Source organism: Streptomyces sp. NPDC001914, assembly GCF_042891215.1.
Classification (GTDB): Bacteria; Actinomycetota; Actinomycetes; order Streptomycetales; family Streptomycetaceae; genus Streptomyces.
Window position 1 is genome coordinate 1 of sequence record NZ_JBIASW010000027.1, and the last position, 57150, is coordinate 57150.

52 protein-coding genes and 1 pseudogene (1 of these 53 only partly in view) are annotated in these 57150 nt (G+C 71.2%); 33 read left to right on the forward strand and 20 right to left on the reverse strand.

Annotated features, from left to right (window positions below; all coding sequences use genetic code 11):
• From ACFYYF_RS39360 to ACFYYF_RS39375, 4 genes are all read left to right on the forward strand, one after another.
• On the forward strand, positions 1-774 hold a 774-nt coding region (locus tag ACFYYF_RS39360; protein WP_388783764.1), incomplete at its 5' end, for a S1 RNA-binding domain-containing protein.
• A gap of 318 nt (positions 775-1092) precedes the next feature.
• Positions 1093-2031: a PAC2 family protein gene (locus tag ACFYYF_RS39365; protein WP_361693400.1), complete on the forward strand. Its 939-nt coding sequence runs from the start codon at positions 1093-1095 to the stop codon at positions 2029-2031.
• A 205-nt stretch (positions 2032-2236) separates the two neighbouring features.
• The gene (gene coaE, locus ACFYYF_RS39370; RefSeq protein ID WP_388783767.1) at positions 2237-2845 is read left to right on the forward strand and encodes a dephospho-CoA kinase; all 609 of its coding nucleotides are present in this window, start codon (positions 2237-2239) and stop codon (positions 2843-2845) included.
• Positions 2846-2895: 50 nt separating this feature from the next.
• Positions 2896-3276: a tetratricopeptide repeat protein gene (locus ACFYYF_RS39375; RefSeq protein ID WP_361693404.1), complete on the forward strand. Its 381-nt coding sequence runs from the start codon at positions 2896-2898 to the stop codon at positions 3274-3276.
• A gap of 60 nt (positions 3277-3336) precedes the next feature.
• Here the strand turns inward: ACFYYF_RS39375 and ACFYYF_RS39380 are convergent, their stop codons facing one another.
• Positions 3337-3648, reverse strand: a complete 312-nt coding sequence (locus ACFYYF_RS39380; protein WP_365494859.1) for a DUF6343 family protein — start codon at positions 3646-3648, stop codon at positions 3337-3339.
• A gap of 92 nt (positions 3649-3740) precedes the next feature.
• Here ACFYYF_RS39380 and ACFYYF_RS39385 point away from each other — a divergent pair, with 92 nt between their 5' ends.
• From ACFYYF_RS39385 to ACFYYF_RS39395, 3 genes are all read left to right on the forward strand, one after another.
• Positions 3741-4727 carry an acyltransferase domain-containing protein gene (locus ACFYYF_RS39385; RefSeq protein ID WP_388783771.1) on the forward strand — a complete coding sequence of 329 codons (987 nt, stop codon included), beginning with the start codon at positions 3741-3743 and terminating at the stop codon, positions 4725-4727.
• A gap of 118 nt (positions 4728-4845) precedes the next feature.
• On the forward strand, positions 4846-5523 hold the full coding sequence (locus ACFYYF_RS39390; RefSeq protein ID WP_388783774.1) for a class I SAM-dependent methyltransferase: 678 nt from the start codon (positions 4846-4848) through the stop codon (positions 5521-5523).
• 135 nt (positions 5524-5658) lie between these two features.
• The gene (locus ACFYYF_RS39395; protein ID WP_388783777.1) at positions 5659-6108 is read left to right on the forward strand and encodes a DoxX family protein; all 450 of its coding nucleotides are present in this window, start codon (positions 5659-5661) and stop codon (positions 6106-6108) included.
• 67 nt (positions 6109-6175) lie between these two features.
• Here ACFYYF_RS39395 and ACFYYF_RS39400 read toward each other — a convergent pair.
• A pseudogene (locus ACFYYF_RS39400) lies at positions 6176-6688 on the reverse strand (RNA-binding S4 domain-containing protein); the annotation flags it as partial.
• A 374-nt stretch (positions 6689-7062) separates the two neighbouring features.
• On the opposite strand from ACFYYF_RS39400, the gene ACFYYF_RS39405 reads away from it, so the two are divergent.
• The 3 genes from ACFYYF_RS39405 to ACFYYF_RS39415 are packed head-to-tail and all read left to right on the forward strand — an operon-like array spanning position 7063 to position 10876.
• On the forward strand, positions 7063-8421 hold the full coding sequence (locus ACFYYF_RS39405; protein ID WP_388783780.1) for a M20/M25/M40 family metallo-hydrolase: 1359 nt from the start codon (positions 7063-7065) through the stop codon (positions 8419-8421).
• 19 nt (positions 8422-8440) lie between these two features.
• Positions 8441-9973: a YfcC family protein gene (locus ACFYYF_RS39410; protein WP_388783782.1), complete on the forward strand. Its 1533-nt coding sequence runs from the start codon at positions 8441-8443 to the stop codon at positions 9971-9973.
• A 33-nt stretch (positions 9974-10006) separates the two neighbouring features.
• The gene (locus ACFYYF_RS39415; RefSeq protein WP_388783785.1) at positions 10007-10876 is read left to right on the forward strand and encodes a uracil-DNA glycosylase; all 870 of its coding nucleotides are present in this window, start codon (positions 10007-10009) and stop codon (positions 10874-10876) included.
• Between the two features lie 39 nt (positions 10877-10915).
• On the opposite strand, the gene ACFYYF_RS39420 is transcribed toward ACFYYF_RS39415, so the two are convergent.
• Entirely contained in the window at positions 10916-11353 is a 438-nt protein-coding gene (locus ACFYYF_RS39420) for a RidA family protein (protein WP_388783787.1), read from the reverse strand.
• A 156-nt stretch (positions 11354-11509) separates the two neighbouring features.
• Here ACFYYF_RS39420 and ACFYYF_RS39425 point away from each other — a divergent pair, with 156 nt between their 5' ends.
• The 3 genes from ACFYYF_RS39425 to ACFYYF_RS39435 all read left to right on the forward strand — a co-directional run bounded on the left by ACFYYF_RS39425 (position 11510) and on the right by ACFYYF_RS39435 (position 15173).
• Positions 11510-12247, forward strand: a complete 738-nt coding sequence (locus ACFYYF_RS39425) for a hypothetical protein (RefSeq protein ID WP_361693424.1) — start codon at positions 11510-11512, stop codon at positions 12245-12247.
• A gap of 567 nt (positions 12248-12814) precedes the next feature.
• Positions 12815-14701, forward strand: coding sequence for an FUSC family protein (locus ACFYYF_RS39430; protein ID WP_388783790.1), 1887 nt, complete (start codon positions 12815-12817; stop codon positions 14699-14701).
• A 298-nt stretch (positions 14702-14999) separates the two neighbouring features.
• On the forward strand, positions 15000-15173 hold the full coding sequence (locus tag ACFYYF_RS39435; RefSeq protein ID WP_361693426.1) for a hypothetical protein: 174 nt from the start codon (positions 15000-15002) through the stop codon (positions 15171-15173).
• Between the two features lie 141 nt (positions 15174-15314).
• Here the strand turns inward: ACFYYF_RS39435 and ACFYYF_RS39440 are convergent, their stop codons facing one another.
• Together ACFYYF_RS39440 and ACFYYF_RS39445 are read right to left on the reverse strand one after the other, a co-directional pair.
• On the reverse strand, positions 15315-15761 hold the full coding sequence (locus ACFYYF_RS39440; protein ID WP_388783793.1) for a hypothetical protein: 447 nt from the start codon (positions 15759-15761) through the stop codon (positions 15315-15317).
• Positions 15758-16423, reverse strand: a complete 666-nt coding sequence (locus ACFYYF_RS39445) for an ATP-binding protein (protein ID WP_388783796.1) — start codon at positions 16421-16423, stop codon at positions 15758-15760. The genes ACFYYF_RS39440 and ACFYYF_RS39445 overlap by 4 nt, the downstream gene beginning before the upstream one ends.
• A 260-nt stretch (positions 16424-16683) precedes the next feature.
• Here ACFYYF_RS39445 and ACFYYF_RS39450 point away from each other — a divergent pair, with 260 nt between their 5' ends.
• Together ACFYYF_RS39450 and ACFYYF_RS39455 are read left to right on the forward strand one after the other, a co-directional pair.
• Positions 16684-17544, forward strand: coding sequence for a helix-turn-helix transcriptional regulator (locus ACFYYF_RS39450; RefSeq protein WP_388783799.1), 861 nt, complete (start codon positions 16684-16686; stop codon positions 17542-17544).
• Complete coding sequence (locus tag ACFYYF_RS39455; RefSeq protein ID WP_355765303.1) at positions 17545-17823, forward strand: DUF397 domain-containing protein; 279 nt, start codon at positions 17545-17547, stop codon at positions 17821-17823.
• Between the two features lie 107 nt (positions 17824-17930).
• Here the strand turns inward: ACFYYF_RS39455 and ACFYYF_RS39460 are convergent, their stop codons facing one another.
• The 3 genes from ACFYYF_RS39460 to ACFYYF_RS39470 form a co-directional block, all read right to left on the reverse strand.
• Entirely contained in the window at positions 17931-19424 is a 1494-nt protein-coding gene (locus tag ACFYYF_RS39460; RefSeq protein WP_388783802.1) for a glutamate synthase subunit beta, read from the reverse strand.
• A 202-nt stretch (positions 19425-19626) separates the two neighbouring features.
• Positions 19627-20106, reverse strand: a complete 480-nt coding sequence (locus ACFYYF_RS39465) for an anthrone oxygenase family protein (RefSeq protein WP_361693436.1) — start codon at positions 20104-20106, stop codon at positions 19627-19629.
• Between the two features lie 219 nt (positions 20107-20325).
• Positions 20326-21021, reverse strand: coding sequence for a DUF2293 domain-containing protein (locus tag ACFYYF_RS39470; protein ID WP_388783805.1), 696 nt, complete (start codon positions 21019-21021; stop codon positions 20326-20328).
• A gap of 139 nt (positions 21022-21160) precedes the next feature.
• Between ACFYYF_RS39470 and ACFYYF_RS39475 the strand changes: the two genes are divergently transcribed.
• Together ACFYYF_RS39475 and ACFYYF_RS39480 are read left to right on the forward strand one after the other, a co-directional pair.
• A complete protein-coding gene (locus ACFYYF_RS39475) occupies positions 21161-21802 on the forward strand; it encodes a uridine kinase (protein WP_388783808.1) in 642 nt (213 codons plus the stop codon).
• Between the two features lie 123 nt (positions 21803-21925).
• A complete protein-coding gene (locus ACFYYF_RS39480; protein ID WP_365494814.1) occupies positions 21926-22366 on the forward strand; it encodes a CBS domain-containing protein in 441 nt (146 codons plus the stop codon).
• Between the two features lie 18 nt (positions 22367-22384).
• On the opposite strand, the gene ACFYYF_RS39485 is transcribed toward ACFYYF_RS39480, so the two are convergent.
• Positions 22385-23512, reverse strand: a complete 1128-nt coding sequence (locus ACFYYF_RS39485; RefSeq protein ID WP_361693444.1) for a magnesium and cobalt transport protein CorA — start codon at positions 23510-23512, stop codon at positions 22385-22387.
• Positions 23513-23735: 223 nt separating this feature from the next.
• Between ACFYYF_RS39485 and ACFYYF_RS39490 the strand changes: the two genes are divergently transcribed.
• Positions 23736-24530, forward strand: a complete 795-nt coding sequence (locus tag ACFYYF_RS39490; protein ID WP_388783811.1) for a methyltransferase domain-containing protein — start codon at positions 23736-23738, stop codon at positions 24528-24530.
• A gap of 85 nt (positions 24531-24615) precedes the next feature.
• Here the strand turns inward: ACFYYF_RS39490 and ACFYYF_RS39495 are convergent, their stop codons facing one another.
• Both ACFYYF_RS39495 and ACFYYF_RS39500 read right to left on the reverse strand, forming a co-directional pair.
• On the reverse strand, positions 24616-25626 hold the full coding sequence (locus tag ACFYYF_RS39495) for a carbohydrate kinase family protein (RefSeq protein ID WP_388783814.1): 1011 nt from the start codon (positions 25624-25626) through the stop codon (positions 24616-24618).
• A complete protein-coding gene (locus ACFYYF_RS39500) occupies positions 25623-26528 on the reverse strand; it encodes a pseudouridine-5'-phosphate glycosidase (protein WP_388783816.1) in 906 nt (301 codons plus the stop codon). The genes ACFYYF_RS39495 and ACFYYF_RS39500 overlap by 4 nt, the downstream gene beginning before the upstream one ends.
• A gap of 242 nt (positions 26529-26770) precedes the next feature.
• On the opposite strand from ACFYYF_RS39500, the gene ACFYYF_RS39505 reads away from it, so the two are divergent.
• On the forward strand, positions 26771-27133 hold the full coding sequence (locus ACFYYF_RS39505; RefSeq protein ID WP_388783819.1) for a cupin domain-containing protein: 363 nt from the start codon (positions 26771-26773) through the stop codon (positions 27131-27133).
• Between the two features lie 69 nt (positions 27134-27202).
• Here the strand turns inward: ACFYYF_RS39505 and ACFYYF_RS39510 are convergent, their stop codons facing one another.
• Both ACFYYF_RS39510 and ACFYYF_RS39515 read right to left on the reverse strand, forming a co-directional pair.
• Positions 27203-27757, reverse strand: a complete 555-nt coding sequence (locus ACFYYF_RS39510) for a methylated-DNA--[protein]-cysteine S-methyltransferase (protein WP_361693452.1) — start codon at positions 27755-27757, stop codon at positions 27203-27205.
• A 77-nt stretch (positions 27758-27834) separates the two neighbouring features.
• Complete coding sequence (locus ACFYYF_RS39515) at positions 27835-28701, reverse strand: glycerophosphodiester phosphodiesterase (RefSeq protein WP_388783821.1); 867 nt, start codon at positions 28699-28701, stop codon at positions 27835-27837.
• Between the two features lie 278 nt (positions 28702-28979).
• Here ACFYYF_RS39515 and ACFYYF_RS39520 point away from each other — a divergent pair, with 278 nt between their 5' ends.
• From ACFYYF_RS39520 to ACFYYF_RS39545, 6 genes are all read left to right on the forward strand, one after another.
• A complete protein-coding gene (locus ACFYYF_RS39520; protein ID WP_388783823.1) occupies positions 28980-29852 on the forward strand; it encodes an MHYT domain-containing protein in 873 nt (290 codons plus the stop codon).
• Between the two features lie 39 nt (positions 29853-29891).
• Complete coding sequence (gene uvrB / locus ACFYYF_RS39525; protein ID WP_361693458.1) at positions 29892-32024, forward strand: excinuclease ABC subunit UvrB; 2133 nt, start codon at positions 29892-29894, stop codon at positions 32022-32024.
• Positions 32025-32185: 161 nt separating this feature from the next.
• Positions 32186-32764, forward strand: a complete 579-nt coding sequence (locus ACFYYF_RS39530) for a TerD family protein (RefSeq protein WP_361693460.1) — start codon at positions 32186-32188, stop codon at positions 32762-32764.
• A gap of 44 nt (positions 32765-32808) precedes the next feature.
• Entirely contained in the window at positions 32809-34836 is a 2028-nt protein-coding gene (locus tag ACFYYF_RS39535; RefSeq protein ID WP_388783828.1) for a TerD family protein, read from the forward strand.
• 327 nt (positions 34837-35163) lie between these two features.
• Complete coding sequence (locus ACFYYF_RS39540) at positions 35164-36153, forward strand: TerC/Alx family metal homeostasis membrane protein (protein WP_361693464.1); 990 nt, start codon at positions 35164-35166, stop codon at positions 36151-36153.
• Between the two features lie 174 nt (positions 36154-36327).
• On the forward strand, positions 36328-37428 hold the full coding sequence (locus tag ACFYYF_RS39545; protein ID WP_361693466.1) for an ionic transporter y4hA: 1101 nt from the start codon (positions 36328-36330) through the stop codon (positions 37426-37428).
• On the opposite strand, the gene ACFYYF_RS39550 is transcribed toward ACFYYF_RS39545, so the two are convergent.
• Together ACFYYF_RS39550 and ACFYYF_RS39555 are read right to left on the reverse strand one after the other, a co-directional pair.
• Positions 37418-38737, reverse strand: a complete 1320-nt coding sequence (locus ACFYYF_RS39550; RefSeq protein WP_388783832.1) for an MFS transporter — start codon at positions 38735-38737, stop codon at positions 37418-37420. The genes ACFYYF_RS39545 and ACFYYF_RS39550 overlap by 11 nt on opposite strands.
• Positions 38738-38797: 60 nt before the next feature.
• Positions 38798-39844: a S66 peptidase family protein gene (locus ACFYYF_RS39555; RefSeq protein ID WP_388783835.1), complete on the reverse strand. Its 1047-nt coding sequence runs from the start codon at positions 39842-39844 to the stop codon at positions 38798-38800.
• A gap of 101 nt (positions 39845-39945) precedes the next feature.
• Between ACFYYF_RS39555 and aroQ the strand changes: the two genes are divergently transcribed.
• Complete coding sequence (aroQ, locus tag ACFYYF_RS39560) at positions 39946-40419, forward strand: type II 3-dehydroquinate dehydratase (RefSeq protein WP_361693472.1); 474 nt, start codon at positions 39946-39948, stop codon at positions 40417-40419.
• A 203-nt stretch (positions 40420-40622) separates the two neighbouring features.
• On the opposite strand, the gene ACFYYF_RS39565 is transcribed toward aroQ, so the two are convergent.
• Positions 40623-41279, reverse strand: a complete 657-nt coding sequence (locus tag ACFYYF_RS39565) for an MBL fold metallo-hydrolase (protein WP_388783837.1) — start codon at positions 41277-41279, stop codon at positions 40623-40625.
• A 9-nt stretch (positions 41280-41288) separates the two neighbouring features.
• A complete protein-coding gene (locus ACFYYF_RS39570; RefSeq protein ID WP_388783840.1) occupies positions 41289-41978 on the reverse strand; it encodes a maleylpyruvate isomerase family mycothiol-dependent enzyme in 690 nt (229 codons plus the stop codon).
• A gap of 223 nt (positions 41979-42201) precedes the next feature.
• Between ACFYYF_RS39570 and uvrA the strand changes: the two genes are divergently transcribed.
• Positions 42202-45249, forward strand: coding sequence for an excinuclease ABC subunit UvrA (gene uvrA, locus ACFYYF_RS39575; protein ID WP_388783843.1), 3048 nt, complete (start codon positions 42202-42204; stop codon positions 45247-45249).
• A gap of 147 nt (positions 45250-45396) precedes the next feature.
• Here uvrA and ACFYYF_RS39580 read toward each other — a convergent pair whose 3' ends face one another.
• Together ACFYYF_RS39580 and ACFYYF_RS39585 are read right to left on the reverse strand one after the other, a co-directional pair.
• Positions 45397-46308 (reverse strand): carbohydrate kinase, encoded by a 912-nt coding sequence (locus ACFYYF_RS39580; RefSeq protein WP_388783846.1) that lies wholly within the window; start codon positions 46306-46308, stop codon positions 45397-45399.
• Positions 46305-47378 carry a LacI family DNA-binding transcriptional regulator gene (locus ACFYYF_RS39585; protein ID WP_388783849.1) on the reverse strand — a complete coding sequence of 358 codons (1074 nt, stop codon included), beginning with the start codon at positions 47376-47378 and terminating at the stop codon, positions 46305-46307. The genes ACFYYF_RS39580 and ACFYYF_RS39585 overlap by 4 nt, the downstream gene beginning before the upstream one ends.
• Before the next feature lie 251 nt (positions 47379-47629).
• Between ACFYYF_RS39585 and ACFYYF_RS39590 the strand changes: the two genes are divergently transcribed.
• Positions 47630-48055 carry a Rieske (2Fe-2S) protein gene (locus ACFYYF_RS39590; protein ID WP_388783852.1) on the forward strand — a complete coding sequence of 142 codons (426 nt, stop codon included), beginning with the start codon at positions 47630-47632 and terminating at the stop codon, positions 48053-48055.
• Between the two features lie 166 nt (positions 48056-48221).
• Here the strand turns inward: ACFYYF_RS39590 and ACFYYF_RS39595 are convergent, their stop codons facing one another.
• Positions 48222-49169: a hypothetical protein gene (locus tag ACFYYF_RS39595; protein WP_365495535.1), complete on the reverse strand. Its 948-nt coding sequence runs from the start codon at positions 49167-49169 to the stop codon at positions 48222-48224.
• 338 nt (positions 49170-49507) lie between these two features.
• On the opposite strand from ACFYYF_RS39595, the gene uvrC reads away from it, so the two are divergent.
• From uvrC to ACFYYF_RS39620, 5 genes are all read left to right on the forward strand, one after another.
• Complete coding sequence (gene uvrC, locus ACFYYF_RS39600) at positions 49508-51607, forward strand: excinuclease ABC subunit UvrC (protein ID WP_361691142.1); 2100 nt, start codon at positions 49508-49510, stop codon at positions 51605-51607.
• Positions 51604-52623 (forward strand): RNase adapter RapZ, encoded by a 1020-nt coding sequence (gene rapZ / locus ACFYYF_RS39605; RefSeq protein WP_388783855.1) that lies wholly within the window; start codon positions 51604-51606, stop codon positions 52621-52623. Before uvrC ends, rapZ begins: the two co-directional genes overlap by 4 nt.
• Positions 52620-53690, forward strand: coding sequence for a uridine diphosphate-N-acetylglucosamine-binding protein YvcK (gene yvcK / locus ACFYYF_RS39610; protein ID WP_361691148.1), 1071 nt, complete (start codon positions 52620-52622; stop codon positions 53688-53690). The genes rapZ and yvcK overlap by 4 nt, the downstream gene beginning before the upstream one ends.
• Positions 53681-54670, forward strand: a complete 990-nt coding sequence (whiA, locus tag ACFYYF_RS39615; protein ID WP_037624822.1) for a DNA-binding protein WhiA — start codon at positions 53681-53683, stop codon at positions 54668-54670. Before yvcK ends, whiA begins: the two co-directional genes overlap by 10 nt.
• Positions 54671-54899: 229 nt before the next feature.
• Positions 54900-57150, forward strand: the 5' portion of a protein-coding gene (locus ACFYYF_RS39620) for a M14 family zinc carboxypeptidase (protein ID WP_388783859.1). It continues 707 nt past the right edge of the window; the window shows 2251 of its 2958 coding nt (coding positions 1-2251); it begins with the start codon at positions 54900-54902; its stop codon lies off the right edge, out of view.

Genomic DNA, 57150 nt, shown 5'->3' on the forward strand with positions numbered 1-57150 from the left:
CTCTCCTGGAAGCACATCGACCACCCCTCCGAGGTTGTCGAGGTCGGCCAGGAAGTCACCGTCGAGGTCCTCGACGTCGACATGGACCGCGAGCGCGTCTCCCTGTCGCTCAAGGCGACGCAGGAAGACCCGTGGCAGCAGTTCGCCCGGACCCACCAGATCGGTCAGGTCGTCCCGGGTAAGGTCACCAAGCTCGTTCCGTTCGGTGCGTTCGTCCGCGTGGACGAGGGCATCGAGGGTCTGGTCCACATCTCCGAGCTGGCCGAGCGCCACGTGGAGATCCCGGAGCAGGTCGTCCAGGTCAACGACGAGATCTTCGTCAAGGTCATCGACATCGACCTCGAGCGTCGTCGCATCAGCCTCTCGCTGAAGCAGGCCAACGAGTCCTTCGGTGCCGACCCGGCCTCGGTCGAGTTCGACCCGACCCTGTACGGCATGGCCGCGTCGTACGACGACCAGGGCAACTACATCTACCCCGAGGGCTTCGACCCCGAGACCAACGACTGGCTCGAGGGCTTCGAATCCCAGCGCGAGGTGTGGGAGAACCAGTACGCCGAGGCGCAGCAGCGCTTCGAGCAGCACCAGGCTCAGGTCATCAAGTCCCGCGAGGCCGACGCGCAGGCCGAGGCCGAGGGTGCCACCTCCACGAGCGCGGCTCCGGCCGCCTCCGGCGGCGGTTCCTACTCCTCGGAGTCGGACGACAACTCCGGCGCCCTGGCGTCGGACGAGGCGCTCGCCGCCCTCCGCGAGAAGCTCGCCGGCGGCCAGAGCTGAAAGCTCACCGCTAGCAAGTAGCTGAGAGAAGTGGGCCCGCACCGATTCGGTGCGGGCCCACTTTGCTGTGTGCGCCCTCGCCCTTCCGCTGTGCCGTCCGGCTTGCTGCGCATGGCCTTCCGCTGTGCCGTCCGGCTGCGCCGAGCACGTCCCTCCGTTGCGCGCGGTTTCCCCGGCCGCGCCCGCTCCCCCTGTGCCGTCCCGGCTTCGCCCGCTCCGCCGCGTGGGCCCGGTTTCGCCGTGCGGTCCCGGCCCGGACGGGAATGTCCGTGCCCCGTGCCATGTTGTGGACTACGAACACGAGGAGGAGCGGTCACAGTGCTTGATCCGCAGGGTTTGTACGCATGGGAGCCGAAGGGCCTGGCCGTGGTCGACACGGCGCTCGCCCAGGAGTCGGCCGGTCTTGTCATGCTCTACCACTTCGACGGATACATCGACGCGGGCGAAACCGGCGAGCAGATCGTGGACCGGGTGCTCGACACACTGCCCCACCAGGTCGTGGCCCGTTTCGACCACGACCGGCTCGTGGACTACCGCGCCCGCCGGCCACTGCTGACGTTCAAGCGCGACCGCTGGGCCGAGTACGAGGAGCCGACCCTCGAGGTCCGGCTCGTGCAGGACGCCACCGGTGCGCCCTTCCTGCTGCTGTCGGGCCCCGAGCCGGACACCGAGTGGGAGCGCTTCGCCGCCGCCGTGCAGCAGATCGTGGAACGGCTCGGGGTCCGCCTCATGGTCAACTTCCACGGCATCCCCATGGGCGTCCCGCACACCCGCCCGGTGGGTCTGACGCCGCACGGCAACCGCACCGACCTGGTGCCCGGCCACCGCAGCCCCTTCGACGAGGCCCAGGTCCCCGGAAGCGCCGAGTCGCTCATCGAGTACCGCCTCATGGAGGCCGGCCACGACGTTCTCGGTGTCGCCGCCCATGTGCCCCACTACATCGCGCGCTCCCCGTACCCGGACGCTGCGCTGACCGTCCTGGAGTCGATCACGGCCGCGACCGGCCTGGTGCTTCCCGGGATAGCGCATGCCCTGCGGACCGAGGCGCACCGCACCCAGACCGAGATCGACCGCCAGATCCAGGAGGGCGACGAGGAACTGGTCGCGCTCGTCCAGGGCCTTGAGCACCAGTACGACGCCGCAGCGGGCGCCGAGACCCGCGGCAACATGCTCGCGGAACCGGTGGAGATCCCCTCGGCCGACGAGATCGGCCAGGAGTTCGAGCGTTTCCTGGCGGAACGCGAAGGCGAAGCCTGACCCTCACCTTCAGGGCTCCCAGGGCTCCCAGGGCTCCCAGGGCTCCCAGGGCTCCCAGGGCTCGCAGTCTTCAGGGCTCGCAGGGCCGCCGGGCTCCCGGGCTTGCAGAGCCCCAGGGCTTCCGGGTTTCAGGGCCCCGGACTTCCGGGCTGGTCCAGGGCTCCCGGAGCAGGGGCTGTCGGTGGCAGGGCCTAAGCTGCCAGGCATGCTGAAGGTGGGCCTGACCGGCGGTATCGGCGCCGGCAAGAGCGAAGTGTCACGGCTGCTCGTCGAGCACGGCGCGGTGCTGATCGACGCCGACAGGATCGCGCGGGAGGTCGTCGCGCCCGGAACTCCCGGGCTGGCGGCGGTCGTCGACGCCTTCGGCGAGAACGTCCTCGCCGCGGACGGCGGCCTGGACCGGCCGAAGCTCGGCTCGATCGTCTTCGCCGACCCGGAGAAGCTCGCCACCCTGAACGCGATCGTGCACCCCTTGGTCGGCGCACGCTCGCGGGCCCTGGAGGAGGCGGCTCCGGCGGACGCCGTCGTCGTCCACGACGTGCCCCTGCTCGCGGAGAACGGTCTGGCCGCGCTGTACGACCTCGTGATCGTCGTCGACGCCCGCGCCGAGACCCAGCTCGACCGGCTCGTCCGCCTGCGCGGCATGACCGAGGAGGACGCCCGGGCGCGCATGGCCGCGCAGGCCTCGCGCGACAAGCGTCTGGCGATCGCGGACATCGTCGTCGACAACGACGTCCCCCTGGACGCACTGGAGCGGCGCGTGGCGGACGTATGGGCCGAGCTCGTGCGCAGAGCCCGCACACCCAAGGAATAGCGCCCCGCCAAAAGGGCGTTGAACCCTTGCAGCGAGGGAAGGACTCTGCCGTGCCCGAGACCAGCGGATCGACCGGACGAACTCCTGAGACGCATGTCATCGACTTCCGCGCCGCCGAGCAGCTGCTCGCCGCGCGCGACCCACGAGGTGCGGTGAAGCTGCTCGACCCCGTCATCGCCGCCCACCCGGAGAACACCGCGGCCCGGCTGCTGCGCGCGCGTGCCTTCTTCGCCGCCGCGCAACTGCGTCCCGCGGAGCTGGAGTTCACGATCGTCCTGGAGCGCGAGCCGGACAACGCGTTCGCGCACTTCGCGCTCGCCCGGACCTACGAGCGCCAGCGCCGCCCCGAGCAGGCGAGGCGGCACTTCAGGCTGGCCGCCGCACTCGACCCGAAGCCGCAGTATCTGCAGGCCGCGCGGTTCGACCTGTAACGCTTCCGTGCGGGGCGCCGTACGAGGTCCTGTGCGCGGCGCTCCGGTCGCACGGCCGCTTCAGGGGTGCGACGGCCTCGACGGCCGGCGGCGCTGCGGCGGACGGCGGTCGCGCCGGTCGTCGACGGGCTCGTAGGGCGGGACGTCACGGCCCGGCTGGTAGTGCGGGCCCTGTCTGATGTGCCGAAGGATCATGGTCATGTCGACCGTGACGATCACCCAGAGCGCGGCGCACGCGGCCGCCCACCCCGGCCGCCCCACCAGGATGAACGCGACCGTCCCGAAGACGGCCCAGATCAGGCCCCAGACGCTCAGCCAGAAGCGCATCCGCAGGGCACTGCGTGCTGTCACCGGTTCACTGCCCGTACGCATCAGGATCACCACTCCTACGACGAAACGTACTCTTCGTGGTGCACGTTCACCAAGGGAGAGCGGCCGGACTCCGGCCGCCGGGGGAGGCGACGGTGCTGCTGACGGCGCTGCGGGCGGACGCGAGGACCGCCGAGTGGCTGAGGGACCTGGAGAGCGAGTGTTCCGTCCCGCGGGATGTGGCGCTCCCGGACGCCGACGCGCTGCCCGACATCCTGCTCGACCTGTCCGTGCCTCACGAACACATCAACGAACTCGTCGCACTGCGCGCCCGGTTGGCGGCCGACCCGGAGGCCATGACCCTCCTCGCGCGCTGCGTCACCCGCTTCGTGCGGGACATGGGGCACATAGGGAAGAGCTGGGAGCCGCCCGCCTTCCCCGAGACGACGGGACTCCTCGGACGCTGCTTCCATCTGTACGTCTTCATCGCCGCGCTTCCGTACGTCCGCGCCCAGCACCGGGAGCGCGGGGTGCCCGAGGACGTCTCGCGGCGCACGCTCGCCGACCTCGGCCGTCATGTGTCCGTGCACCACAGGAGGGTCGGCGGTCCCGGGCTGCTGTTCCCCTGGTGGATCGCCCTGCACTTCCACGGTGAGCTGTTCCAGCTCGGCCGGCTCCAGTTCCAGCGGGCCCTGCTGGGGCGGCGCACGGCCGATGCGGCGCGGGCGGCGGGGCTGGCCCCGGACCCCGGCGCGCCCTGTCTGAGCCTGCACATCACCGACTTCCGCGGCCCGCTCTCCCCGGCCGCGTGCGACCGTTCGCTCGGTCTGGCGCGGGAGTTCTTCGCCCGCCACTACCCCGAGGAGCGCCATGGGATAGCCGTCTGCGACTCCTGGCTGCTCGACCCGCAGCTCAGGCGGTATCTGCCGGCCGACTCCAACATCATTCGCTTCCAGGACCGCTTCCACCCGGTCCACGAGGACAAGACCCCGGACGACACGGTGCCCATCGGCTTCGTCTTCGGTGATCCGGAGCTTCCACTCGGTGAACTGCCCCGGCGCAACAGCGTCGAGCGCGCGGTGGTCGACCACCTGCGGGGAGGCGGGCACTGGTACGGAGGCCGGGGCTGGTTCGCGCTGTAGCCCGGCCCGCCGGGCCGCGGACTCGGACGGATGTCCCTCGAACAAGTCACTCGAACGAGTGACGGGTGAGGGGAACGGGCTTGCGGAAGCCGTCCGTTGGACGGGTATGAGGATCGAAATGCGTCAGGGACACGAGGGCACCGGGCCGGGTGCGATCACACCGGACGGCTGCGCGGTCGAGCTCTACACCCGTCTGCCCGTCGGAGCCGAACCGGACATCATCACCGCCGCCGTGCCCGCCGCCGCGCGGATCCTGGAACTGGGCAGCGGGGTCGGCCGGATGACCCATCCGCTACTGGAACTCGGTTTCGAGGTCACGGCGGTGGACGAGTCCGCCGAGATGCTGGAGCACGTCCGGGGGGCGCGCCGGATACGCGGCTGCATCGAGGACCTCGACCTCGGCGAGACGTTCGACGTCGTCCTGCTGGCGTCGTTCCTCGTGCACGCCGGGGACGTCCGGGTGCGGCGGGCGCTCCTGGACACCTGCGCGCGCCATGTCGCCGACGACGGGTGCGTGTTGATCCAGCGTGAGGGCGAGAACTACCACACCGACGTGCCCCGCGAGCGCTCCGATCCGTCCGGATTCGTCGTGCGCATCCTGTCCGCCGAACCCGTCGGGGACGGGGTCGACTCGGTGCGCGCGGAGTACGCGTTCCCGGACGCCACCTGGACCCAGACGTTTCTGTCCCGCCCTTTGACGAAGGAGGCGTTCGAGGAGGCGCTGGCGGAGTCGGGGCTCAAGGTCGACCGGTATCTGACGGACGACGGGATATGGGTGAGGGCGGTGAAGGGGTGAGCGGGTGAGCGGAGCCCCTGCCGTGGACTGAGAGGCGCGGCGTCCGCGACACATCCCGTCCGGCGCCGATGAGTTCTGCGTGGTCCTCAGGTCTATCTCTGTGAAAGCAACCACCGCTTCCCACAGGAGACCACCGTGTCCGAGACCGCCTTCCCCCTCACCGCCACCCGCGCCGCCGCGACCCCCCGCTCCCGCGCGGCCCGGATCTCCCTGACCGCCCTGCAGATCGTCCTCGGTCTCTTCTTCGCGTTCGCGAGCGCCCTTCCCAAGCTGATCGCCCACCCCTCGGCGACGGAGGCGTTCGACAAGCTGGGCTGGGGCCACGGCGGCATGTACGCCATCGGCGCGCTCGAACTCGCCGGTGGGCTCGCCCTGCTGATCCCGCTGCTGGACTCGGTGGCCGCGGTGGCGCTCAGCGCGCTGATGGTCGGCGCGTTCATCGTCAACGTCACCGTCGTCCACGGTCCGTACGTGGCGACCCCGCTGATCCTGATGCTGCCGCTCGGTCTGATCGCCTGGGCCAGGCGCGGCCACACGACCGAACTGCTCCGTCTGGTCCGTCGCCGGGTGGGACACCGGGTGTGACGGCGGGCAAGGACGCGGGGCTCCTCCGGGACCGGGGGAGCCCTCGATCCGTGCGTCCGGGAGGGGCTCAGTGCCGGGAGGAGCCCTTGGAGCCGGTCGGGCCCGTGGATCCGGTCGAGCCGGCCGGTCCCGCGGAGGGGCCCGTGGTCCGGACGGGGCCGGAGGATCCCGCCTGCATTCCCCGCAGGCGTTCCATGTCGCGGCGGTCCCGCTTGGTCGGACGTCCCGCGCCCCGGTCCCGGACACCCGCGGGAGCCACGGCCTCGCGCGGCGGCGGAGGGGGACTGTTGTCGACATAGCATTCGGCGGCGACGGGTGCGCCGACCCGCTTGCGGATCACGCGCTTCACGACGACGACCCGTTCGCGGCCCTCGTGCCACACGCGCACCTCGTCGCCGACGCGGACCGCGTACGCCGGCTTGACGCGCTCCCCGTTGACCCGGACATGGCCGCCCTTGCAGGCCGTGGCGCCGATCGAGCGGGTCTTGACGAGACGGACGGACCAGATCCAGGCGTCGACCCGCACGCTCTCGCCCCCGGCGGGTCCGGCGGCGACCGCGGCCCTGACGGCGGCGGCGTTCGCGGACGCGGCCGTGGCATCGGTCTCGGGTCCGGTCCCGGAGACTGCGCCGGAGTTGTCCCCGGAGGACGTGGCGGAGTCGGCCCGTGAGGCCGCGGCGGAGTGGTTCCGGGAGGCGGTCCCCGAGGCGTTGCGGGAACCGGTCCTCTGACGGGGCCCGGCGGTGGTCCCGTCGTCCGCGCCGCGCCCGCCCTCGGGCCTCGCGTCCTTCATCTCCCCGTCAGCACCCTGAGAAGCCATGACCCGACTCTAATGCCCCCGGCCCCGGACCCCGCATGCCTTTTCCGTCGCACGGACCACACCGGATGCGTGGTACCCGGGGCGGGCGGAGGCTGTCGGTGAGGCCGTCAGGGGAACAGGAGAGGGGACCGAGGGTGACGACAGCAGCGAAGGTCGACGCGCTGATGGACGGCCTCCGCGCCGATCTGGAACGCCTCGCCGCCATCCCCTCCGTCGCGTTCCCCGGATTCCCGGCCGAGCCGGTGAGAGAGGCCTACGACCTCCTCGTGGGACTGCTGCGGGACGCCGGGGTGGAGCGTGTCGAGAGCATCGACCTTCCCGGCACCGCCCCCGTGATCTTCGGGGAGATCCCGCCGCCGGACCCGGACGCGCCGACGGTTCTGCTGTACTCGCACTACGACGTGCAGCCGCCCGGCGACGAGAAGCTGTGGCTGTCGCCGCCCTTCGAGCCGACGCCCGTCGAGGGCGGTCTGCGGGCCCGGGGGATCGCGGACGACAAGTCGAACGTGATCGCCCACCTGGGGATGCTCCGGGCGTACGAGGGGCGGCCACCGGTCGGGGTGAAGATCGTCTTCGAGGGGCAGGAGGAGTACGGCAGCCCCTTCGACGACTATCCGCCGAGCGATCCCGAGCGGTTCGCCTGCGACGCGATGGTCATCGCCGACCTGGGCAATCTCCGCCCCGGCACCCCCACCCTGACGACCGCGCTGCGTGGCGCGGCCGAGGTCGTGGTCGAGGTGCGCACCCTCGACGAGCCCCGGCACAGCGGGGAGTTCGGCGGTGCCGCGCCGGACGCCCTGATCGTGCTGCTGACCGCCCTGTCCACGCTGCACGATGTGCAGGGCGATGTGGCGGTGGCGGGGCTGCGCCGCGAGGAGTGGCGCGGAACGACGTACACCGAGGAGGAGTTCCGCGAACTCGCCGGTGTCCGCGACGGGATCCCGCTGATCGGCAGCGGGAGTCTCGGCGAACGGCTCTGGAGCGGTCCCGCGATCACGGTGATCGGCCTGGACGCCCCGGGCGTCGAACACGCGGCCTCCGCCGTCGTCCCGTACGCGCGTGCCAAGCTCAACCTCCGCTTCCACCCGCGCCAGGACGCGAAGGAGGCGCAGGCCGCGCTGGTCGACCACCTGAACTCGCTGCGGCCTCTCGGCGTCCCGCTCACTGTCACACCGGGCGACACGGGCCCCGGCTACCGGGCCTCGACCGGCGGCCCCGCCTACCGCGCCGCGCTCACCGCGCTGCGCGAGGCCTGGGGCGAGGAGGCGTCGTACATCGCGACCGGTGGTTCGATTCCGCTGGTCAACGGTCTCGCACGCGCCGCACCCGACGCCGAGGTGCTGCTCTTCGGGGCGCAGGACAGCATGTGCAACCTGCACGCCCCCAACGAGCGCGTCCTCTTCTCCGAGCTGCGCAACACGGTGGTGGCGATGTGTGCCTTCGTACGGGAGTACGCGGCCGGCTTCCGCCCGGGAGCGGGGGAGAGCGCGTGAGCCGGGAAGCAACGGTCCGGTGACCACACCGACCGGCACCGAGACGCCCGGCACCGAAGAGCCGCCGCACCGGCGCAGGTTCACGTTCCCGAGCGCGCTGACCGTCCTCGCGATCGTCACGATCGCCGTGTGGGCACTGGCGTTCCTGATCCCGGCGGGGCAGTACGACCGCACGCCCGAGGGCCGGCCGATCCAGGGCACGTATCACCGCGTCGACTCCGGCCAGAGCTTCGTGGACCGCCTCAACGATCTCTTCCTCTCGCCCGTCAATGGTTTGTACGGAATTCTGGACGAGAAGACCGCGCAGGTCGGGCCGGACTTCGCCGGCGAACTGTACGGAAGCGCGGGCGTGTTCCTCTTCGTGCTCGCCATCGGGGCGTTCATCACCGTGGTGTTCGCGACGGGCGCGCTCGACCGGGGTATCGGTCTCCTCGCCCATCGGCTGAGGACCCGCGGCGCGCTCCTCATCGCGGGCATCATGCTGGTGTTCTCGTTGCTCGGCACGGTGGAGGGCTTCGCCGAGGAGACGTTGGGGTTCTACGGGCTGATCGTGCCGTTGATGCTGGCGCTCGGCTACGACCGGATGGTGGCGGTCGGCACGATCATTCTCGGCGCCGGCATCGGTGTGCTGTGCTCGACGGTGAACCCGTTCGCGACGGGCGTCGCCTCGTCCGCCGCCGGCATCTCGCTCGGCGACGGCATCGTGCTGAGGTTCGTGATGTGGGTCGTGCTGACGGCGGTCACGATCGGCTACGTCATCCGGTACGCCCGCCGGGTGCAGCGGAGCCCCGACCGCTCGATCACCGGGTTCCTGCCGGGGGACCGTGAGCACGCCCAGGAAGCAGCCGGCGAGGTTCCCGAGCTGACCGGTCTGCACAAGGCGGTCCTGGTCACCACGGCGCTGGTCTTCGCCTTCATGATCTTCTCCGTCGTGCCGTGGTCGAGCGCGCTCACCGGCAAGGCGGACGCGCGCCCCTACGGGTTCGAACTCGGCTGGTCCTTCCCGGAGCTGGCGGCGCTGTTCCTGTGCGCGGCGGTGCTGGTCGGGGTGGTGGCGCGGATGGGCGAGCAGAAGCTGAGCGCGACGATCGTCCAGGGAGCCGCGGACTTCATCTCGCCCGCGCTGGTGATCGTGCTGGCCCGCGGAGTCACCGTGATCATGAACAACTCGAAGATCACCGACACGGTCCTGCACTCCATCGAGGGCGTCGTGGAGGGCACCTCGTCCAGTCTCTTCGCGATCATCGTCTTCATCGTGAACCTGCCGCTGGCCTTCCTCATCCCCTCCACCTCGGGCCACGCGACGCTCGCCATGCCGATCCTCGCCCCGCTCGCCGACTTCGCGGGTGTCTCCCGTGCCGTCGTCGTGACCGCCTGGCAGGCCGCCAGCGGCTGGATGAACCTCTGGGTGCCCACCACCGCGGTCACCATCGGAGGCGTCGCCCTCGCCAAGGTCGGCTACGACAAGTACCTCCGCTTCATCTGGCCCCTCCTGGCCATCCTCTTCCTGCTGATCTGCGGGTTCCTGGCGCTGGGGGCGGAGATGACGTGACGCGGGCGGGTGGCCCGGCCGTACGGTGGTGAGGTGCACAGCAGCGCTCCGGCAAAAGGCGCGGCCCGCTCCGCCGATCTCACCGTGCTCGACGGGCGGATCGCCGGCTGCCGGGCCTGCCCGCGGCTCGTCGCCTGGCGCGAGGAGGTGGCGGCCACGAAGCGTGCCGCCTTCGCCGATCAGTCGTACTGGGGGCGACCGGTGCCCGGGTTCGGGCCGCCCGACGCGTCCCTCCTCCTGGTCGGGCTCGCCCCCGCCGCGCACGGCGGCAACCGGACCGGCCGCATGTTCACCGGGGACCGGTCGGGCGACGTGCTGTACGCGGCGCTGCACGACATCGGGCTCGCCTCGCAGGGCACCTCGGTGAGCGCGGACGACGGACTGGAGCTGTACGGGGTCCGCGTCACTTCTCCGGTGCACTGCGCGCCGCCCGCCAACAAGCCGACGCCCGAGGAGCGGGACACCTGCCGGCCCTGGCTCGTCAGGGAGCTGGGACTGCTGCGGCCGACGCTGCGCACGGTCGTCGTCCTCGGGGCCTTCGGCTGGCAGGCCGCGCTGCCGGCCTTCGCGGAGGCGGGGTGGGCGGTGCCCAGGCCGCGTCCGGCGTTCGCGCACGGGGCGCGGGTGACGCTCGTACGGAGGCCGGAACCGGAGGACTCGGGTGCCGGAACGGGTGCCGCGTCCTCGGCACCGTCGGAGCCCGGTTCCGGCCCTGCTGGTTCCGAGCCCGCCTCCGGTCCCGCTGGTTCCGAGCCCGTTTCCGGTCCCGCTTCCGTGGAGCTCTTCGGGTGCTTCCACGTCAGTCAGCGGAACACCTTCACCGGGCGGCTCACCCCGGAGATGCTGAGGAAGGTCCTGGTCAGGGCGGCGGAATCCGCGGGGCTGGCGACGCGCTCCCCGTAGGCGGGCCCCGCAGGGCCGGGGATGCGCTCGCCGCAGGCGTCAGGCGCTCTCGGGCCCGCTCCCGGCCTCCGGTTCGGCCTCCGGGACGACGGCGGTCGCCGTGATCTCCACGAGCTGCCCGGTGTACCCGAGACAGGCCACGCCGAGCAGGGTCGAGGAGTGCGGGCCGATGCTCAGTCCCGAGGCCTCGACGACGTTCCAGACCGCGGAGAGCGCGGCGGGCTGGTCACTGACGACGTACACGTCGGTCGACACGACATGGGCCATGTCGCTCCCCACGGCACGCAGTTGCTCGTCGAGGTTGGCCAGCACCTGCTCGGCCTGACGCACGTGATCGCCCGGGCCGACCAGCTTCCCGTCGGCGTCGAGCGGTACGGACCCGGCGAGGAAGGCCAGTTTCGTCCCCGCCTCGACGACGGACGCGTGCGCGTAGACGGGCGGCGTGAAGAGGCTGGGAACGGTGACGCGCTGGACCATGGGGGCTCCCTGTGGATGGGGTCCGCCGACGGTGACGGACAACCTGCCGATGATGCGGGTCCGGCGCGGGGCCGCGCACCCTCATTACCGTCGACGGCGTGGCGGGTGCGAAAAACTCTTCGAAAGATCCCCGCCATCGCTGCTACGGTCACCGACGTGGCGAAACTCAATCAGATCATCGCAGTCGAGAAGGGCATCAAGTCCAAGTCCCATCAGGACCTGACGGCTGCTCATCATGGCCTGCAGAAGCCGGCGTTGCTCGCCGGCATCTCGCGGACGTACCAGCCGAAGGACGAGGAGGGCGAGCAGCTTCCTCCCGAGTCGACCCGGGTCCAGGTGCAGGCCGAGGACGTGCTGCGGGACACCGCGGCGACCCTGACGCGGCTGTTCGACGTGACCGCCACCAAGGACTGGGCCAACTGCACGGCGCGGGCCGATGTGGTGGTGGACGGCCGCGTGATCGTCGCCGAGGCTCCGGTGTCCTATCTGCTCTTCCTCGAGAAGCAGCTCACCGATCTCAACACCTTCGTCCGGAAGCTGCCCGTTCTCGACGCCTCCGAGTCCTGGGTGCAGGACCCGTCCACCGACGCCTGGAAGACCGAGCCGGTGCGGACCCTTCGTACGAAGAAGGTCCCGCGGAACCACGTCAAGGCCGAGGCCACCGAGAAGCACCCGGCCCAGGTCGAGGTGTACTACGAGGACATCCCCGTCGGCTACTGGACGACCGTCAAGTTCTCCGGAGCCCTGCCCGCGCGGCGCGTGAACGCCCTTCTCGACCGCGTCGAGAAGCTGCAGCAGGCGGTCAAGTTCGCCCGCGAGGAGGCCAACGGCGTGGACGTCACCGACCAGCGCGTCGGCGACGCTGTTTTCGGCTACCTGTTCGCACAGGGGTAGCCTCTGAACTCCCCGGCCACAACGCACCGCGGCCGGGGTGCGCGAGGAGCGCAAGCTGAACCTGAGGCTTGTCGTGAATGCGCGGTTCCAGTGGAGGTTCAAATCCTCCCCGCGGCACCAAAGAGCACTCCCGCCGAGGGAGTGCCGACGCGCCGCGGTAGCCCAAGTCCGGCAGAGGCAGACCGCGATCAATCTCAGACTATTGCTCCAGACTCAGCATTCGCCGCCGATCGCCGGATCGACCGGGCCCAGGCCCCAGTACGTCGAGATGCTGGTTCAAGTCCAGCCCGCGCAGCTCGATGCGTGGTGGTCCAAAGGCAGGACGCGGCGACATAACGACTGACCTGGGTTCTCAAGTGTGCCGGCGTGCGACATGGTGGCATCTCAGGGTCCGGGGGCCGGCTACGCCCTCGGACCCGCTCCTCCTCAACCGGCTCACTTCCGTGAGATGTCACACCGTGGAAATCCGCGCGTTCGTGGTCCGCCGCCGACGCGCACTACCCTGACAGGGACACGAGCCCGGCCGACGTCGCCCGAAGGCACCCGCCCTCGCCCGACTGGAGTCCTGTGCGCCTCGCCCCCCTCGCCGTACCGCCCTGGCTCGCCCACGCCCTGCGCGCCCAGCGGGGACCGGTCCCCTGGAACGCGGTCGTGCGGGGTGCGCTGGCCTCCGGTCCGCTGCTGCTCGCGGCCGTGCTGTACGGCCGTACCTCCCTCGGAGTGATCGCCGCGCTCGGCGCCATGCTGACGGGGATCAACGACCGGCCCGGCAGCCGGCGGGTCGCCGTCGAGCGCCTCGGCGTACCGGCCCTCGCCGGTGCCGCCGGCCTGATCATCGGTTCGTACGCCGGACTGCACACCGGCGCCGTGACGCTCACCCTCGTCCTCACGGGGCTCGGACTGCTCGCCGGAGCCGTCAGCGCCGTCGGACCCGTGGCCTCGGGGGCCGGGACCCAGTTCCTGGTCGCGTCCGCGATCGGGGCGGGGATGCCGTTGCCCGAGCCCGGGTGGATGCGCGCGCTGTTCTTCCTCGGCGGGGCCGGCTGGCTGCTCGCACTGCGGCTGGCGTTGCCGACGACCGCCGTGAACACCGGCGACTACCGCTTCGACGGGGAGCGGGAAGCGGTCGGCGGCGTGTACGACGCCGTCGCACGGTTGCTGCTCGCCGTCGGCGGACCCGAGGCGACCGGGCGGCGCGTCGCCCTGACCGCGGCCCTCGACCACGCGCAGGACGCGCTCGACGGGCCCCGGCTGCGGCGGTACGCCAGTTCGGCGGCCGAGCGGCGCCTGCACGCGCAGTACGCCGCCGCCCTGCCGCTCGCCGAGGCCGCGACCGCGCTCGCCTGGGCCGGCGAGGCCGTGCCCGCGCGGGCCGCGGAGGGCCCCCGACGGCTCGCGGCCGCCGTCCGTACCGGCGCTCCCACCGGACCGCTGCCGGCACCCGCCGTCCCCGGACCCCGGTCGGGCCCGCCGGGGGCCACACCCGTCGTGCCCGCCCTGCGTGCCCTCCACGACGCCCTGTTGCACGCCGCCGACACCTTCGACCGGGGCTCCGGGAACACGCTGCACACCAGGCGGCGTACCGCGGCCTCCCTCGTGCGCACCGCGCTCGGTGCCGCCGGACGGGAGTACGGGCTCCGGGTCGCCCTCTGCTTCGGCGCGAGCGCCGCCGTGGCACAGGCCCTGCACCACGCACGCTGGTACGGCAATCACCCGCACTGGTACTGGCTCCCCGCGACCGCTGTCTTCCTCGTCAAGCCCGATCTGGGACCGCTGGCCTCACGCGTGCTGTGCCGTGCGGCGGGAACCGTTCTCGGCGCGCTCGTCTTCGCGGGGCTCGCCCTGCTGCTGCCGCGGCCGGAGGGGCTCGTCGCCCTCGTCGCGGTCAGCGGTGCCCTCATCCCCGTCGCCACCCGGCACTTCGCCGCGCAGACCGCGGTCGTGACGGTGCTCGTCCTCGCCCTCGTGATGGTCGGAGGCGAACCGCAGGCCTCCTGGAACCGCATCGTGGAGACCCTGCTGGCCTGCGCGATCGTGCTGCTCGTCGGGCATCTGCCGGCCCTCGGTCAGCGGGGCGGGACCGTGCGGGCGAGGCTCACCCGGGCCGGTGAGGCGGCGGACGTCTATCTCGCCCATGTGCTGAGCGACGGCACGGCCCGCGACCGTACGGGCCGCTGGGTCCTGCGCCGGGAGGCGTATCGCGCGCTCGCCGAGGCGCGTGCCGCGATCGATCTCGCCGCCGCCGAACTCCCCGCCCTGGCGCGGCACTCCGAAGGCACCGACGCGGTGGCGGCCACCCTGGAACGGCTCGTCGACACGACCACGGCGTGCGCCGTGCAGCTCGACGACACCGGCAGGCTCACGCCCCGGCACACCGAGCGGATCGCCGAACTCCTCGGCGAACTGGCCGAGCGGCGGGAGCGCGCGGGACTGCGGGAGCCCGCCGTCTGCTGAGACAGACTGTCTGACCGGCCGACTGTCTGGCCGGCATACCGGCATACCGGCATACCGGCATACCGGCAGACCGGCCGAGCGGCAGACCGGCCGAGCGACTGGACGGCTGCTGGACTGGACGGCCGATGGGGCGGACCCGCTGGTCGGCGGCGGATGTGACGAGTACGCGGAACCGTAGGGTCCGGCCCGGTCGTTCCGCCGCCCGGTGTCGACTTCGTCTCAGTACCGTCACTGCCAGAGCCGTTCACCCCATTGCAGGCGTTTAACTCTCCACAGCGGTACGACATGGAGGTTGAACGTGAACGGGCGAAAGGTTCTGGAGCGTTTTCCCGCCGGAGGACCACGCGGGTCGTGGCCCGCGGAGGAGTTCGCGCATGCGCGCCGCCAGGAGGGCCAGGCGGCGGAGGTCGTCATGGATCTCGCCTCCGACGCGTTCCTGGTCGTCGTGGGCGGTGCCGACGGAGTCGAGTGACGGCGGGCGGTTCAGCCGCTCTCGGACACGGGCGGGGGTTCTCCGGTCGCGATACGGGGCTCACGCGCCGATGGGAAGCCGGCTCACGAGCCGGGCTCAGGGACTGACCGGAAGCCGGCTCACGCGCTGATCGGAAGCCGGCTACGCGCTGATCGGGCGCGACCAGGCGGGGGGCGTCCCCGTGACCTGGCACAGGGCCAGATAGAGGGGGATCGGCGGGGTATACGGAAGCGTGCCATCCGGTTTGTGGATGAGCCCGGGAATTCGAGGTGCGTCCGGCACGACCGCACCCGTGACGTAGTGGGCGGGCGTCGGCCACTCCATGGCGACATCGGAGTCGGAAGGAACGATCCACCACCAGTGCGCGCCGTCGGCGTAGATGCAGCCCAGGCGAGGCAGCCGCGACACCAGCAGCGGTCCGAAGTCGGCGGGCACCGACACCGCGTCGCAGCCCAGCGGCACGTTCATGCCCTCGGGGACGGGCAGACGCCTCGGCGGCCCGGACGGTCGCCGGCCGCGGTTCAGGCGGACCAGCGTGTCCAGGCCGAGAACCCGCGCCGCGGGCCCCGCCGCAGACGTACGGCTCACAGGCTCTCCCGATCCCGATCCCGAATGCGTCCCAGTTCCCGGTCCCGTTCCCGGCTCGGACCCCGGTCCACGCTTCCGCCCGGGGCGGAGGGAAGCCGGGGGTTCCCCATGGTTCCCGCCCCCCAGGATCCCTCCGCCCCCGTGCCCCGCCCGTCGTTCGGGGGCTTCTTCGCGCTCCAGCCGAGGTCCGCCCGCGGAGCGGTGTCCGCGTCGTGCGAGCCAGGTTCACGCGGGGTGTTTTCGGCCCGGTCTGCCGAGCGCGCGATCTCCGCCCACACCAGCAGACCGGGCCCGGTGTCCTGGGCCCCCCAGGCCCTGGACACTGCCGCGACGAGAAGCAATCCCCTCCCGTGCTCCTCGTCGGGCCGCTGCGCGGAGGGGTGCGGCTCGCCCCGAGCGCACCCCTCGTCGCACACGGCTATGCGCACCACGTCGCCAGCGTCGTGCAGTTCGCAGACGACGCGTTGTCCGGCGGCATGGACGATCGCGTTGGTGACCAGTTCCGACACCACGAGTGCCGCCGTGTCACAGGTGTCCTCGCCCACCGCCCAGCCGGACAGGCGGGAGCGGCTCAGGCGTCTCGCCTGAGCCACGGAGCCCGGGTGTGCGGCCAACTCGAAGCGGAACCGGCGCTCGGCGGCCGCGCCGGGGCGGTGCCCCATGGCGGCTCGGAGACCGAACCGGTCTTCGCTGGCGTCTGTTCCTAACGGCGCGGACGGAATCACGCTTGCCACTATCGCGTCGCCGCGAACACTTGGCAAGACTCACTCTGAAAAATGCAGAGTGCCGTGTGACGCTGTGGGGGCGCGTGGCACACTGCTGGCAACAGCTAGCCGAGCGGCGCCAGTTGGGATCGTCGAGACGGACGAGGAAGAACCCGGACGGCGCCGAACGGGCTGCCCGGACTCAGTGGAGGTGGGACGTGAGCGAACCGCGGTCCGCGCCGACGGTCGGCCAGGTCGTTCTCGGACGACGACTGCTGGACCTGCGGGAACGCGCGGGTCTCAAGCGCGAGGAGGCCGCGCGGATCCTGCGTGTCGCCCCCGCCACGGTCCGCCGGATGGAGATGGCCGAGGTCTCCCTCAAGATCCCCTACCTCCAGCTCCTGTTGAAGTCGTACGGCGTCGGCGACCAGGAGGCCGAAGCCTTCGTCCAGCTCGCGGAGGACGCCAACAAGCCCGGCTGGTGGCAGCGGTTCCACGACATCCTGCCCGACTGGTTCTCCATGCACGTCAGCCTGGAGGGCGCCGCCTCCCTGCTGCGCTCCTACGAACCGCACTTCGTCCCCGGCCTGTTGCAGACCGAGGACTACGCACGCGGCGTCCTGCGGGCGGGAGCCATCGGGCAGACCAGGCCCGAGGACATCGAGCGCCATGTGGCGCTGCGCATGCAGCGCCAGGACCTGCTCACGCGCGAGGACGCGCCCCGGATCTGGGTGGTGATGGACGAGACGGTGCTGCGCCGCACCATCGGCGGTCCCGAGGTGATGCGCGCTCAGATCGACAAGTTGCTTCAGGCCACGAAGCTGCCCCATGTGACGTTGCAGGTGATCCCGTTCTCCTCGGGTCCGCACCCCGGCACGTACGGGCCCTTCGTGCTGTTCCGATTTGCCATGCCGGAACTCCCGGACATGGTCTACAGCGAGTACCTGACCGGCGCCGTCTACCTGGACGCGCGTTCCGAGGTGGCGACCCACCTGGAGGTCATGGACCGCATGGCGGCCCAAGCCGCCACGGCACATCGCACGAAGGAGATCCTCCGGGATCTCCGCAAGGAGCTGTGAATGGAACGCATCACGCCGGAACGCATCAACCCGCGAATAGGCGACGTGCGCATCTACAACGGAATGCCCGCCCGTGAACTGGGCAGCGAGGGCTGGCACAAACCGTGGAGCGGCGGCAACGGCGGCAACTGCCTGGAAGCGATGAAACTCGCCGACGGCCGCATCGCCGTGCGCCAGTCCGCTGACCCGGACGGCCCCGCCCTCATCTACACGCCCGGCGAGATGACCGCTTTCATCGAGGGTGCGAAAGCGGGGGAGGCGGACTTCCTTCTCTCCTGAACGACTTGTTTGCTCTTTTCCACGACTTCCCTGAATTTGGTTCCGAGTTGATCACTTACCGCGACACTGACCCACGGAGCGCGTCATGAACGGACAGTCGCCGACCCCTACGCGGTCATGGGACGGTCGTACGGTCCGATCGGCGCCGGCAGCCGCGAGCGGGCTGCCCCGCTGAGCACCCGGTCCACCGCCGCGGCGACCGCCCGGCCCTCGGCGATCGCCCACACGATCAGCGACTGCCCGCGCGCCGCGTCCCCGGCGGCGTACACCCCGGGCACGTTCGTACCGAAGTCGGCGCCGCGGGCGAGCGTGCCGCGCGGCTCGAGTTTCAGACCCAGCTGGTCGATCAGCCCGTCGTGCGGGTCCGGGCCGGAGAATCCGAGGGCGAGCAGGACGAGGTCGGCGGGCAGGGTCCGTCCGGAGCCGGGGACCGGACGGCGCCGCTCGTCGACCTCGACGAGATGCAGCGAGCGCACCCGGCCGTCCGCGTCCCCCTCGAACCGGAGCGTGGACGCGGCGAAGAGCCGGGCGTCCGCGTCCGCCGCGGGCGCCGTGCCCAGCGCGCCGGCCTCCTCGTGCGCGGCGGAGAGCCGGTAGATCTTCGGATACGTCGGCCAGGGCTCGGCGTCCTCGTCGCGCTCGGCCTCCGGCTGCGCGTAGATGTCGAGCTGGGTCACGGAGGCGGCGCCCTCGCGCACCGCCGTCCCCAGACAGTCGGCACCGGTGTCGCCGCCGCCCACGATCACCACATGCCGGCCCGCCGCCGACAACGGGGAGACCTCGAGATCTCCCTCGCACACCCGGTCGGCCAGCGGAAGGTACTCCATCGCCTGATGGACTCCGGACAACTGCCGCCCCGGTACGTCCAGTTCACGCCAGGCGGTGGCGCCGAGAGCCAGAATCACGGCGTCGTAGCGGGCTTTGAGCTCCGCCGCCCCTATGTCACTGCCGATCGCCGTCGACGTACGGAACTTGGTTCCCTCCGCGCGCATCTGGGCCAGCCTGCGGTCGAGCTGCCGTTTCTCCATCTTGAACGCCGGGATTCCGTACCGCAGCAGCCCGCCGATCCGGTCCGCCCGTTCGAACACCGCCACCGTATGACCGGCCCGGGTCAACTGCTGCGCCGCGGCGAGCCCGGTGGGCCCCGACCCGACGATCGCGACCGTCCGGCCGGACAGACGGTCCGGCGGACGCGGCGGGGTGAACCCGTCCTCCCAGGCGCGGTCGGCGATGGCGACCTCGACGTTCTTGATGGTGACCGCAGGCTGGTTGATGGCCAGCACACAGCCCGCCTCGCACGGGGCGGGGCACAACCGCCCGGTGAACTCGGGGAAGTTGTTCGTGGCGTGCAGCCGGTCGCTCGCCGCCCGCCAGTCGTCGCGCGAGACGAGGTCGTTCCACTCGGGGATCAGATTGCCCAGGGGACACGCGTCATGACAGAAGGGGATACCGCAGTCCATGCAGCGGTCGGCCTGTTTCTCGATGATCGGCAGCAGGCCTCCGGGAACGTACACCTCGTCCCAGTCCCGCACCCGCTCCCGGACCGGCCGGCGCGGATACTCCTGGCGGGGTGTGTTCATGAAACCCTTGGGATCGGCCATGGCCGTCTCCCTCATGTACGCGTACGAGGGGGGCGCGGCCGCACGGACGTAGGCCCTCGTCGGCCACGGAATCCGGGCAGCACCCCTTTCCCGCCACGATACGTCTCCCGCGCACACGTCGCCGCTCCGGACGACGGCGGACCGGAGACCCGGGTGAGTGCGGCGCCGGTCAGTACTACAGGGCCGGGGACGGGTGTACGGCTCAGGTGAGGGCGAGTGCGTACGACACCGCCGCCGCGGCCGACGCGACGGTGCGGACGTGATTCCACGTCGTCCACTGGCGCACGAATATGGGCCAGTAGGCGGTGGCCTCGGGCGTCCCGGGGTCCAGTTTCAGCAGGGCGTCATTGCGTGGGACGTTCGCCGCGATGGTCACCCCGAACGCCCCGAACAGATACAGCGCGCTGCCCAGCAGGAGCTCCACCGTCCCCTCGTCCGGCAGCAGCACGAACGTCACCACCGCCAGCACCGAGCACAGCACCGCCGACCCGACGAACGCGATCATGAACGGAGGGCGGACCGCGGCGACGTTGATCGCGTTCATCGCGGCGACTCCCTGCGCCGGTGGCAACTGGGCGAGGGCTCTCATCACGAAGGTCGAGAAGCCGAGGAACACTCCGGCCACCAGCCCGCAGCCGAGGACCCCCAGCAGGGTCAGCACGAAGTACGGTCCATCGATCATGTCCACTCCCGTGTCGATCCGGCCGGACCCAAGATCCTGCACAGCGCCGGCCGTCATCTCAAGCGAAATCCCTTACGGCGCCGGCGGCCATGGCCGAGCGACGCACACCCATGCGCGGCCGTCTCGACCCCCGCCGACCACCCCCTCACGCCCCCGCCGACCACTCCCTCATGCCCCCTGCGGGCTCTCCCTCACATCCCTCCGGCCGCGTCCCCCCGCTCACGCCTGCGCGGTGATGCCGTCGCGCCACTCCCAGAGCCTCGTGTCCACCGTGGCCGCGATCCGGCGGCGCGCCTCGTACCGCGGAACGCCGCTCATCAGCAGGTGGTCGTACGGAGTCTCCGTGTGCCGTACCGACGCGCGGACCGCCGCGGTCACCGCCGTCTCGGACAGTGCGCGGCCCGCCGAGCTCCGCCCGACCCGTCCGCTCCCGCGCACCGAGGCATGTGCGGCGATGGCCCGTGCCCGGTCGGCCGGACAGCCCGGATAGAGCCGGGATATCTCCCGTGCGAACGCCTCCGTGAAGCGGACGTCCTCCGCCTCCCGGCGCCGCGCGTCCCGTGCTCGCCTGCGCCGCCGGACCTCCGCGTCCGCCAGGCACCGTTCCTCGGCCAGGGCGAGCGCCGCCTCCTCGACCATGACGCCCTGCCGTTCATAGCGCCCGCGCCGCCGGTTGAACCGCACCACCACGACCGACAGTGTGCTGCCCTCCCGCGATCTGCGCGTCAGCGCGGTGTCGCCGCGCGGCAGGAACACCAGGTGCCCGAGATCCGCGCAGTCCAGGCACCGAGGCGTCCCCTCCTCCAGCACCAGCAGGGGGAGCGGCCCGCCCCGGCACTCGACGCAGTGCCGCTTCCTGAGCGGCTGGACGACGAGCAGTCCGTTCCGGTGCGGGGTGTCAGCGATCGGTGCCATACGCGGTTCCTTCCCCGGACCGGTGCCACATCTACGTCGTCGGCCGATGCCCACGCCGCCCTCTCGCCGACGGCCCGATTCCCCCGGCGCCCGCCCGTCTTCCGACGCGCCGGCCGGGTCTCGTCCGGCGCGCGGCATCATGGGTCCTGTGCGACTCGAAGCGATCACCTGGGAACGGCTCGGCGACCACCTCGCCGACAGCCTGCTCGACCTGAAGCCGCAGGACGGCAGCCCCTGGCCCCGCGTCGCCTTCGACGGAGCGCCGGCCGCCCGCCCCGGCGAACTCGCCCAACGCGTCTTCGAGGCGCTGCGGGTACGAGGCCGCCCCTCGCTGGTCGTCGACGCGCACAGCTTTCTGCGTCCCGCCTCGCTCCGGCTCGAACACGGCCACAGGGACGTCGACGCCTATTACGACGGCTGGTTCGACACCGGCGCGCTGTGGCGCGAGGTCTTCGGTCCCCTCGAACCGGACGGCGACGGCAGGGTCCTTCCCGACCTCCGCGACCCCGCCACCGACCGGGCGACCCGCAGTCCGTACGTCCAACTCCCGCCCGGCGGAGTTCTTTTGCTCCATGGCCCCCTCCTGCTGCGCCACTGGTTCCCGTTCGACCTCAGCGTCCATGTACTGCTGTCTCCAGGCGCCCTCCGTCGCCGTACTCCCGAGGCCGAGCACTGGACCCTTCCCGCGTTCTCCCGCTATGAGAGCGAGGTGGGGCCGGACACCGCCGCCGACCTCCTCGTACGGGCGGACGACCCCCGCCACCCGGCCTGGAACGGCTGACCCAAGGCCCCGGATCCACGGTTCTCCAGGTGCGTGGCCCCTGGGGCGCGGCGAGAATGTAGGGCGCCGGGACTAGCGGTGTGTTCCGCGCCGCGCCGGCCGTCCGGCATCAGGAGGTACTTCATGACCACCGCCGGAGACATCATGCACCGGGGTGCCCAGTGGATCCCCGCCCACGAGACCCTGGACCGCGCCGCCCAGCTCATGCGCGAGCTCAACGTGGGCGCGCTGCCCATCAGCGACCAGGACGAACGCCTCTGCGGCATTCTCACGGACCGAGACATCGTCGTCGGGTGCGTGGCCATGGGGCATGACCCCGCACACATCACGGCGGGTGAGATGGCCCAGGGCACACCGCGCTGGATCGACGCCGGCGCCGATGTCGGCGAAGTGCTCCAGGAGATGAAGGGGCACCAGATCCGCCGGCTTCCGGTGATCGAGGACAAACGACTGGTCGGCATGATCAGCGAGGCGGACCTCGCCCAGCACCTCAGCGACGAACAACTCGCCGCCTGGGTCGAGAGCGTCTACGCGAGGGGCGGCGCGGGCGGCGCGATGCGCTGACCGGCCGCGCGCGACGCCTCAGAGCCAGCCGTTGCGCCGGAAACCTCGGTACAGGATGAGGCAGCCGACGGATATGGCGCTGATGACGATGGGGTACCCGAACCTCCAGTGCAGTTCGGGCATGTTGTCGAAGTTCATGCCGTAGACGCCGCACACCATGGTGGGGACGGCGATGACCGCCGCCCAGGCCGTGATCTTCCGCATGTCCTCGTTCTGCGCCACCGTCACCTGCGCGAGGTGTGCCTGCAGGATCGAGTTGAGCAGTTCGTCGAAGGCGGCTATCTGCTCGGTGACCCGCAGCAGATGGTCGGAGACGTCACGGAAGTACGCCTGTATCTCCGGGGCGATCACGCCGGTCGGGCGGGTCGTCAGTTCCTGGACGGGCCGGGCGAGCGGGATCACGGCCCGCTTCAGTTCGAGGAGTTCCCGCTTGAGCTGGTAGATGCGGCCCGCGTCGGCGCGTGCGCCGTTCTCGGCGAACACGTCGGCCTCGACGTGGTCGATGTCCGCCTGGACCGAGTCCGTGACGCTCACGAACTCGTCGACCACGTGGTCCGCGATCGCGTGCAGGACCGCGGCCGGCCCCTTGGACAACTGCTTCGGGTCGGACTCCAGCTCCTCGCGCAGCGGGCCCAGGGATCCGTGCCGTCCGTGCCGGACGCTGATGACGAAGTCCGGACCGACGAACACCATGATCTCGCCGGTGTTCACCACCTCGCTGTTCGCCGTGAGCTCCGTGTGCTCCACGTAGCAGACCGTTTTGAACACGGCGAACAGCGTGTCGCCGTACCACTCCAGCTTCGGGCGCTGATGCGCCTCGACCGCGTCCTCCACGGCCAGGGGGTGCAGGTCGAAGAGCTCCGCGATCCCCGCGAACTCCACGTCGGTCGGTTCGTGCAGACCGAGCCAGACGAATCCGTCGTCGCGCTTCCGGATCCGCCGCACGGTGTCGACCAGGTCGCTGCCCTCGGGGATCCGCACGCCGTCCCGGTACGCCACGCAGTTCACCACCGAGGAGCCCAGCGGCGAGCGGGCGGGGTGGCTCAGGTCGACACGGCGGTTCCGCCGGGTCAGCCGTGCCACTCTGCGGAGGCCGTCGACCGCGCCGAGAGCCGTCACCTTCCGCAAATTCCCTGCCATGGACATCTGGATCTCCTCGCGTGGATCTCCTCGGGCCGCACTTTGCGCCTGGCGGGCAAGTCTGCCAGGCATCGCCGGACACCGGAAAAGGCTGTGGGAACGGAGCATTCCGTTCCGGCGGATGGTGGCTCGCCGGGACGCGACGGGACGGACCTCTCCCACGACGTCCGTGCCGACGACGGGAGCGTCGTCCATCCGCGATGGGCAGGTCAGCTGGGATGATCTCCCCATGACGCGAGCCGACGGGTATCTCCTCGACAACCAGCAGACGGAGGCGGGCCGGCGCTTCGAGGCCCTCGCCACTCTCTTCGACCCCACGACGTTCCGGCACATGGAGCGCTTCGGCGTCGGGTCCGGCTGGCGCTGCTGGGAGGTCGGGGCGGGCGGCACGTCCGTCGTGTCCTGGCTCGCCAAGAAGGTGGGGCCGACGGGGAAGGTCGTCGCGACCGACATCGACACCTCGTGGGCGGCCTCCGTGGCACGTTCGCCGGTCGAGGTCCGCGTCCACGACGTGGGCGCCGAGGAACCGCCGGGGGAGGGCTTCGACCTCGTGCACGCCCGGCTCGTACTGGTCCATGTGCCGGACCGGGAACGTGCGTTGCAGTCGATGATCAAGGCCCTGCGGCCCGGCGGCAGGCTCCTGGTCGAGGACGCGGACCCGGCCCTGCAGCCGCTGCTCTGCCCCGAGGAGTACGGCCCCGAGCAGCAGCTCGCGAACCGGCTGCGCCAGGGCTTCCGCACACTGCTCGCCGATCGCGGTGCCGACCTCGCCTATGGGCGCAAGCTCCCGCGGCTCCTCCGTGACGCGGGGCTGCGGGGCGTGGAGGCCGACGCGTACTTCCCCGTCACCTCACCCGCGTGCGAGGCCCTGGAGTCCGCCACGGTCCGGCAGATCCGCGACCAGCTCGTCACCGCCGGCCTCGCCACCCAGGACGAGATCGACCAGCACCTCGCGAACGTCGCCGCCGGGTCCATGGACCTGGCGACAGCGCCCATGATCTCGGCCTGGGGGCGCAAGAGCTGACGGGACGTGAGGCGGGGCGTGAGAGGCAGGGGCGGGCCGGTCCCGCACGCGCGACGTCGCACGGCCGACGTGGTCAGCGGGCCCGTCACTTCCCTTCGTCTCGGCGGGTGCCGTTCGTGGGCGGTCTTCCACCGATCCGCTCCACGGCCCTGGCCCCGGCCGCGCATCCCGCCCGCGCCGCCTCTTCGGGGCCGGCGCCCGCGATGAGTGCCGCGAGGAACGCGCCGGTGAACGCGTCACCGGCACCCGTGGTGTCCCGCGGCGTCGCCGGCAGCGCCGGGACATGGGCCCGCACGGCTCCGGAACGGGCGACCAGCGCGCCGTCACTGCCCAGTTTGGCGACGACCAGGGGGAAATGGCGGCTCAGCTTGGCGGCCGCGTCGGCCGGATCGGGCAGCCCGGTCAGCAGACATGCCTCGTCGCGGCTGGGCAGCAGGACGTCCACGCCCGCGCACAGCTCGAGAAAGCGGTCCACGCCCAGCTCGGTGAGGAATCCCGCAGACGCCGGATCGACGCTCACCGGAACACCCCGCGAGCGCGTCGACTCCAGCACCACCGACACCAGCGCCCGACTCGACCCGGAGAAGAACAGATAACCCGACAGGTGTAGCCGCGCGACGCCGTCGAGCAGCGCGGGCGACCAGTCGTCCGGCGCCAGCTGCAGGGACGCCCCGCTGTCCGTGAGGAACGTACGCTCCCCCGACGCGCCGTTGTCCACCAGGCAGATCACCGTCCCGGTCGGCGCCTCCGGATCGGTCACCAGCAGGGGCCGTACGCCGCTCGCCGTGAGTTCGCGTTCGTGCCACGCCGCCGCGTCGCGACCCACCCGGCCGAGCAGCCGTACGTCGGTGCCGCCCTCGTGGACGGCCCAGCAGGCGACATTGGCGCCCGCACCGCCCGGCACGGTCCGGACGGCGGCGACGGTGTCGGTGCCGGCCGCCAGCGGGCCGCGATGCCGGGCGACGACATCCGTGACCACGTCCCCGACGACGAGCAGGGCGCCCCCGGCAGGGCCGCCCCGGCCTGCCGTCCCGGCCCCGCCGGCCCCGGCCGTCCCCGCCCCGCCGGTCTCGGCGTGCCGCTCCGTGTCGCTCACGCCCCGGCCCAGGCCGCCGCGATCCGTCCCGCGAGGCGCACGTTGCCGCGTACCGCCGCCAGATTGGCGGCGAGCGAGGCGCCGTCCGTGTGCCGGACCAGATACGCGAGCAGGAACGGCGTCACCGCCTGTCCGGTCACACCCTCCGCTTCGCAGGCGCGCAGCGCCTCGGCGAGCACGCGCGCGTGCAGCGCGGGGTCGAGCTGCTCCTCCTCGGGGACGGGGTTCGCCACGACGAGCGAAGAGTCGGGGGCGTCGAGAGCGTCCTGGGCGCGCATCACCGCGGCGACCTGCTCGGGGGTGTCGAGGGTCCAGTCCACGGGGTGCCCCGAGTCGGACAGATAGAAGCCGGGGAAGCGGTCCGTGCCGTACCCGGCCACCGCGACGCCCAGCGTCTCCAGACGCTGCAGCGTCGCCGGCACGTCCAGGATCGACTTGACCCCGGCGCACACCACCGTGATCCGGGTACGTGCCAGCAGGCCCAGGTCGGCGGACTCGTCCTGGGTCACCGTCCACTCCCGGTGCACACCGCCGAGCCCTCCCGTCGCGAACACCCGCACTCCGGCGCGGGCGGCCAGCAGCGCGGTCGCGGACACCGTCGTGGCCCCGCTGGCCCCCGAGGCCACCGCGAGCGGCAGGTCACGGTGGCCCAGCTTGCGGATGCCGTCCTCGTTCGCGACCCGTTCGAGTTGGCCCTTGTCCAGGCCCACATGCGGCCGGCCGTCGAGCACGGCGATCGTCGCGGGGACGGCACCCTCCTCGCGGACGACCTCCTCCAGTTCGAGGGCGACCTGAAGATTGCGCGGGCGCGGCAGCCCGTGAGCGATGATCGTGGACTCCAGGGCCACCACCGGCCGACGCGCGTCGAGCGCCTCCCGCACCTCTTCGGACGTCACGATCACGCGCCTGCCTCCTGTCGTCGGTCGACGTTCCCGTCCCTGGATCTCTGGCGAGCGGCGCGCCCGGCCAAACCCTCGCCACCTGCGGCGTGCGCCACGGCCCGGTGGGCAGGACGGACAACTCGCCACGAGAAGGGGCACTCCCCGCGCGCGCGGGAAGGCCCCGTCGACGGGCCGGCCGGACGGGGCGGACATGCAGACCCTCGGTGCCCCGGCTGCGGGACGAGCCCTTAAGGTGTCCGCTCATGACCATGAACTCCCAGGCCACGCCGTCCTTCGCCGTCCACATTCCCGACGCCGAGCTCGATCCCGAGCCGCTGGACCCTGCCCAGATCGTCTCCGGCGATCCCGTGGTGACGGGCAAGGTGCTGTGGGAGTCCGCCGACGGCAAGCAGCTGCGGGGCATCTGGCAGATCACGCCCGGCGTGGTGACCGACACCGAGGCCAACGAACTCTTCGTCGTCGTGAGCGGGCGCGCCACCGTCGAGGTGGAGGACGGCGACGCCATCGAGCTGGGCCCCGGTGACGCGGCGTTCCTTCGTGAGGGCGACCGCACGACGTGGACCGTTCACGAGACGCTGCGCAAGGCGTACCACATCAGTCTCTGAGGACCGATCTCGGAGGATCGGGGGACCGGTCCGGCCGCGGCTCCCACTGCCGCCGGCTCCGGCGCGACCTCAGAAGAGCGGCTCCGGGAGGACACCTTCGAGGGCCAGCAGCTTGCGCTTGGTCTCCAGGCCGCCCCCGAAACCGCCGATGCCGCCGTCGCTCTCGACCACCCGGTGGCAGGGCACCACGACCGGCAGCGGGTTCGAGCCCATGGCCACGCCCACGGCCTGGGCCGCCCCGGGCGCGCCGACCCGCCCGGCCAGGTCGCCGTAGGCCACCACGGAACCGAACGGGACGCCCGAGTTCAGCTCGCGCAGAACTTGGCGGTTGAACCCCGAGATCAGCGACCAGTCGAGCGGCAGGTCGAAATCCTGCCGCTCGCCCGCGAAGTACGCCGAGACCTGGCGTATCGCCTCGGCCAGCAGCGGGGAGCCGGGCGCCTCGACCGGCTCGCCGCCCAGACGGGACGCGAGCCGGCCGAGCGCTCTGTCGCGCACGGTGTCCGAGGCGTGGAAGACGACGTTGACCAGGCCGTGGGGCGTCGCGGCGAGGAGCAGCGGACCGATGTCCGTGCCCACGACGGACCACACGATCTGCTGCTCGTACCGCCCGTGGCTGTCCATGCGATCTACCGTACGGCCCGGCACTGACAACGCCCGGGGTGCGCACGTGGAACCGTCCGCGCCCCGGGCGAAGGCCGCTAGGGCAGAGCCGCGCGGATCACGTCGGGCGTGTTCGTGATGACGCCGTCCGTGCCGATGTACGCCAGCTTCCGCGCGGTGGCCGCGTCGTCCACGGTCCAGGCGAAGACCTTCATCGGTCCGTGCGGGCCGTGGAGCGCGTGAACCGCCGCGACGTAGTCGGGCGACAGCGACCGGTGATCGGAGTTGATCTGGTCGGTGAACCGCGCGTACCAGGGCAGCCGCGCGACCGGCGGTGTCCCCAGGAAGGCCGTCGTGATGCCGGGCCGCATCCGGTGCACGGTCCGCACGCTGTCCGCGCTGAAGCTCTGGACGATCAGCCTGTCCCGCAGGTGCACCGGATCGAGCCAGCCCTGGTTGTTCAGGAGCCTGAGCGTCTGCCGCTCGATGCCCGGATACAGCTCGGGATTCTTGATCTCCAGGACGAGTTTCTGGTGATTTCGTGAGACGCGTTCCATGTACTCCCGCAGCGTCGGAACCTTCGCGCCCGCGAACCGCGGGCCGAACCAGCTCCCGGCATCCAGACGGGCGATCTCCGCGGCGGTGAAGTCCTTGACGTCCCACGGGCTTCGCCCGGGGTAGACCGTCCTGGCGTCGGTCGTACGGGCCAGCGAGGCGTCGTGGAGGACCATCAACTGGCCGTCGCGGCTGCGCTGGACGTCGTTCTCGACCCATTCGAAGCCCAGCTCGGCCGCCCGGTCGACGGCGGCCAGGGTGTTCTCCGGAGCGTATGCCGAGGCACCGCGGTGGGCGACGACCAGCGGTGCCGTGATCCGGCCGCCGGCCTTGGCGTGCGGGCCGGGCAGTATCAGAACGGCTCCCCCAAGAAGCGCGGCGGTCGTGGCGGCGGCAACGCGCGCGTGCATGCGTTCTCCTCGCGTCGGACGATCACGGACAGCACAAGATTGACAGCAGAGGGTCGACGGAGGGGGGAAGGGAGATGGCCGCGGATTGAATGGAGTTGTCCAAGTCCGCCTGCTGCCACCGCACAACTGGGGAGAGGTCGTGATTGTTTGCAGGATTATCGTTCGACCATTCCGGTGGGGTCGTACTCTCTGCCTCAGCCAGGTCCGCTCCGGCGGTCCGGGCCGCGGGGGTGTTTCTGACGGTTCCAGGCGTAACAGGGCGGGAAAGGCAGCCGCGCATGCAAGGCACGGTCGACGGCTTCACCTACGGACTCGTCACACCGCTGGTGGCGTATTTCATGGCCTGCCTGGGCGGTGCTCTGGGCCTTCGCTGCACCGCCAGATCCATGCTCGTCGGCGGCTCCTGGCGGGCCGGCTGGCTCGCCCTCGGCTCGGTCGCGATCGCGTCCGGCATCTGGACGATGCACTTCATCGCGATGATGGGCTTCACGGTCGAGGAGAGCCCCGTCCACTACGACCGGCCCACGACGTTCGCGAGCCTGGGCGTCGCCGTCCTGATGGTCGGCGCCGGGATCTTCATCGTCGGCTACCAGGGAGCCACCGGGACGGCGCTGTTCACCGGAGGGACCGTCACCGGCCTGGGCATCGCCTCGATGCACTACCTGGGCATGGCCGGGATGCGGCTCAACGGGAAGCTCACCTACAACACTCTGACCGTCTCCGCCTCGGTCCTCATCGCCGTCGTGGCCGCCATCGCCGCCCTCTGGGCCGCCGGGCAGGTACGCGGATTCCTCTGGAGCGTGGGCGCGAGCCTCGTCATGGGCCTGGCCGTCAGCGGCATGCACTACACGGGCATGGCGGCACTCAGCGTCCATCTGCACGGCCCGGCCGACGGCAACCCCGCCGGGGACTCGGCAGCCGCACTGCTCGCGCCCATGATGATCGGCCCGCTGGCCCTGCTCTGTCTGGCGGGCGTCGTCGTCATGTTCGATCCGCAGATGGTCGTGGGCAAGCCCGACCGGCGCCCCGCGGAGATCAGGCGGCCGGGCGTCCCCGCCCATCCCGTCTCCGCGCACGACGGCCGCCGACCGGCCGGCCACCCCGTGCGGGAACGGGCCTACCGCCGCTCGCGGACCCCGCAGAGCAGGTGATCCGGCCCGGTTGTCAGTGCGGGGTCGTACGGTGGATCCATGCGGCCCGTATCCAAGATCGAACGTTCGGTGGCGCCCTTCGAGGTCGTCAGCCACTTCCAGCCGAGCGGTGACCAGCCCACGGCCATCGCCGACCTGGAGAAGCGCATCCGCGCAGGTGAAAAGGATGTCGTCCTGCTGGGCGCGACCGGAACAGGCAAGTCCGCCACCACCGCGTGGATGATCGAGAAGCTCCAGCGCCCCACGCTCGTCATGGCCCCGAACAAGACGCTGGCCGCCCAGCTCGCCAACGAGTTCCGTGAGCTGCTGCCGAACAACGCGGTCGAGTACTTCGTGTCGTACTACGACTACTACCAGCCCGAGGCCTACGTCCCGCAGTCGGACACCTACATCGAGAAGGACTCCTCCATCAACGAGGAGGTGGAGCGCCTGCGCCACTCGGCGACCAACTCCCTGCTGACCCGCCGGGACGTCGTCGTGGTCGCGTCGGTGTCCTGCATCTACGGCCTCGGCACTCCGCAGGAGTACGTGGACCGCATGGTCAGCCTCAAGGTCGGCGACGAGATCGACCGTGACGACCTGCTGCGCCGCTTCGTCGACATCCAGTACACCCGCAACGACGTCGCCTTCGCCCGCGGTACGTTCCGGGTCCGCGGCGACACCATCGAGATCTTCCCGGTCTACGAGGAGCTCGCGGTCCGCATCGAGATGTTCGGCGACGAGATCGAGGCCCTGTCCACACTGCACCCGCTCACGGGCGAGGTCATCAGCGACGACAACCAGGTCTACGTCTTCCCCGCCTCCCACTACGTGGCGGGGCCCGAGCGCATGGAACGCGCGGTCAACGACATCGAGAAGGAACTGGGGGAGCGTCTCGCCGAGCTGGAGAAGCAGAGCAAGCTCCTGGAGGCCCAGCGCCTGCGCATGCGGACGACGTACGACATCGAGATGCTCCGCCAGATCGGCTCCTGCTCCGGGGTCGAGAACTACTCGATGCACTTCGACGGCCGTGAACCCGGCTCCCCGCCCAACACGCTGATCGACTACTTCCCGGACGACTTCCTGCTCGTCATCGACGAGTCGCACGTCACCGTTCCGCAGATCGGCGCGATGTACGAGGGCGACGCCTCCCGCAAGCGCACCCTCGTCGACCACGGCTTCCGACTGCCCTCCGCCCTGGACAACCGGCCCTTGAAGTGGGAGGAGTTCCAGCAGCGCATCGGCCAGACCGTCTACCTCTCGGCGACCCCGGGGAACTACGAGCTGTCCCGCTCGGACGGCTTCGTCGAACAGATCATCCGCCCCACCGGCCTGATCGACCCCCAGGTGGTCGTCAAGTCCACCGAGGGTCAGATCGACGACCTGGTCCACGAGATCCGGCAGCGCACCGAGAAGGACGAGCGCGTCCTGGTCACCACGCTCACCAAGAAGATGGCCGAGGACCTCACGGACTACTTCCTGGAGCTGGGCATCCAGGTGCGCTACCTGCACAGCGACGTCGACACCCTGCGCCGCGTCGAGCTGCTGCGCGAACTGCGCGCCGGCGAGTTCGACGTCCTGGTCGGCATCAACCTGCTGCGCGAGGGCCTCGACCTTCCCGAGGTCTCCCTGGTGGCGATCCTCGACGCCGACAAGGAGGGCTTCCTGCGCTCGGGAACCTCACTGATCCAGACCATCGGCCGCGCGGCACGCAATGTCTCCGGCCAGGTCCACATGTATGCGGACAGGATCACCCCGGCGATGGAGAAGGCCATCGAGGAGACCAACCGCCGCCGCGAGAAGCAGATCGCGTACAACAAGGAGCGGGGCATCGACCCGCAGCCCCTCCGCAAGAAGATCAACGACATCGTCGCGCAGATCGCCCGCGAGGACATCGACACCGAGGAGCTGCTCGGCTCCGGGTACCGCAAGACGAAGGACGGCAAGGGAGCCAAGGCCCCCGTGCCCTCGCTCGGCGCCAAGGCGACCCGCGCCGCCAAGTCCGCCAAGGCCAAGGACACCGTGCCGACCGACCGCCCCGCGGCCGAACTCGCCCAGCAGATCGAGGACCTGACGGAACGGATGCGTGCCGCAGCGGCCGACCTCCAGTTCGAGATCGCGGCACGGCTGCGCGACGAGGTGTCCGAGATGAAGAAGGAGCTCCGGCAGATGAAGGAGGCGGGAATCGCCTGACGGTCCCTTTGAGAGCGCCGGACCCCGGTACGACGCGCGGTGTGTTGCAAGACCGACACAAAGTCCGCCCCAGGGTTCGGCGCTGTCAGTGCCGCTGCGTAGGGTTCTGTTCATCCGCGGACTCCGCGGCAACAGGGGACAGTTCGAGAGGGGAACAGCGCGTGACGGTCAACATGACCAAGGGCCAGGCCATCAGTCTTCAGAAGAACGACGGGGGCACGCTGACCGCGGTCCGTATGGGACTCGGTTGGCAGGCGGCTCCCCGGCGCGGCCTGTTCGGCTCGCGCACCCGGGAGATCGACCTCGACGCGTCCGCCGTGCTCTTCGCGGACAAGCAGCCCGTCGACGTGGTGTTCTTCCGCCACCTCGTCAGCGATGACGGCTCCGTGCGGCACACCGGCGACAACCTCGTCGGCGGAGCGGGCCAGGGCGGCGACGACGAGTCCATCCTCGTCGACCTGCAGCGCGTCCCGGTCCACATCGACCAGATCATCTTCACCGTGAACTCCTTCACGGGCCAGACCTTCCAGGAAGTGCAGAACGCGTTCTGCCGTCTGGTCGACGAGACCAACGGACAGGAACTCGCGCGCTACACCCTGGCCGGCGGCGGCCAGTACACGGCCCAGATCATGGCCAAGGTGCACCGCGCCGGATCCGGCTGGCAGATGACGGCCCTCGGCACGCCGGCCAACGGCCGCACGTTCCAGGACCTGATGCCCGCCATCCTGCCGCACCTCTGAGCGGCCGACGCACACCGCACACAGCGACATAGGGGGACAAGACGATGACGGCCGAGCTGGTCAGGGGGCAGAACCACCCGCTCCCTCAGGTCCGTCTCGAGGTCCGTGTCTCGGCCGGGAAGCCGATCGTGGCCGGTGCCACGCTCAGCGACGAACAGGGCAGAGTCCAGGGCGTCGAGTGGGTGGCCCACCCGGGCGCGCCCACGCTGCCCGGGCTCGAGGTGTCCAAGCAGGCGGCGGCCGACCACCGGCTCGCCTTCGACCTGGACGCCCTGCCCCAGGCCGTGCACCGGGTCAGCGTGCTGCTCGCGCTGCCCACCGGAGTCGGCGGACCTGTCCGGTTCGGCGCCGTCGCCGCCCCCTTCGTCGCGGTCACCGGCCTCGACGGTCACGAGGTCGCCAGCTACACCGTCACCGGACTGGACACCGAGTCCGCCGTCGTGGCCCTGGAGCTCTACCGCCGGCAGGGCGCCTGGAAGGTGCGCGCGGTCGGCCAGGGCTACGCGGGCGGACTCGCCGAACTCCTCACCGACCAGGGCCTGCCGGAGGCCCTTCAGCTCGCGGGCAGCATCAACGAAGCGGTGGCCCAGGGCCTGGCGCGGTCGGTCGCCGCACCCCCGCCCCGCACCCCGGAGGCGGACCGGTCGCGACAGGCCGCCACGTCGGCTCCGGGACCGGACCAGCCCTACGCCTCTCCCGGCCCCCAGGGCACCTCCGGGGCCGTGCCGCCCCAGCAGAGCCCGTACACGCCCGGTCCGCAGGGAGCCACGGCTCCGGGGACCGGTCGTCCGGGAGGACCCGCACAGCCCGACCCCTCTCCGGTCACCCAGTCACCGTCGCCCGGCGCCGGTGGCCCGGTCGACTACAGCCACCCCCGGCGGCAGACCTCCGCCCCGCCGCCGCCCCCGCCCACCGCTCCGCCGGCCGAGCCGGGGCAGCCCCAGCAGCCCGTCGCGGGGGACGCGACCGGCTGGTCCATGGAGGAACGGCTGTACAACCAGGTCTGGGGGATGTTCGAGGACCTGGCCCGGACCGTCGCCGCGTACCGCAGCGCCGTCGACTTCGCCGACTCCCGCATGGAGAAGGAGCTCGACCAGGTCCTCTCCGACCCGCGCAGCCGGATCGGGGGGCAGGGCGACGCCGCCCGGGAGACCGCCCGCGCCAAGCACACACAGCTCGTCGATCAGGCCCGTGCCGCTCTCGACCGAGACCTCGCCCAGCTCACCGCCGAGGCCGAGGTCGTGGAGCCCGCGCTGCCGATGGCCTACGCCCGCTGGGACAACCCGGTCTGGCACGGCTACCGCGCCCCCATGGAGATACCCATGGCGCTGCGGCTCGGCGACCTCCGTCTGCCCGAGACGGAGAACCTGAGCATCCCCATGCTGGTGCGCCTGCCGCTGGAGCGCGGCCTGTGGATCGACAGCGGCCGCACCTCCCTGGAGGGCACGCTCGCCGACTCCGACCAGGTGCGCCGCCTCGCGGTGGACACCGCCGTGGCGCACGCGGCCCGGCTGCTCTCCGTGTACCCCCCGGGCGAGTTCGCCGTGCACGTCATCGACCCGGCCGGCACCGGAGCCTCGTCCCTGGCACCGCTCACACAGTCCGGGGTGCTCGCCACCCCTCCGGCCGCGGGCGCGGCCGGTGTGGCGGACGTGCTGCAGCGTCTCACCCAGCGCGTCGACCTGGTGCAGATGGCGTTGCGCGGGGGAGCGGCCGACTCGCTGCCGCCGGGTCTCGACACCGCCGAACAGCTCCTGATCGTCAACGACTTCCCGCACGGCTTCGACGACCGCGCCGTCACCCAGCTCCGCTACCTCGCGGACGAGGGGCCGGCCGTCGGTGTCCACCTCATGATGGTCGCCGACCGGGAGGACGCGCAGGCGTACGGACCGCTGCTCGACCCGCTGTGGCGGTCGCTGCTGCGGATCACGCCGGTGCCCGACGACCATCTCGCCGATCCGTGGGTCGGGCACGCGTGGACGTACGAGCCCTCGCTCGTCCCCGCGAACAGCCAAATCCTCCACCAGGTCCTCGCGGCGGTGGCGGCGGCCCGCCGGTCGTGGAACCGCTGACCCGACCCTGACGCCTCGGCCCCTGCGGACCTGTCGGACCGCAGGGGCCGAACAGCTTTACCAAGCAACCGTAAAGCGCTCTGACCTGCGCACTTGGATCTTCTTTTACTTTCCCCTTTACCTTTCCTTGGTGATTCGGGTACTCTTTTTCCATTCGGAGGGGAGTACTCCCTATCTGCTGCGACGCACCCGTCAGTACGGATCGAGTCAGATCCCGGGACGTCGGCCCGCTGACTCGGGGCGCATCCAGCGCCCATCGGTCCCGGGTGGAAGAGACCTCCGGTGGCGAACGACTGAAACCTGCCGTTACGTACTGCCGGAGGCGCAGTGGATGTTTCCCTGACCCTGTGGGTCCTGACCATCGTGGGGCTGGCCGCACTGATCGCGGTCGACTTCTTCATCGGCCGCAAGCCGCACGACGTATCGATCAAGGAAGCCGGAATCTGGACCGTCGTCTGGATCGCCCTCGCCGGGCTGTTCGGCCTCGGACTCCTCCTCTTCGCCGGCGGACAGCCGGCCGGAGAGTTCTTCGCCGGCTTCATCACCGAGAAGTCGCTGAGCGTCGACAACCTCTTCGTCTTCGTCCTGATCATGGCGAAGTTCGCGGTGCCGACGAAGTACCAGCAGCGCGTGCTCCTCGTGGGTGTCCTGATTGCCCTCGTCCTGCGCGCGGTGTTCATCGCCGCCGGCGCCGCGATCATCGCGAACTTCGCCTGGGTCTTCTACATCTTCGGCGCGTTCCTCATCTACACCGCCTGGAAGCTGATCCAGGAGGCGAGGGCCGACGAGGACGAGGAGGAGTTCGAGGAGAACCGGCTGCTCAAGGCCGCCGAGCGCCGGTTCGGCGTCGCCGACCGCTATCACGGCACCAAGCTGTGGATCCGCCGGAACGGCAAGCGCGTCATGACGCCGATGCTGGTCGTGATGCTGGCGATCGGCACCACCGACGTCCTCTTCGCCCTCGACTCGATCCCCGCGATCTTCGGCCTGACCCAGGACCCGTACATCGTCTTCACGGCCAACGCCTTCGCGCTGATGGGTCTGCGGCAGCTGTACTTCCTCATAGGCGGGCTGCTCAAGAAGCTGGTCCACCTCAGCTACGGCCTGTCGGTCATCCTCGGATTCATCGGCGTCAAGCTCGTCCTGCACGCGCTTCACGAGTCCGGCGTCCATGTTCCCGAGATATCCATCCCGGTCTCGCTCGGCGTGATCTGCGCCGTCCTCGTGGTCACCACGATCACCAGCCTGATCGCCACCAGGAGGCAGGCGGCACGTGAGGAGACCGAGAACGCTTCGAAGGAGAGCGTTGACGCCTGACCAGGTCGGGCGCGGCGAGGGCCACCTCCCGGAGCGGCGCGCGGCACACCGGCCGCCGCCGCTCCCGGCTCCCTCGCCGGCCCGCCCGCCGCGGTTCGGGAGCGCGCCCCGCGACGGGAGCGCGTCCCGCGCCGCCGGAGTGCGGGGCACGCCTTCGACTGCGACGATCGCGGCATGATCGTTCGGCTCAGGTCACTCGTGACGGGGTGGACCGTCGTGGTGCCCGTGATCGCGGTGGTGCTGCTGGCCTTCACCTGGGGGCGCGACCTGCCGGGCGCGGTCGTCGCGCTGGTCACCCTGGTCCTCGCCGGTTCCGTGCTCTCCGCGGTCCATCACGCCGAGGTGGTGGCCCACCGGGTGGGGGAACCCTTCGGATCCCTCGTCCTCGCCGTCGCCGTCACGATCATCGAAGTCGCCCTCATCGTCACCCTCATGGCGGACGGCGGCGCCAAAAGCTCGACACTGGCCCGCGACACGGTGTTCGCGGCCGTGATGATCACCTGCAACGGGATCGTCGGCGTCTGCCTGCTCGTCGCGTCACTGCGCCACGGGCTCGCCGTGTTCAACGCCGAAGGAACCGGAGCCGCCCTGGCGACCGTCGCGACGCTCGCCACGCTCAGCCTCGTCTTCCCGACCTTCACCACCAGCAAGCCGGGCCCGGAGTTCTCCGCCGCGCAACTCACCTTCGCCGCGGTCGCCTCCCTGGTGCTGTACGGCCTGTTCGTGGCGACCCAGACCGTCCGGCACCGCGACTACTTCCTGCCCATCACGAAGCAGGGCAAGGTCATCGACGTGGACGACCACGCCGACGCACCGTCCGCCCGCGAGGCCGGGATCAGCCTGGGGCTCCTCGGTCTTGCCCTGGTCGGCGTCGTCGGCCTCGCCAAGGGGGTCTCGCCGACCATCGAGTCGGGGGTCGAGGCGGCCGGCATGCCGCACTCCGTGGTCGGTGTGATCATCGCGCTGCTCGTGCTGCTCCCCGAGACCATCGCGGCGCTGCGCTCCGCACGCCGGGACCGGGTGCAGACGAGCCTGAACCTCGCCCTCGGCTCGGCGATGGCCAGCATCGGACTGACCATCCCCGCCGTCGCCCTGGCCTCGGTCTGGCTGTCCGGACCACTCGTCCTCGGCCTCGGCCCGACCGAGATGGTGCTGCTCGCGCTGACCGTCGCCGTGAGCTCCCTGACCGTCGTTCCCGGGCGGGCCACCCCGCTCCAGGGCGGCGTTCACCTGGTCGTGTTCGCCGCCTACCTGGAACTGGCCATCAACCCCTGACCGGCCCCGACTCCGCGGCGGGTAGGACCGCCGGCCTCGGCACCGGCCGCGTCTCCGGCAGCAGGGCGAAGCACCCGAGACTCAGCGATGCGATCCCCGTCAGATAGGCGGCCACGCCCCAGGGCACGCGTTCCCCGCTCGCCACGGCCGTCGCCACGAGCGGGGTGAGCGCGCCCCCGAGGACGCCGCCCAGGTTGTAGCCGACGGCCGCGCCCGTGCAGCGCACCCGCGGCTCGTACAACTCCGGCAGATATGCGGCGATCACCGCGAACATGGTGACGAAGGCGATCAGCGCCACCAGGAAGCCGAGGAACATCAGCAGGGGTTCGCCGGTCGACAGCAGCCCGATCATCGGGAACATCCACAGTGCCGCGCCCGCGCAGCCCGCCATGCACAGCGGCCGCCGTCCGTAGCGATCCCCCAGCAGCGCCACCAGCGGCGTCAGAGCACCCTTCACCACCACCGCGGCCATGATGCAGACCAGCATGACCGTGCGGCTCACGCCGAGCCGGTCCACGCCGTAGGCGAGCGCCCAGGTCGTCACGGTGTAGAAGACGGCGTATCCGACGGCGAGTCCGCCGGCCGTCAGCAGGACGAGCCGCCAGTGGTCGCGCACCACCTCGGCGAGCGGCACACGCGCGCGGTCGCTCATGTCGAGGAAGCCCGGAGTCTCCTCGACGCAGCGGCGCAGCCACAGCCCCGCCACCGCGAGCACCCCCGCCGCCCAGAACGGCACCCGCCAGCCCCACTGCGCGAACTGCGCGTCGGACAGCGTCGTCGACAGCGCCAGCATCACGCCGTTGGCCAGCACGAACCCGAGGGAGGGCCCCATCTGCGGGAAGCTCGACCACAGCCCGCGCCGCCCGGCGGGCGCGTGCTCGGCCGTCAGCAGCACCGCCCCGCCCCACTCGCCGCCGAGCCCGAGCCCCTGCAGGAAACGCAGCACCAGCAGCAGCACGGGGGCCGCCGCACCGATGCGGTCGTACGTCGGGACACAGCCGACGGCGACGGTCGCCGCGCCCGTCAGCAGCAGCGAGGCCAGCAGCACCGGCCGCCGCCCGTGCCGGTCTCCGATGTGCCCGAACAGCACCGAGCCCAGCGGACGGGCGACGAACCCCACGCCGAACGTCGCGAAGGCCGCCAGCGTCCCCGCGAGCGGCGAGAACGTCGGGAAGAAGAGGGGGCCGAGAACCAGCGCCGCCGCGGTGCCGTAGACGAAGAAGTCGTAGAACTCGATGGCCGTCCCGGTGAGGGAGGCGGCGGCGAGCCGCGGCATGGAGGGCGCCCTTACGGTGCGTACGTCGTGCATGCCGGATGAACTACCCAGAGTGATCATCGGTTACGGGGGCGTGCGGGAGCGCGGCGTGCGTCAGTAGGTGACGGTGATGCGCCGGGCCGGGCCGTCGACGCGGACCGTCCCTCCGTAGGGGATGACGAGCTGCGGATCGGTGTGACCGAGGTCCACGTCGAAGACGACCATCATGTCCGGGGCATAGGCGTCGACGGCCCGGAGGACCGCTTCGCGCTGCTCCTGGGCGTAACGGGCCCTGGCCTCCGGTTCGAGGGGCCGCTCGAACGACCACGCCTTCGGGCGGCCCATGAGGAGTGCCGGGAACTGCCGCAGCAGGCCACGTTCGCCCATGGAGCGCAGGATCCAGAAGACGTCTCCGGCCCGGGGCATGTCCTCCGAGGTCTCCAGGAACAGCACGTGTCCGTCGTACACGGAAGCGTCGCGGGCGATCTCGCGGTCGGCCATCAGCAGCCACGACAGGATCTCGATGTTGCCGCCCCAGGAGCGGCCCTCGACCACCCGGTCCGGGCGGATCCAGGTCCAGCCCGTGCCCGGCTCCGTCCCCGGTTCGGCGAGGAAGCTCTCCGGCAGTTCCCAGGGCGCGTCGATCTGCCGGAAGCGGTCGGCGGGACGCAGTTCGTAGGGTCCGGACGTGAACAGGGCGGCCCGCAGCGACTCCGCGGTCAGCGGGTCCATGGCTCCCGGCCGGCCGAGCTCGCACATCACCGTCGCGCCGTGATAGCCGACGATCCCGGCGTTCCACAGGTGGGCGAGGAGGTTCGTGTTGTCGCTGTATCCGAAGAACGGCTTCGGATGCGCCCGGATCAACTCGCGGTCCAGCAGCGGCAGCACGGTGATCTGGTCGTCCCCGCCGATGGACGCGATGACCGCCTTGACGGTCGGATCGGCGAACGCCGCGTGGATGTCGTCGGCCCGTTCCCGCGGGGTCGACCCCATGCGCCGGGTCGCCGGGTACTCGACCGGTTCCAGGCCGAACTCCTTGCGGAGCCGCTCCAGGCCCAGTTCGTACGGGAGGGGCAGGAGGCCGGGCAGTCCGCTGGACGGCGAGATCACGGCTATCCGGTCACCGGGTACGGGCTTGGGCGGGTACGCGGGTGTCGTCATGGCGAGAGCGTACGAGCGGTCCCTCGTTCGGCGCACCGTGATAAACCGGTTCCGAGCAGCGGTCCTTGACGGACCGGCAGACCCGATGGACCGGAGGAAACGTGCCCCGCACCCTCGCCGACGCCCCGATCATGGTTCTCAACGGCCCCAACCTGAACCTCCTCGGGCAGCGGCAGCCGGAGATCTACGGCTCCGACACCCTGGCGGACGTCGAGGCGCTGTGCGTCAAGGCGGCGGCCGCGCACGGCGGCACGGTGGACTTCCGGCAGTCCAACCACGAGGGCGAGCTGGTGGACTGGATCCACGAGGCCCGGCTGAACCACGCGGGGATCGTGATCAATCCGGCCGCGTACTCGCACACCTCCGTCGCCATCCTGGATGCGCTCAACACCTGCGACGGACTGCCTGTGGTGGAGGTCCACATCTCCAACATCCACCAGCGCGAGGAGTTCCGGCACCACTCGTACGTCTCGCTGCGGGCCGACGGGGTCATCGCGGGCTGTGGCGTGCAGGGATACGCGTTCGCGGTGGAGCGGGTGGCGGCGCTCGCGGGAACGGGGCGGGCGGACACCTGACGGCCGGCCGGGGCCGCCGGCCGAGGGCGGGAATCGGGGGCCGGCGGCCCTGCCGCCCAGGAGCCGTCATCCTGCGCGGGGCCGCCTCCAGTGGACTGCACCGGTGAAGGGCGGGGGAGCGTACGTAGGGCACCAGCCTGTGCGCTCGGTTCACACGGGGCGCACGCGGGGCCTCGTGCCCCGCGTGCCGCCCGTGTCCGTGTTCACCACCCGCGCGCGTGCCACTCCGGCAGATGCGGGCGCTCGGCGCCCAGCGTCGTGTCGTTGCCGTGGCCGGGGTACACCCAGGTCTCGTCCGGCAGCACGTCGAAGATCCTCGTCTCCACGTCGTGGATGAGCTGAGCGAAGGCCTTCGGGTCCTTGCGCGTGTTGCCCACGCCGCCGGGGAACAGGCAGTCGCCCGTGAACACGTGCGGGTGGCCGTGCGGGTCGTCGTAGACGAGGGCGATCGAGCCCGGTGTGTGCCCGACCAGGTGGCGCGCGGTGAGTTCCACGTTGCCCACCCTGACCGTGTCGCCGTCCTGGAGGGGGACCTCGGTCGGGACCGGGATGCCTTCGGCGTCGTCCCGGCCCGCGTAGGTGCGCGCCCCGGTCGCGGCCACGACCTCGGCGAGCGCCTGCCAGTGGTCGCCGTGCTGATGGGTGGTGACGACGGACGCGATGCCGTCGTCACCGATCAGGGTCAGCAGCGTCGAGGCGTCGTTCGCCGCGTCGATCAGAAGCTGCTCGTCGGTGGCCCGGCAGCGCAGCAGATACGCGTTGTTGTCCATGGGGCCGACCGCGACCTTGGAGATCATCAGGTCCTGCAGCTCGTGCACGTCGGCCGGACCGCCGACCGTCACCGCTCCGCTGTACGTCATGACGGCAGCCTATAGCGGAGGCAGCGCCGGAAGACGGCCGCCGCGAACCGTCAGGGCGGAGCCGTCACGGCGCCCGCAGAGCCAGCCGAGCAGATCGGCCGCCGGGCCCTCGACCTCGACCGGTCCGCCCCCGGCGCCGCCGCCCGTGGTCCACGACCGACCGTCGCCGCAGCCGAGCGCGGTGGAGGGCACGTCCTTGTGACCGGCGAACCGCTCCGCGAGGAAGTCGATCTCGCGGGCCACGAACTCCTCCGGCAGGTCCTCCAGCTCGTAGCCGATGCCCAGATCCACGTGGTGCAGGTCGACCTCGACCCAGCGCCGGAACGGCACCCGGGCCGCGGAGTCGGTGACGCCGTTGCGCAGCGCGACGGTGCGGGACCAGTCCGCGGGAGCGGCTCCCGTCCCGTCGAAGCGGGCCGCGCTCTCCCGCAGGTCCGTGAGCTGTGTCTCCAGGGGGCGCGGCGCGTCCCGCTCGATGTCGGCGTCCCGGGTGCTCGCGGAGGCGTACATGGGCCGCCCCTCCAGGACGTTCACCAAGGCGTCCGCGTTGCGGGACAGGTGGGCGAGCACATGCCCACGGCTCCAGCCGGGAAGCCGTGACGGCTCGGCCACGGCGGCGTTGTCCAGTTTGGTGACCGCGGTGAGGAGTCGTTCCGTCGCGTCACGTACAGACGCCAGGTCGCGCACATGATCCATCATGAGGTCGACCCTAGCCCCGCCACACGTTCGGGTGAAGCTGGTCGGCCGACCCCGTAAATCGAATGCGCGTGCTATAAGGTCGGCGGTGGCGTCGGGCATGCTGGATGGCCCGGGATTGTTGTGAACCAGCGAAAGCAACCGGCGCTGTCAGTGGCTCGCCCTAGTCTGGAATGACGGGGGCCCGCGGCCCCTGTCACTTCTCTCAAGAAAGGTGCGGACCGGCGTGGCCGACCGTCTCATCGTCCGTGGAGCGCGCGAGCACAATCTCAAGAATGTCTCGCTCGACCTCCCGCGCGACTCGCTCATCGTCTTCACGGGCCTGTCGGGGTCGGGCAAGTCCTCCCTCGCCTTCGACACGATCTTCGCCGAGGGCCAGCGGCGCTACGTGGAGTCCCTGTCCTCGTACGCCCGGCAGTTCCTCGGTCAGATGGACAAGCCGGACGTGGACTTCATCGAGGGTCTCTCCCCGGCCGTCTCCATCGACCAGAAGTCGACCTCGCGCAACCCGCGCTCGACGGTCGGCACCATCACGGAGGTCTACGACTACCTCCGGCTGCTCTTCGCGCGCATCGGCAAGCCGCACTGCCCCGAGTGCCGCCGTCCCATCTCGCGCCAGTCGCCGCAGGCCATCGTCGACAAGGTCCTGGAGCTCCCGGAGGGGAGCCGCTTCCAGGTCCTGTCGCCGCTGGTGCGCGAGCGCAAGGGCGAGTTCGTCGACCTGTTCGCCGACCTCCAGACCAAGGGGTACAGCCGTGCCCGGGTCGACGGCGAGACGATCCAGCTCAGCGAGCCGCCGGCCCTGAAGAAGCAGGAGAAGCACACCATCGAGGTGGTCATCGACCGTCTCACGGTGAAGGACTCCGCCAAGCGCCGTCTCACCGACTCCGTGGAGACCGCCCTCGGACTGTCCGGCGGCATGGTCGTGCTCGACTTCGTCGACCTCCCCGAGGACGACCCCGAGCGCGAGCGCATGTACTCGGAGCACCTGTACTGCCCGTACGACGACCTGTCCTTCGAGGAACTGGAGCCCCGCTCCTTCTCCTTCAACTCGCCGTTCGGCGCCTGCCCCGAGTGCACCGGCATCGGCACGCGGATGGAGGTCGACCCCGAGCTGATCGTCCCGGACGAGGACAAGTCCCTGGACGAGGGCGCCATCCACGCCTGGTCGCACGGACACACCAAGGACTACTTCGGCCGGCTGATCGGCGCGCTCGCGGACGCGCTGGGCTTCCGGACCGACATCCCCTTCGCCGGGCTGCCGCAGCGCGCCAAGAAGGCCCTGCTGTACGGCCACAAGACGCAGATCGAGGTCCGCTACCGCAACCGGTACGGACGCGAGCGCGTGTACACCACGCCCTTCGAAGGGGCCGTCCCCTTCGTCAAGCGGCGCCACAGTGAGTCCGAGAGCGACGCCAGCCGCGAGCGCTTCGAGGGCTACATGCGCGAGGTGCCCTGCCCGACCTGCCAGGGCACGCGTCTGAAGCCGCTGGTCCTCGCGGTCACGGTCATGGAGAAGTCCATCGCCGAGGTCGCCGCCATGTCGATCAGCGACTGTGCGGAGTTCCTGGGCGAGCTGAAGCTCAACGCCCGCGACAAGAAGATCGCCGAGCGCGTCCTGAAGGAGGTCAACGAACGGCTGCGCTTCCTGGTCGACGTCGGCCTCGACTACCTCTCGCTGAACCGCGCGGCCGGCACCCTCTCCGGCGGCGAGGCCCAGCGCATCCGCCTGGCCACCCAGATCGGTTCCGGACTCGTCGGCGTCCTGTACGTCCTCGACGAGCCGTCCATCGGTCTGCACCAGCGCGACAACCACCGGCTGATCGAGACCCTCGTCCGTCTGCGCGACATGGGCAACACGCTCATCGTCGTCGAGCACGACGAGGACACCATCAAGGTCGCCGACTGGGTCGTCGACATCGGTCCCGGCGCGGGCGAGCACGGCGGCAAGGTCGTGCACAGCGGCCCGTTGAAGGAGCTCCTCGCCAACACCGAGTCGATGACCGGCCAGTACCTCTCGCGCAAGCGGGAGATTCCCACCCCGGACGTGCGGCGCCCCGCCGACCCGGGCCGCAGGCTCACGGTCCACGGCGCCCGCGAGAACAACCTCCGGGACATCGACGTGTCCTTCCCGCTGGGCGTCCTCACCGCCGTCACCGGCGTATCGGGCTCCGGCAAGTCGACCCTGGTCAACGACATCCTGTACACGCACCTGGCCCGTGAGCTGAACGGCGCGAGGAACGTACCCGGGCGCCACACGCGCGTGGACGGCGACGACCTCGTCGACAAGGTCGTGCACGTCGACCAGTCGCCGATCGGCCGTACGCCGCGCTCCAACCCGGCGACGTACACCGGAGTCTTCGACCACGTCCGCAAGCTGTTCGCGGAGACCACCGAGGCGAAGGTGCGGGGTTATCTGCCCGGCCGCTTCTCCTTCAACGTCAAGGGCGGCCGCTGCGAGAACTGCTCCGGCGACGGCACGATCAAGATCGAGATGAACTTCCTTCCGGACGTGTACGTCCCCTGCGAGGTCTGCCACGGGGCGCGCTACAACCGGGAGACCCTGGAGGTCCACTACAAGGGCAAGTCCATCTCCGAGGTCCTGGACATGCCCATCGAGGAGGCGCTCGGCTTCTTCGAGGCGGTGCCGGCGATCGCCCGTCACCTCAGGACGCTCAACGACGTCGGCCTCGGCTACGTCCGGCTCGGCCAGTCCGCGCCGACGCTGTCCGGCGGTGAGGCACAGCGCGTCAAGCTCGCCAGCGAGCTCCAGAAGCGTTCCACCGGCCGCACCGTGTACGTCCTGGACGAGCCGACCACCGGTCTGCACTTCGAGGACATCAGCAAGCTCATCACGGTGCTGTCCGGCCTGGTCGACAAGGGCAACACGGTCATCGTCATCGAGCACAACCTCGATGTCATCAAGACCGCGGACTGGGTCATCGACATGGGACCCGAGGGCGGCAACGGCGGTGGTCTCGTGATCGCCGAGGGCACCCCCGAGGAGGTCGCCGGTGTCCCCGCCAGCCACACCGGCAAGTTCCTGCGCGAGATCCTCGGCGCCGACCGGATCAGCGACGCCGCTCCCGTGAAGGCACCGCGCAAGGCGGCCGCCAAGAAGACGGTCGCCGCCGGGACGACGGCGCGGAAGACGGCCACCAAGACCGTCAACAACACGGCCACCAAGAAGGCGGCCGCGGCGAAGAAGACCGCCACCACGGCGGCCAAGAAGGCGGCACCCGCGAAGAAGACCACGCGGGCCCGGAAGGTCTGACCCGGTCGGTCCGGCGCACCGGACCGGTCCGGCCCTTCACACCGGCGGCGCCCCACGGGAACTCCCCGTGGGGCGCCGCCGGTTGAGGCTCCGGCGCCGTTCGCGGTGTGAGAACCCAGGGCCGGGAGCGGCGGCAGTCCGGTGTCGCTACACGTCGCCGAGTTCGCGGGCGTACGGCGGTTCCGCTCCGGCGCGGGAGCAGGTGACGGCCGCAGCGCGGGCCGCGAAGCGCAGAAGTCCGGTCCAGTCCTCGGGGCCCAGTTCCGCCGACGCGGCCGGGGACAGGGCGTCCCGGGCGGCCAGGCCGTGCAGCAGCGCCGCGTTCACGGTGTCACCGGCACCGATGGTGTCCACCACGTCCACCCGCTCGCCGGGCACGGAATGCACCGCGCCGTCCCGGGTGAACGCGGTGAGACCGTCGCCGCCCCGGGTGATCACCACCGCCGAGGGACCGGCGGCCAGCCACTCGCGCGGGGTGCCGCCGAGCCACCGGGCGTCCTCCTCGGACAGCTTGAGCAGGGACACCGACGGCAGCCAGCCCTTGAACCGGGCACGGTAGGCGTCCGGGTCGGAGATCAGACCGGCGCGGATGTTCGGGTCGAGCGCCGTGAACACGCCCTGCGCGGCGGCCGTCCGCATCAGCTCCTCGTACGCGCTCGCGCCCGGTTCCAGGACGAGCGAACAGGTCCCGAAGGACACCGCCCTCACCCCGTCGGGGAGTTGGTCCGGGGCCGCGAAGAGACGGTCCGCCGTGCCCTCGACGTAGAACGAGTACGCGGCCGAGCCGTCCGTCCCGATGGTGGCGGCCGCCAGCGTCGTCGGCTCGGGGCCGCGCTGCACCAAGGACACGTCGACGCCCGCGTTCACGAGCCCGTCCAGAAGGGCCTCGCCGAACGCGTCGCGGGAGACGCGTGAGCAGAAGGCCGTGGGGGAGCCGAGGCGGCCGAGCGCCACCGCCGTGTTGTAGGGACCGCCGCCCAGGCGGGGCAGCAGTCCAGCCAGGGCGCCGGAGCCCTGCGGCACCAGATCGATCAGGGCCTCACCGGCGACGACGATCACGACTCGGGTCCTTTCCTCGGTGTCTCGGTCTCGGGGCCCTCGGCGCGTACGGCGCTCGGTGGGCAGCCGCACGAGGTGCGGTGGACGAAGGAGCAGGGAAGCCGGACGGTGCGGCTCTCCAGATGCGGGGACGCCAGCCGTTCCAGGAGCAGCCGGACGGCCGTGGCCCCGATCTCCTTGCTCGGCTGGGCGATCGCGGTGAGGCTCGGCGTGAACAGATCCGCCCAGGAGAAGTCGTCGAAGCAGCACAGCGCCAGATCGCCGGGCACGGACAGGCCCCGGTCCCGCAGGGCGCGCAGCGCGCCGACGGTCATCGCGTTGTTGGCGGTGACGATCGCGTCCGGCGGCGCGCCCGGCGACAGCAGCCGGTGGGTGGCCTCCTCGGCCGCCTCCGCCCGGGAGTCGCCGTGCGCCACGAGCCGTTCGTCGTAGGGGAGTCCGGCCTGCGCGAGACCGTGCCTGTAGCCGGTGATCCGCTCCGCCGTGGTGCTGAGTCCGGGCAGGCCCGCGACCAGACCGATCCGCCGGTGCCCCCGCCCGGCGAGGTGGGTCACCAGGCTCGCCATGGGAGCGGTGTTCTCGGCGCAGACCTGGTCGTGGCGGAAGCCGCTTCCGGCGGGAGCGTCCACGAGCCGGTCCAGGAAGACGGTGGGCACGTCGTGCCGCCCGAGATAGCGCAGGAGCGCGTCCGGAGCCGCCGAGGGCGCGATGATCATCCCGTCCACGCGCCGTTCGTGGAGCAGTTGGACGGCCTTGCGCTCGTGCCCGGGGTCGTCGTGCGGATCGGCGATCAGCAGGCCGTAGCCGTGCTCGAGCGCTCCGGCCTCGACGCCCTGGAGGATCTCGGTGAAGTAGGGGTTGCTGATCGCCGACACCGCGAGCCCGATGGACCGGGTGCGGGAGGTGACGAGCGAGCGGGCGAGGGTGTTGGGCGTGTAGCCCAGCTCGTCGATCGCGTCGAGAACGGCCTGACGCGTTCCGGGGAGCACCGGACGGGTGCTGTTGAGGACGTGCGAGACGGTGGCGATGGACACGCCCGCCCGCCGGGCCACGTCGGCCATCGTCGTCATGGCGCTCCCTTCCCGGGTGGTGGGGGTGGGTGGGCCCGGTCGCCCGCCGGGTGAACGTATCCCATCCGACGGCCGGCGTAAACGCTTACGCATACGTTTGCGCAAGCGTTTACGTCCCGCGTCGCACGGACCGGCCCCGCAGCGAGCGGAATGATCTGTGCCGGTATGGTCGGTGTGCGGCGCCCTCGCCGCGTTCAGCCCTGTCGCTCTCGGCGGAGTGTCCGCCGGCGCCCTCGACCAGTGGAGATGCCATGTCCGGCCGTCCGTCCGCGAGCCGCCGTACCGTCCTGCGGGGAGCGGCGCTCACCCCGGTCGCCGGGCTCGGGCTCGCCGCCTGCTCCGGGGGCGGGGGCGGCGGGACCCCCGCCACACCGACCGCCCCGGTCGTCCTCGGCGCGGCGAGCGAGGTCTCCAAGGGAGGCGCCGAACTGTACGAGGACCACAACGTCGTGGTCAGCCGCGCCGGGGACGGTTCGCTCAAGGCGTTCAGCTCGATCTGCACGCACGCCGGGTGCGCCATCAACAAGCTGCAGGGCACGACCCTCGTGTGCCCTTGTCACGGCAGCGAGTTCGACGCCGAGACCGGCAAGGTGCTGCGGGCGCCGGCCACCGTCCCGCTCCACGCGCTGTCCGTCGAGGAGCAGAACGGGAACATCGTCGCGGGGCCGGGAGCCTGATCCCGCGTGCGGTCCCGGCCCGCTGAGGACCCTGCGCGGCTGAGACCTTGCGCGGCTGAGGATCCTGCGTGGCCGAAGATCCTTCGCGGCCGAGGACCCTGCGCGGCCGAGGGCACTCCTGCCGGAGGCACACCCGGAGGGGCGGGGACCGCACCCCGCCCGGCGGTCACTCCCAGTCCCAGCCGATCCCGACGATCCCCGACCGCACGCGCGGCTCGACCAGATGCACCGAGCGGTGGTGGCCGCTCAATGGCAGTTCCTGCCGGCCGCTGCGGGGCGCGGCGGCCGAGTGCTGGGTGAAACGGTGGCAGCGCACGGGCAGCGCGTCCTCGGCGAAGTGGACCTGGAGCGCGTACTGCCCGCCCGAGAAGCCGAACCCGCGGACGTACTCGCTGGACGCCCCGGCCGTGCCGTCCTCGAAGGCGTAGCGGAAGAGGAACGTCTCGCCCGCCCGCAGCCGGGTGTCGAAGAGCAGTTCCGCGACGAGCACGCCGGTGTCGCGGTGCCAGCGCACCCGTCCCGTACGGCAGTTCTCCAGCGCCCGGACCGTCGTCCGCTCCGGTGCGCAGCCGGGGTCGCCGTGATGGATGGCGACGTAGCGGTCCACACCGTCCTTGTGCGCGCGCACGATGTGGTGCGACTCGCGGCCCAGCAGTTCGCGGCCGGCGCCTATGCGCACGCGTTCGTGATGGCCGAGGGTGTGCAGACCGCCGTCGAGGGGGGACTCCAGTTCGGCCAGCAGCCGTTCCAGGACGCCGGAGGCCTCCATGAGGGAGCGGTAGGAACGCCCCGTGGGCCGTTCCGGATCGGAGCGCTCCTCGGCCTCGGCCAGCAGCCTGATCAGCGACTCGTCGGGTAGCTGGAGTATCTCCTCCAGGGCCCGGACGGCTCTCAGCGACTCGGGGCGCTGGGGGCGGCGGGCGCCCTGCTGCCAGTAGCTCAGGCTCGTCACGCCGACTCTGACGCCGTACCGGGACAGATGGTGCTGCACGCGCTGCAGCGGCAGCCCGCGGGCGGTGATCGCCGCGCGCAGTGCGACATGGAAGGGGCCGCCCCGCAGGGCCGTTTCCAGTTCCGCCGTGGCGACGTCCGCGTGCTGTGTGCCGGTCCGCATGCAGGGGCCTTTCTGTGGATGTTCTTTACGGCTGGTCAGGCCGTGAGAGCGGTTCATCGGCGCCGCCCGGTGGGCGCGCGGGGGCTGTACACGCGCGGGTTTCGCCGTTCACGCCCCGAGTTCCCCCGCATTGAAGCGTGTTGACCAAGCCCCGACAACACCTGCCGCTCAACATGGCTCACCGCAGCCCCCCGGACGCGCTCCGTCCCTCCTTCGCCCCACGCGCCGCCCCGGCGGCACCCGGCGCGGGTGGCCGGAAACGAAGCGTCCCGGGAGGTTTTCCACAGGCAGGCCGGGAGCCGACCGCGTTGTCGGCCCGCGCCAGTAGGGTGTGTGACATGGCCGACCCCTCCAGTTACCGCCCCAAGCCGGGACAGATCCCGGACTCGCCAGGGGTGTACAAATTCCGCGACGAGCACCGCCGGGTGATCTACGTCGGAAAGGCGAAGAGCCTGCGTCAGCGCCTGGCGAGCTACTTCCAGGACCTGGCGAATCTCCACCCGCGCACCCGCACGATGGTCACCACGGCCGCGTCGGTGGAGTGGACCGTCGTGTCCACGGAGGTCGAGGCCCTTCAGCTGGAGTACTCCTGGATCAAGGAGTACGACCCCCGGTTCAACGTCAAGTACCGCGACGACAAGAGCTACCCCCACCTCGCCGTGACGATGAACGAGGAGTTCCCGCGCGTGCAGGTGATGCGCGGGGCGAAGAAGAAGGGTGTCCGCTACTTCGGTCCCTACGGGCACGCGTGGGCGATCCGCGACACCGTCGACCTGCTGCTGCGCGTCTTCCCGGTCCGCACCTGCTCCGCCGGCGTCTTCAAGAACGCCTCCCGCACTGGCAGGCCCTGCCTCCTCGGCTACATCGGCAAGTGCTCCGCCCCCTGCGTCGGCCGGGTCTCGCCCGAGGAGCACCGCGAGCTGGCGGAGGAGTTCTGCGACTTCATGGCGGGCCGTACGGGGACGTACATCCGCCGGCAGGAACAGCAGATGGCGGAAGCCGCCGAGGAGATGGAGTACGAGCGGGCGGCCCGGCTGCGCGACGACATCGAGGCGCTGCGGAAGGCCATGGAGAAGAGCGCGGTCGTCCTCGCGGACGCGACCGACGCCGACCTCATCGCCCTCGCCGAGGACGAGCTGGAAGCCGCGGTGCAGATCTTCCACGTGCGCGGCGGACGCGTGCGCGGCCAGCGCGGCTGGGTCACGGACAAGGTGGAGGCGGTCACCACGGGTGACCTCGTCGAGCACGCGCTCCAGCAGCTCTACGGCGAGGAGACGGGCGACTCCGTCCCCAAGGAGGTGCTGGTCCCGGCGCTGCCCGAACCGGTGGAACCGGTTCAGGAATGGCTCACCGCCCGCCGCGGATCGAACGTGTCGCTGCGCATACCGCAGCGCGGCGACAAGAAGGCGCTCATGGAGACCGTGCAGCGCAACGCCCTCCAGGCGCTCGCCCTGCACAAGACCCGGCGGGCCTCCGACCTGACCACGCGCTCGCGCGCCCTGGAGGAGATCGCCGAGGCGCTCGACCTGGACAGCGCGCCGCTGCGCATCGAGTGCTACGACATCTCGCACCTCCAGGGCGACGACGTGGTGGCCTCCATGGTCGTCTTCGAGGACGGGCTCCAGCGCAAGGGCGAGTACCGGCGCTTCCAGATCAAGGGCTTCGCCGGCCAGGACGACGTCCGCTCCATGCACGAGGTGATCACCCGCCGCTTCAAGCGCTACCTCGTCGAGAAGGAGAAGACGGGGGAGTGGACGGACGGCGGGGACGCCGCGACGGGAGCCGCGGAGACCTTGGCCGACGGCGTCCCGCTCTCCGGGAGCACCCTCGCGGAGGACGACGGCCGGCCCAAGCGCTTCGCCTACCCGCCGCAGCTCGTCGTCGTGGACGGCGGCCGGCCGCAGGTCGCCGCCGCCCAGCGGGCCCTGGACGAGCTCGGCATCGACGACATCGCCGTCTGCGGGCTCGCCAAGCGCCTGGAGGAGGTGTGGCTGCCGGGCGAGGACGACCCCGTGGTCCTGCCGCGCAGCAGCGAGGGCCTGTATCTGCTGCAGCGGGTGCGGGACGAGGCCCACCGCTTCGCGATCACCTATCAGCGCGCCAAGCGGGCCAAACGCTTCAGGTCGGGCCCGCTGGACGACGTCCCGGGCCTGGGCGAGTCCCGCAAGCAGGCGCTGATCAAACACTTCGGCTCCGTGAAGAAGCTCCGGTCCGCGACGATCGACCAGATCTGCGAGGTCCCCGGCGTGGGGCGCAAGACGGCGGAGACCATCGCCGTGGCCCTCGCCCAGGCGGCTCCCGCGGCGCCCGCCGTGAACACGGCCACCGGAGAGATCATGGAAGACGACGAAGACGCGGCGCCCGATACGACGGCGGGCCCCGCGGAGGAGCCCGTGACCGCGGGCGCCTTTGACGAGCGACGGGGGCAGGAGACATGACCGAGAACGACGCGCGTGAAGAGGAACGTCCGGCGCAGGGCCGGGAGGCACACGGCGAAGCGGGCGAGCAGCACGCGGAGCCAGGAGCACCGAAGGAAGACGGAGCACAGGTGGGTACGGGCATCGAGACGGCCGGGGCGGGAGCCCCGGATGCCGTCATTCCCGAGCTGGTGATCATCTCCGGCATGTCCGGAGCCGGCCGGTCCACGGCCGCCAAGTGTCTGGAGGACCTCGGCTGGTTCGTCGTCGACAACCTGCCGCCCGCCCTGATCCCCACCATGGTGGAGCTCGGCGCCCGGTCCCAGGGCAACGTGGCGCGGATCGCCGTCGTCGTCGACGTACGCGGCCGGCGGTTCTTCGACAATCTCCGTGAGTCGCTCGCCGACCTGGAGTCCCGCAGCGTCACCCGGCGGATCGTCTTCCTGGAGTCCTCCGACGAGGCCCTGGTGCGCCGCTTCGAGTCGGTGCGCAGGCCGCACCCCCTCCAGGGCGACGGCCGCATCGTGGACGGGATCGACGCCGAGCGGGAGCTGCTGCGCGAGCTGCGCGGCGACGCCGACCTGGTCATCGACACCTCCAGCCTGAACGTGCACGAGCTGCGCGCCAAGATGGACGCCCAGTTCGCGGGCGAGGAGGAGCCCGAGCTGCGGGCCACCGTCATGTCCTTCGGCTTCAAGTACGGCCTCCCGGTCGACGCCGACCTGGTCGTGGACATGCGCTTCCTGCCCAACCCGCACTGGGTCCCCGAGCTGCGCCCCTTCACCGGCCTGAACGAAGAGGTCTCGGCCTACGTCTTCAACCAGCCCGGCGCCAAGGAGTTCCTCGACCGCTACGCCGAGCTCCTCCAGCTCATCGCCGCCGGATACCGGCGCGAGGGCAAGCGCTATGTGACCATCGCCGTCGGCTGCACCGGCGGCAAGCACCGCTCGGTGGCGACCGCCGAGAAGCTCGCCGCCCGCCTCGCCTCCCAGGGCGTGGAGACCGTGCTCGTCCACCGGGACATGGGGCGCGAGTGACCGGACGTACCGCCCTGCGGCTGGGCCGGCTGCGCCGGGAGACCCCCGGGGACCGAGCCGGCCGGCCGAACGCGGCGCGCGGCGCCAAGCCGCGCCGCCGCGGCGCACAGCCCAAGGTCGTCGCCCTCGGCGGCGGCATGGGGCTGTCCGCCTCGCTCGCCGCGCTGCGCCGGATCACCGGCGACCTCACCGCCGTCGTCACCGTGGCCGACGACGGCGGATCCAGCGGCCGTCTGCGCGACGAGCTGGGTGTGCTGCCGCCCGGGGACCTGCGCAAGGCGCTGGCGGCGCTGTGCGGCGACGACGACTGGGGCCAGACCTGGGCCCGCGTCATCCAGCACCGCTTCCAGTCCAAGGGGGACCTGCACGAACACGCGGTCGGCAATCTGCTGATCGTCGCCCTGTGGGAGCAGCTCGGCGACCATGTCCAGGCGCTCGACCTGGTCGGCAGGCTGCTGGGCGCGCACGGCAGGGTGCTGCCCATGTCCGCCGTGCCCCTGGAGCTCCAGGCCCTGGTCAAGGGGCACGACCTCGACCGGCCGGAGGAGGTCGGCACCGTCCGGGGCCAGGCGAACGTGGCGCTCACCCCCGGCGAGGTCCAGTCCGTGCACGTCGTACCGCACGATCCGCCGGCCGTGCCCGAGGCCGTGGCCGCGGTCCTGGATGCGGACTGGGTGGTTCTCGGTCCCGGCTCCTGGTTCTCCTCGGTCATACCCCACCTTCTGGTGCCCGAACTGCTGGACGCCCTGAGCCAGACCAGGGCGCGCCGGGTACTCTCCCTGAACCTCGCACCGCAGCCCGGAGAAACCGAAGGCTTCTCCCCGCAGCGTCATTTGGAGGTTTTGGGACGACACGCCCCTAAACTCGCCCTGGACGTGGTGCTGGCCGACGAGGCTGCCGTGCCCGACCGCGAATCTCTCGCCGACGCCGCCAAGCGGTTCGGTGCCGCGGTCGAGCTGGCGCCGGTGGCCAGGACCGACGGATCTCCGCGGCACGATCCGGAGCTGTTGGCCGCCGCGTACGACCGTATTTTTCGGATGCATGGAAGGATCGGCCCATGGCGATGACGGCAGCGGTGAAGGACGAGATCTCCCGGCTCCCCGTCACCCGGACCTGCTGCAGGAAGGCGGAGGTCTCCGCCATCCTGCGGTTCGCCGGCGGCCTTCACCTGGTGAGCGGCCGGATCGTGATCGAGGCGGAGCTCGACACCGCGATGGCGGCGCGCCGCCTGAAGCGCGACATTCTGGAGATCTTCGGACACAGTTCCGAACTGATCGTGATGGCGCCCGGCGGGCTGCGCCGCGGTTCGCGCTATGTGGTGCGGGTCGTCGCGGGCGGTGACCAGCTCGCCCGCCAGACAGGGCTCGTGGACGGGCGGGGACGCCCGATCCGTGGACTGCCGCCGCAGGTGGTCTCGGGGGCCACCTGCGACGCCGAGGCCGCCTGGCGCGGCGCCTTCCTGGCGCACGGCTCGCTCACCGAGCCCGGCCGTTCCTCGTCCCTCGAGGTGACCTGCCCGGGGCCGGAGGCCGCGCTCGCGCTCGTCGGCGCCGCCCGCCGGCTCTCGATCGCGGCGAAGGCCCGTGAGGTGCGCGGTGTGGACCGGGTGGTCGTCCGCGACGGCGACGCGATCGGCGCGCTGCTGACCCGCCTGGGCGCGCACGAGTCGGTCCTGGCCTGGGAGGAGCGGCGGATGCGCCGCGAGGTCCGCGCCACGGCGAACCGGCTGGCCAACTTCGACGACGCGAACCTGCGCCGCTCGGCGCGCGCCGCCGTCGCCGCCGGGGCCCGTGTCCAGCGCGCCCTGGAGATCCTCGCGGACGAGGTGCCCGAGCACCTGGCCGCCGCCGGACGGCTGCGCATGGAGCACAAGCAGGCCTCCCTGGAGGAGCTGGGCGCGCTCGCCGACCCGCCGCTGACCAAGGACGCCGTCGCGGGCCGTATCCGCCGGCTGCTGGCGATGGCCGACAAGCGGGCGCAGGACCTCGGTATCCCGGGGACGGAGTCGAGCCTGTCCGAGGAGATGGCGGACAACCTCGCGGGCTGACCCGGATCCGCGGGGCGGTGGGAGAGACGTGCGCGGGTTCCGGACGTGCGCGGGTGGCGCGATCTGGCCGCCGGATGATCTGACGCAAGCTCAATATGCCGGTGCCGATGCCCACTTGGGAGATCGGCACCGGCTCGTGTCGGCCCGCGAGGCACCCTTGACTTGACCTTGAAGTGTCATGAGCCTGGCATCCGTTCGCCACTGTGGCGGACCAGTGCAAGGGGGACTCATGAGACGAAGAGCGAGCGCGATCCTCGCTACCGGCGCGCTCCTGCTGGGCGGTGCGGCGGTGGCGCCGGTCGCCCGGGCGCAGGAGGGCAGTTCACCCAAGCCCGACGCGAACGCCGTGAAGGTGTTCCGCGCGGAGGTCACGAAGCAGCAGGTACCCCTGCTGCTCGCGGCCGGTCAGGACAGTCACGAACTCGGCGACGCGACCTGGAAGAACGGCAGGAGCACGGTCGAGGTCTACGTCACCGACCAGCAGGCGAAGAAGCTGGAGAAGCAGGGCGTCGACCTCACCGAGCACACCCTCACCGCCAAGGCGGAGAACCGGGTCGCGGGAGCGGCCGAGGGGGTGTTCCGCCCGTACAGCGGGAAGGGCAACCTCCAGGAGGAGATCGTCGCGACGGGCCGGGCGAACCCCGGTCTGACCAAGGTCGTCTCCATCGGCAAGACCCTGAACGGCCAGGACATCCTGGCGCTCAAGCTGACCAAGGGCGCCCGGAAGACGAAGGACGGCTCCAAGCCGTCGGTGCTGTACATGTCCAACCAGCACGCGCGCGAGTGGATCACGCCCGAGATGACACGGCGTCTGATGCACTACTACCTGGACAACTACTCCACGGACAAACGCGTCAAGAAGATCGTCGACTCCACCGAGCTGTGGTTCGTCCTGTCGGCCAACCCCGACGGCTACGACTACACCTTCAAGGACGCCGAAACCCGCCAGTGGCGCAAGAACCTGCGGGACGTGAACGGTGACGGCGTCATCTCCACCGGTGACGGCGTCGACCTCAACCGCAACTTCGCCTACAAGTGGGGCTACGACGACGAGGGTTCGTCGCCCAACCCCACCAGCGAGACCTACCGCGGAGCGAGCGCCGGGTCCGAGCCCGAGACGAAGGCGATCGACGCCTTCGAGAAGCGCATCCGCTTCACGTACGGGATCAACTACCACTCCGCCGCCCAGCTGCTGCTCTACGGAGTGGGCTGGCAGGTGGCGACACCGACGCCGGACGACGTGCTCTACAAGTCGCTCGCCGGAACCCCCGAGAACTCCGCGATCCCGGGCTACCACCCGCAGGTCTCCTCGGAGCTGTACACCACCAACGGCGAGGCGGACGGCCACGCGGGCAACGTCAACGGCACGGCGATGTTCACCCCCGAGATGTCGACCTGCGAGACCGCCTCGGACCTCGACCCGAACGACGCCTGGAACGCCGCGGACTGCGCCTCGGTCTTCACCTTCCCGGACGACGAGAAGCTGATCGAGCAGGAATTCGAGAAGAACGTCCCGTTCGCGCTCTCCGTCGCCGAGACCGCCGCGCACCCCGACCGGCCCTCCTCCTCGGTCGGCATCGACGCGCCCGACTTCACCCCGGCGGCCTTCACGACGTCGTACTCCCGTGGCGCGGACCAGGAAGTCTCCGTCGTCGTGCGGAAGTCCGTACGCGACAAGGAGCTCAAGTACCGCGTCAACGGCGGCCGTACGCACACTGCGGCGCTCCGCGCCTGGCGGGGCGGCGAGACCTACGGCGGCACGGACAACCTCTACTTCGACGAGTACCGCGCCAAGGTCCGCGACGGCGACCCCGGCGACACGGTCGAGGTCTGGTTCACCGGCGGGACCAGGAGCGGGAAGCCCACCTCCAGCACCCGCTTCACGTACACCGTGGCCCAGCGGCCGCGCGCCGACGTGCTCGTGGTCGCCGAGGAGGGCGCGGCCGCCACGCAGGCGCAGACGTACGTCGACGCGCTGAAGGCCGACGGGAAGAAGGCTCTCGTCTGGGACGTCGCCGGCCAGGGCGCGCCGGACGCGCTCGGCGTGCTCGGCCACTTCGGCACGGTCGTCCACTACACCGGCGCCCTGCGGCCCGGCAACGCGACCCAGCTCCGGCTGCGGGCCTACCTCAACGAGGGCGGCAAGCTGGTGGAGGCGGGCGAACTGGCCGGCGGCAGCGTCGACCTCGGCGGCGGCACGCTCTCGAACGACTTCAGCCAGTACTACCTGGGCGCCTACTCCCGTACGTCCACACCCGGCGCCAAGGGCTTCACCGGCTCCGGCGGACTCGACGGCGCCACCGCAACCCTCGGGGACGCGCCCGGCAACCCGCTGAACGCGGCGGGCACCTACGGCGTCACCTCGGACTCGCTCTCCGCGGCGCAGTACCCGCGGTTCGCCTCCAGCGCGGGAGCGGGCCGGTTCAGCGGGACCGTGAATCCGTACGGGCCCTACGAGGGCGCGTACATGGCCGCCGCGG

Bases quoted from the DNA above. Each gene is read 5' to 3' on its own strand.
- coaE (WP_388783767.1), top strand. From the start codon at position 2,237: ATGCTGAAGGTGGGCCTGACCGGCGGTATCGGCGCCGGCAAGAGCGAA.
- ACFYYF_RS39380 (WP_365494859.1), bottom strand. From the start codon at position 3,648: ATGCGTACGGGCAGTGAACCGGTGACAGCACGCAGTGCCCTGCGGATG.
- ACFYYF_RS39390 (WP_388783774.1), top strand. From the start codon at position 4,846: ATGCGTCAGGGACACGAGGGCACCGGGCCGGGTGCGATCACACCGGAC.
- ACFYYF_RS39420 (WP_388783787.1), bottom strand. From the start codon at position 11,353: ATGGTCCAGCGCGTCACCGTTCCCAGCCTCTTCACGCCGCCCGTCTAC.
- ACFYYF_RS39445 (WP_388783796.1), bottom strand. From the start codon at position 16,423: ATGGGGCACCGCCCCGGCGCGGCCGCCGAGCGCCGGTTCCGCTTCGAG.
- ACFYYF_RS39455 (WP_355765303.1), top strand. From the start codon at position 17,545: ATGGAACGCATCACGCCGGAACGCATCAACCCGCGAATAGGCGACGTG.
- ACFYYF_RS39460 (WP_388783802.1), bottom strand. From the start codon at position 19,424: ATGGCCGATCCCAAGGGTTTCATGAACACACCCCGCCAGGAGTATCCG.
- ACFYYF_RS39465 (WP_361693436.1), bottom strand. From the start codon at position 20,106: ATGATCGATGGACCGTACTTCGTGCTGACCCTGCTGGGGGTCCTCGGC.
- ACFYYF_RS39470 (WP_388783805.1), bottom strand. From the start codon at position 21,021: ATGGCACCGATCGCTGACACCCCGCACCGGAACGGACTGCTCGTCGTC.
- ACFYYF_RS39475 (WP_388783808.1), top strand. From the start codon at position 21,161: ATGGGTCCTGTGCGACTCGAAGCGATCACCTGGGAACGGCTCGGCGAC.
- ACFYYF_RS39480 (WP_365494814.1), top strand. From the start codon at position 21,926: ATGACCACCGCCGGAGACATCATGCACCGGGGTGCCCAGTGGATCCCC.
- ACFYYF_RS39485 (WP_361693444.1), bottom strand. From the start codon at position 23,512: ATGTCCATGGCAGGGAATTTGCGGAAGGTGACGGCTCTCGGCGCGGTC.
- ACFYYF_RS39490 (WP_388783811.1), top strand. From the start codon at position 23,736: ATGACGCGAGCCGACGGGTATCTCCTCGACAACCAGCAGACGGAGGCG.
- ACFYYF_RS39505 (WP_388783819.1), top strand. From the start codon at position 26,771: ATGACCATGAACTCCCAGGCCACGCCGTCCTTCGCCGTCCACATTCCC.
- ACFYYF_RS39510 (WP_361693452.1), bottom strand. From the start codon at position 27,757: ATGGACAGCCACGGGCGGTACGAGCAGCAGATCGTGTGGTCCGTCGTG.
- ACFYYF_RS39515 (WP_388783821.1), bottom strand. From the start codon at position 28,701: ATGCACGCGCGCGTTGCCGCCGCCACGACCGCCGCGCTTCTTGGGGGA.
- ACFYYF_RS39520 (WP_388783823.1), top strand. From the start codon at position 28,980: ATGCAAGGCACGGTCGACGGCTTCACCTACGGACTCGTCACACCGCTG.
- uvrB (WP_361693458.1), top strand. From the start codon at position 29,892: ATGCGGCCCGTATCCAAGATCGAACGTTCGGTGGCGCCCTTCGAGGTC.
- ACFYYF_RS39535 (WP_388783828.1), top strand. From the start codon at position 32,809: ATGACGGCCGAGCTGGTCAGGGGGCAGAACCACCCGCTCCCTCAGGTC.
- ACFYYF_RS39545 (WP_361693466.1), top strand. From the start codon at position 36,328: ATGATCGTTCGGCTCAGGTCACTCGTGACGGGGTGGACCGTCGTGGTG.
- ACFYYF_RS39550 (WP_388783832.1), bottom strand. From the start codon at position 38,737: ATGCACGACGTACGCACCGTAAGGGCGCCCTCCATGCCGCGGCTCGCC.
- ACFYYF_RS39555 (WP_388783835.1), bottom strand. From the start codon at position 39,844: ATGACGACACCCGCGTACCCGCCCAAGCCCGTACCCGGTGACCGGATA.
- ACFYYF_RS39565 (WP_388783837.1), bottom strand. From the start codon at position 41,279: ATGACGTACAGCGGAGCGGTGACGGTCGGCGGTCCGGCCGACGTGCAC.
- ACFYYF_RS39570 (WP_388783840.1), bottom strand. From the start codon at position 41,978: ATGATGGATCATGTGCGCGACCTGGCGTCTGTACGTGACGCGACGGAA.
- ACFYYF_RS39585 (WP_388783849.1), bottom strand. From the start codon at position 47,378: ATGACGACGATGGCCGACGTGGCCCGGCGGGCGGGCGTGTCCATCGCC.
- ACFYYF_RS39590 (WP_388783852.1), top strand. From the start codon at position 47,630: ATGTCCGGCCGTCCGTCCGCGAGCCGCCGTACCGTCCTGCGGGGAGCG.
- ACFYYF_RS39595 (WP_365495535.1), bottom strand. From the start codon at position 49,169: ATGCGGACCGGCACACAGCACGCGGACGTCGCCACGGCGGAACTGGAA.
- uvrC (WP_361691142.1), top strand. From the start codon at position 49,508: ATGGCCGACCCCTCCAGTTACCGCCCCAAGCCGGGACAGATCCCGGAC.
- rapZ (WP_388783855.1), top strand. From the start codon at position 51,604: ATGACCGAGAACGACGCGCGTGAAGAGGAACGTCCGGCGCAGGGCCGG.
- whiA (WP_037624822.1), top strand. From the start codon at position 53,681: ATGGCGATGACGGCAGCGGTGAAGGACGAGATCTCCCGGCTCCCCGTC.